We start from the raw sequence: 57216 nt of genomic DNA on the forward strand, positions 1-57216 counted from the left end.
GCTTCGTCAAGGCCGACGCCTTCGACCGCGACGACCTCGCGGCCCTGGAGCCCAAGCCGACGCTGGCGGTGGTGTCCGGCCTGTACGAACTGTTCGCCGACAACCAGATGGTCAGCGACTCCCTGGCGGGCCTGGCCGCCGCCGTGGAGCCTGGCGGCTATCTGGTCTATACCGGGCAACCCTGGCATCCGCAGTTGGAGCTGATCGCCCGCGCCCTGACCAGCCACCGCGCGGGGCAGGCCTGGGTCATGCGTCGCCGGACCCAGGCCGAGATGGACCAACTGGTGGAGGCCGCGGGATTCCGCCGGATCACCCTGCGCGTCGACCAGTGGGGCATTTTCAGCGTGTCGCTGGCGCAGCGGGTGCAATGATGACGGTCGCCGCGACATACACCCGTGAGCCCGGCCTGCTGAAACCCGCGGTGCTCTGGCTGTTGCTGCTGGCGCCGCTGTTTTTCGGCACCTACGGCTTCGCCACCTGGGTCACCTCGCAACGGGCCGAGGTCGGCAGCCTGGTGTTCGACTGGGAGCGGCAGATGCCGTTCTGGGCCTGGAGCATCGTGCCCTACTGGTCGATCGACCTGCTGTACGGCTTTTCCCTGCTGCTGCCCACCAGCCGCGAAGAACTCAAGCGCCACGCCTTGCGCCTGTTGACCGCGCAAGTCATCGCGGTCAGCTGCTTCCTGCTCTGGCCGTTGCGCTTCACCTTCCAGCGCCCGGGGCTGGATGGCCTGTTCGGCTGGCTGTTCGACGTGCTGGCCGGCTTTGACAAGCCGTTCAACCAGGCGCCGTCGCTGCACATCGCGCTGCTGGTGGTGCTGTGGGTCTGCTATGCGCGGCATGTCCAGGGCATCTGGCGCTGGCTGGTGCACGGCTGGTTCGCGCTGATCGGCGTATCGGTGCTGACCACTTATCAACACCACTTTATCGACCTGCCCACAGGCGCCCTGGCCGGTTGGCTGTGCGTCTGGCTGTGGCCGCTGGACCGTCCCGGCATGCTGCAGAACCTGCGCCTGGCTCGCGATCGCCAGCGCTGGCGCCTGGCGTTGCGTTATGCCCTGGGCGCACTGCTGTTTGCCGTGCCGGCCCTGGCCTTCGCCGGAACCTGGCTGTGGCTGCTGTGGCCCGCCGTGGCCCTGCTGCTGGTGGCGCTGAACTACGGATTGTTCGACGCCAAGGGTTTCCAGAAAGGCGCGGACGGCCGCCTGGGCAGCGCCACGCGCTGGCTGCTGGCGCCTTACCTGGCGGCGGCCTGGGTCAATTCCCGGCTGTGGACCCGCAAGCATCCACAGCCCGACGAGGTTGTGGATAACGTCTGGCTGGGGCGCATCCCGACCCCGGGCGAGCTGCAGGACAGCCCGTTCAGCGCGGTGGTCGACCTGTGCGCCGAGCTGTCCATGGACGGTCGCCACCTGGCCTATCGCTGCGTGCCGGTGCTCGACCTGACTGCGCCCACCCCCTTGCAATGCCGCGAGGCCGCGCAAGCCATCGAAAGCCTGCGTGAGCACGCGCCGCTGCTGGTCTGCTGCGCCTTGGGTTACTCGCGTAGCGCCACCGCCGTGGCCGCCTGGCTGTTGTACACAGGCCGCGCCGCCAACGTCGATGCGGCCATCGTGCAGATCCGTCGCGCGCGCCCGCAGATCGTCCTGCAACCCGCGCACCGCCGGGCCCTGGAGCCTTTATCCACAGCCCAGGGGAAGGTGCATGGCCACTGATATGGAACTGCATGCGGTGGCGAGCCTGTTGCGCCGCGGGCATTCGCTGGACCTGTTATCCACAGGCCTGACACTGCTCGGCGCCCTGCTTGGCCTCGGCCAGTGGTTGCTCGGCGCGTCCGCCCCCTGGGCCATTGCCCTGAGCGTCGCCCTGCTGCTCCTGGGAGTGCTGCAAAAGTACTGGGCGCTGCGGGTGGCCTTCGATGCCGAGTTGTTCCAGCGAGTGGCGGACAGCCCGCTGCCGCTGGCCGAACGCAGCGCCGCGCTGGACCAGGCGCTGAGCGCCCTCGGCCTGCAACCGGCGACCGCCGGCGGCCGCCCGTGGCAACAACGCAGCCGCGGCGCCCTCAACCTGTTGCGTCGCCAGGCCTGGCTGCTGGCGGCGCAAATACTGCTGACACTGGGCTTCATCCTGGCCAGCCCCTGGCTGGCCATCGCCGGATAAGGAATTCTCATGCTCGAACCCCTGGTCGCCACCCTCATCACCTCCGCCGCCCGCACCATCACCGGGGCGCGCAGCCTGTGGCTCGGTTGCGGGCCGCAGGCGGTGCAACGTATCTACTTCGCCAACCACAGCAGCCACGGCGACTTCGTGCTGCTCTGGGCCTCGCTGCCGCCCGCGCTGCGCAAGGTGACGCGGCCAGTGGCCGGCGCCGATTACTGGCAGACCCGCCCGCTGCGCCGCTACATCATCAACCGCGTGTTCAACGGCGTGCTGATCGACCGCGAGCGCAAGGAGCCTGTGGATAACCCCTTGCAGCCGATGCTCGACGCCCTGGCCAACGGCGATTCGCTGATCATCTTCCCCGAAGGCACGCGCAACCTGGAGGAGGAAGGCCTGCTGCCGTTCAAGAGCGGTATCTACCACCTGGCGAAAAGTTACCCACAGGCCCAGGTGATTCCGGTGTGGATCGCCAACCTCAACCGCGTGATGCCCAAGGGCCGCTTCCTGCCCCTGCCGCTGTTGTGCACCACCAGCTTCGGCGCGCCGCTGTCCCTGGAGGACGGCGAAAGCAAAGAGCAATTCCTCGAACGCAGCCGCGCAGCGCTGCTGGCCATGGCCCCGGAGCATTCTTGAGATGGATAGGCAAACCCTGATGTTGTTCGGCGGGATCGGCGCGGTACTGGTGCTGGCCTCGCTGATCGGTTTTCTGCTCAAGCTGCGCACCCGTGGCGCGCCGAGCTCGGTGATCGACAACCTCAACGCGCGCATCAACGCCTGGTGGGTGATGGTGCTGGTGATCGGCGTCGCCTTCTGGCTCGGCACCAGCGCGGTGATCCTGCTGTTCTACGCCGTGTCCTTCTACGCCCTGCGCGAGTTCCTGACCCTGATGCCGACCCGGCGCAGCGACTACCCGGCGCTGGTGGCGGCGTTCTACCTGGCCCTGCCCGTGCAATACCTGCTGATCTACTTCGACTGGTACGGGCTGTTCTCGATCTTCATCCCGGTCTATGTGTTCCTGCTGCTGCCGATCCTCGCGTCCCTGGGCGGCGACAGCACGCACTTCCTGGAGCGTGCCTCCAAGGTCCAGTGGGGGCTGATGATCGCGGTGTTCTGCGTGTCGTTCGTGCCGGCGCTGCTGACTCTGGATATCGCCGGCTACGAAGGGCGCAACCTGCTGCTGATCGCCTACCTGGTGATCGTGGTGCAGATGTCGGATGTGTTGCAGTACGTCTGTGGAAAACTCTTCGGCAAACGCAAGATCGCCCCACGGCTGTCGCCGTCCAAGACCGTGGAAGGTTTTGTCGGCGGCATCCTGCTGGCCTCGCTGATCGGCGGCGCGCTGTGGTGGATCACCCCGTTCACTATCTGGCAGTCGTTCCTGATCGCCCTGCTGATCAACCTGCTGGGCTTTGCCGGCGGCATCGTCATGTCGGCGATCAAGCGCGACCGCGGGGTAAAGGACTGGGGCCACATGATCGAAGGCCACGGCGGCATGCTCGATCGCCTGGACTCGGTGTGTTTCGCCGCGCCGATCTTCTTCCACCTCGTGCGCTACTGGTGGACCTGAACACCCCGCCCCTCTTCTTCTGTAGGAGCGAAGCTTGCTCGTGATGCGGCCAACGCGATTCAACGGCAGGACCGCGTCGATGCCATCGCGAGCAATCGAGCGTCGACCGGCTGCTCCTACAAGGAATGTGAATACCGCTTCTTGACCGCCTAGCCTTCGCACGCTCATATTACGGTCATAATTTTTTGCTCGACTACCTTTAAACCCTTCTTTGCGATTGCAGGAGAACAGCCATGAGCAGCTACGACGTCGTCATCCTCGGTGGGGGTCCCGGTGGCTACAACGCCGCCATTCGCGCTGGCCAGCTGGGGCTCAAGGCCGCCTGTGTCGAAGGCCGCGCCACCCTCGGCGGTACTTGCCTGAACGTCGGCTGCATGCCGTCCAAGGCCTTGCTGCATGCCTCGGAGCTGTATGACGCGGCCATGGGCAAGGAATTCGCCGAACTGGGCATCGAGGTCAAGCCCAGCCTCAACCTGGCCCAGATGATGAAGCAGAAGGATGACAGCGTGGCGGGCCTGACCAAGGGCATCGAGTTCCTGTTCCGCAAGAACAAGGTCGACTGGATCAAGGGCTGGGGCCATATCGACGGCCCGGGCCAGGTCACGGTGACCGACAGCGCTGGCGGCAAGACCCGGTTGCAGGCCAAGGACATCGTGATCGCCACCGGCTCCGAGCCGACGCCATTGCCCGGGGTGGAGATCGACAACCGGCGCATCCTCGACTCCACCGGCGCGCTGTCCCTCAGCGAAGTGCCCCGGCACCTGGTGGTGATTGGCGCCGGGGTGATCGGCCTGGAGCTGGGCTCGGTCTGGCGGCGCCTGGGGGCCCAGGTGACGGTGGTCGAGTACCTGGACCGCATCTGCCCCGGCGTCGATGGCGAAGCCGGCAAGACCCTGCAACGGGCCCTGGGCAAACAGGGGATCGCCTTCAAGCTCGGCACCAAGGTCACTAGCGCCAGCACCTCGGCCAACGGCGTGCAGTTGAGCATCGAGCCGGCGGCGGGCGGCACGGCGCAGCTGCTGGAAGCCGACTACGTGCTGGTGGCCATCGGACGCCGGCCTTATACCCAGGGCCTGGGACTGGAGAACGTCGGCCTGAGCACCGACTCGCGCGGCATGCTTGCCAACCGCCAGCACCGCACCGAGGCCCCTGGCGTGTGGGTGATTGGCGACGTCACCTCCGGGCCGATGCTTGCCCACAAGGCCGAGGACGAGGCCATGGCCTGTATCGAACAGATTGTCGGCAAGGCCGGTGAAGTGAACTACAACCTGATCCCCAGTGTGATCTACACCAAACCGGAGCTGGCCAGCGTCGGCAAGACCGAAGAGCAGCTCAAGGCCGAGGGCCGGGCCTACAAGGCCGGCAAGTTCCCTTTCACGGCCAACAGCCGGGCCAAGATCAACCATGAGACCGAAGGTTTCGCCAAGGTCCTGGCGGACGCGCAGACCGATGAAATCCTCGGCGTGCATTTAGTAGGACCGAGCGTCAGCGAAATGATCGGCGAATACTGCGTGGCCATGGAGTTTTCCGCCTCGGCCGAAGATATCGCCCTGACCTGCCACCCGCACCCGACCCGCTCCGAGGCGTTGCGCCAGGCGGCGATGGATGTCGAGGGGATGGCGACGCAGATGTAGAGCCTGTAGCCGCTGCCGCAGGCTGCGATAAGGCCGCAGGCCTTCAGCGATCTTCAGATCCTGCGCGCCCTTCGGTCGCGATCGCAGCCTTCGGCAGCGGCTACAGATGATCGCGTCAGGCCGGTAGATGCCCCAGCGGCAGCGCCCCCGGAGTCTTCACCGTGTGGATCGCGAAGTTGCTGCGGATATCGCTGACGCCCGGCAGTTTCAGCAGGCTGCCGGTGAGAAAGCGGTCGTAGGCGCGCAGGTCCGGCACCACCACCTGCAGCAGAAAGTCCGACTCGCCGGACACCAGGAACGCCGAAAGCACCTCCGGCAGCGCCGTCACCGCCTTGTGGAAGGCTTCGGAATGCTCGTCGGTGTGCCGCTCGACCTTGACCCCGACGAACACCGTCAGCCCCAGGCCCACTTCATCGCGATCGAGGTTGGCCTGGTAGCCGCGAATCACCCCGGCTTCTTCCAGCATCCGTACCCGGCGCAGGCAGGGTGAGGGCGACAGGCCGATCTCCTCCGCCAGTTGCACGTTGCTCAGGCGGCCGTCGCGCTGCAGGGCGGCGAGAATCTTGCGGTCGTAGGCGTCCAGTTTCATTTTTGGCATTTTCCGATAGTCACTCCATGTCCAGACGGAAGATTATGCCAATTTCCGCCCTCATGCTGGCTGACTACGCAAGCACCTGCCCTGCCCTTCGGCCCTAGACTTTGCCTACCGAATCGACAACGAAAGGGGTGGCAAGGTGGCACAACTCTGGATGTTTTTCCTGGCGCTGGCGGTGGTCTATCTGCTGCCCGGCCCCGACATGATCCTGCTGCTGCAAACCGGCGCCCGCCAGGGCAAGGGCCTGGCGCTGGCCACCGCGGCAGGCCTGGCAATCGCCCGGGGCTGCCATGTGGCGCTGGCGGCATTGGGCCTGGCCGCCCTGTTCAAGGCCGCGCCCTGGACCTTCGAAGTGGTACGCCTGGGCGGGGCCGCCTACCTGCTGTGGCTTGGCGTGCAGTGCCTGCGGGCCAACCTGCTGCCCAGCCTGCAAAACGGCGAAGCCGCGAGCGCATTGCGCTGGCGCGAAGCGATCCGCCGCGGCCTGCTGACCAACCTGCTCAACCCCAAGGCGCTGCTGTTCTGCTCGGTGTTGCTGCCACAGTTCATCGACCCGCAGGCCGGACCCGTGGCCGCGCAGTTCGCCAGTCTCGGCCTGCTGCTGGTGCTGGTGGGGTTGCTGTTCGACAGCGCCTACGCCCTGGCCGGCGCCTGGATCGGCCGCTGGCTGGCGCACAACCGCGCCGCCCAGCGGGTCCAGCAATGGCTGTTCGGCAGCCTGCTGATCGGCTTTGCCCTGCGCCTGACCTTCGTGCAACAGGCCTGAAGCAGACCCTGTAGCCGCTGCCGCAGGCTGCGATAAGGCCGCAGGCCTTCAGCGATCTTTTGGCCTTGCGCGCCCTTCGGTCGCGATCGCAGCCTCCGGCAGCGGCTACAAAAGCCTGCGTCCTGCCTCATTCAAGCGGGCAAAAGCCCGCGCCGGTTCAGGCCGGCTTGCGGGCAATGATGACCTGGCTCTTGGCGACCACAGCGTCCAGCGCGTGCTTGATCTGTACGCCACGCGGCGAGTTGAGGATGGTCTGCCAGGTGCTGGCCCACTGGTCGAGCAATGGGTGGTCGGGGTTGCTGAATTCGACCTTGGCTTCCCAGAACAGCAGCATCCACATCGACCAGTAGAAGCCGTACTGGCTATGGCTGAGCACCTCCAGCCCGGCGTCGCCGACCATCCGCTTGAACTGCTCTTCGCTGATGATGCGGATATGGTTGGGCTTCTGGAAATACTCGGGCGCGGCGATGTCCTTTTGCAGGTCCTCGGAGCTCGGGTGCGGCACGCTCAACAGGTACAGCGCGCCTGGCTGGCCGACCCGCACCAGCTCGGAGAGAAACTGCGCCGGGTCGTCCACATGCTCGATGACCTCGGTGGACACCACACGGCTGGCGGTACCGTCGGCGATCGGCAACGGATTGCAGTCGGTGACATGGCATTCGACGCCGCGGGCCGGCGTATCGCTCAGGCGCTGGCGCGTCGCCTCGACCTTGGCCGCATCGATGTCGGCAATGATGATCTTCGCCCCGCGCATCGCGCAGTAATGCACGTTACCGCCATCACCACAGCCGACATCCAGCAGGGTGTCCTCGGCCGTCACCGGAAAGCCGGTGAACAACTCGCCGTTTTCCTGGTTGAACCAGCCGCTGAGCATGGCGTCCTGCAGGCCCAGCATGTACGGATCGACCTTGGCCGGCGGCGGGGTCTCGGGCGTCACGGCCGCAGGAGCGCTCGCCGTGAGTTTTTTCAGAAGGCTCAGCATGAAGTGACTCCAGTGGAAGGAACGGGAGAGCGGGCTGCCCCCAGGCGCTGCACCAGCTCGGCGCCCCGATTGCGCAGGGGCAACTCGATGACACGGTAGTTGAGTTCGCTCAGCAACAGCAGCAGGCCCGCGGCGCAGGCCATTGCCAGCAGCGGCTGCTCGTTCAGCCCGGTCGTGCCCAGGGGCGCCAGGCGGAACCAGGCTTCGCGGACCAGCAGAAACACCGGGACATGGATCAGGTAGATCCCGTAGGAACGGCTGCCGACCCAGGCCAACAGACTTTTCAGCAGGCCGCGGGGCAACAGGTAGTCACGGTTGTAGGAAGCGATCCATACCAACAGCGCGCAGAGCACCGCCAGGGCGCCAACCCGGTAACGGGTGACATTAAAACCATCGGTGGCCAACCAGCCCAGGCCCAGGCACGACAGGATCAACAGCAGCGGGCCGAGCCCCGGATACCGTCCCAGCCACTTTGGCTCCCAGTGCCGGTAGCTGCCGCGGGCCGTCCACAGCGCCAGCAATACGCCGAGGGCCATGGCGTCGGTCCGGATGACCATCAGCAGCGCCGAGCGCAGGGTCAGAACTTGCACGAGCACCAGCGCCAGCAACACCCAGGCCAGGTACTTGCGGCACACCAGCACCAGCAGCGGCAGCAACAGGTAGAACTGCTCCTCCAGCGACAGGCTCCAGTAGACAAAACTGGCGCCGTACTCATAGTGGAAAAAGCTGTCGGCGAAGCGAAAATTGGCAAACTGCAACAGGCCGGCAACCGTGGCCCACAGGTTGGCGTGCAGGCTGCCGAAGGCCCCCGAACGATTGAGAAACAGGCTCGCCAGCAACATCAGCAGCAGCCACAACCAGGCCGAGGGCAACAAGCGGAAGGCGCGGCGAATCCAGAAATCGCGGGTCCGTTGCCAGAACTGCGCGGCGCTGGTGCAGGCACGCAGCTGCGGGACCAGGCTGCGGGCGATGACAAAGCCGGAGATGGCGAAGAACAGGTCCACGCCCCACCAGAACTGGCCGTAGGCCGCAACGCTGCCCAGCCAGGCGAGCCCATCGCGAAACAGACTGCCTTGCAGATGATGGAACACCACGCCCAGCACCGCGATGCCCCGCAGCAGCTCGATGTCCATGATCCGCTTGTCGTTCAAGACGGCTCAGCCGCTGCGCCGGACAGCGGCTTGCGGGCGATGATGACCTGGCTTTTCGGCATGAAGCCATCCAGCACCTGCTTGATCGCCAGCCCGTCGGGTTGCGCCAGCAGTTCTTCCCAGGTCCGTGCCCAGCCTTCCATCAGCGCCGGGTACGGCGCCTGGATGCGGTCGCGCACGGCGCCCGGCGGCTCGCGTCCGGCGGCCCGTTCGCTGGCCCAGAAGAAGATCATGCCCATGACCCAGAAAAAGCCCGTGGCCTGCCGGTGTTCGATGACCAGCCCGGCGTCCTCGATCATCTGGCCAAAGCCCTCGCGGGAAAAAATCTGCACATGGTTCGGCGCGCGGTAATAGCCGGGCGGCGCGATGCCCTTCTGCAAATGCTCGCCCACCGGGTCCGGAACGCTGATCAGGTACTGCGCGCCAGGGCGGCCCATGCGCACCAGCTCGGCGAGAAACGGCTCGGGCTGTTCGATGTGTTCCAGCACTTCCATGCACACCACTTTGCTGGCGCAGCCCTGGGCCAGCGGCAACGGCAGGCTGTTGCTGACCAGCCCCAGGGCGGGCACGTCCGATTGCTCGGCGACTTGCCGGGCCAGCTCGCGCACCTTGTCGAACTCGCTGTCGGTGAAAATCACCGAGGCGCCCTGGCGCATGGCGAACAGCGTCGCCACGCCTTCGCCACAGCCGACATCGAGCAGGGTGTCTTCAGCGCTGATGGCAAAGCCCTTGAGCAACTCGCCGGTTTCAGAGCGGAACCAGCCATCGAGCAGGGCGTCGCGCAAGCCGCAATCGCGGGGAGAAACTGCGGGCCTGGGCGGTTCGGCCAGCAGCGGCGCAGGCAACGGCGCGCCCCTGCGCAAACGCCGCAGAAACGCCCGCATCACCCAGGAAACCCAGGAGCAGCAGGCGCCTTGCGTCGCTCCAGCACCTGCCGGAAAAACTCACCCAGGCGCTGTTCGGCCGTGGCCTGGCTACAGAAACGCCGCAGGCTTTCGATCGCATGGGTCGACATCCGTGCATAACGATCCGGGTCCTGCAGGGCGACGTCGTAGCTGGCGCGATAGGCCGAGCACAGCGAATCCCAGTTGGTGATATAGCGCAGGGTCCGATAGGCGGCCCGCGGATCGTGGGGCCAGGCGGTCAGCTCGTCGGTGGAGTCGACGATGAAGGTGTTGTCGTGGTCGATGTAGTCGGCCATCGCGGTGTTGCACGGCGCCACCGCCGGCTTGCCGCAGGACATGAACTCCATCAGCGGCAGGCACTGCCCTTCGCCGAACGAGGAATTCACCACATAGCAGGTGGCCTCCACCAGCCGCTCGTAGTCCGGGTCGGACAGGAAGCCGTGGATCAGCACGATACGGCACTGGTAGGACTGGTTCTTGTAGAGGTGGTGCAGCATGTCGGCCAGCGCGTTGCCGATATCGTGGTGGGTCAGTTTCAGCACCAGGGTGGCGTCGGCACAGTCGCGAAAGGTGGTGCAGAACGCGCTGATCATGTCCTGCCAGTTCTTGCGCCCGTCATAGGGGTTGAACACCGAGGTGTAGACCACCCCGTCGAGCAGCAGTTGGCAATCGCGGGCCTGGGTATCGAGCACCAGCGGCGTGCCTTCGCGCAGCGTGCTCGGACCGTAGGCGTTCAGGTCCAAGGTGCGGCTGTCGAGCAACAGACCATGCAGATTGAGGGTCACCCGGGACGCCCGCGCCTGCTTGCCCAGTTGCTCGCCACGGCGGGCGAAGCGATCCCAGACCGGGGCCGGGATCGCACAGATCGGATAGTCCTCGCCCATCACATCGCGCACCGCTCGCACGGTAAAGCTGGAGTGGGTGATTGCCGCGCCCGCGGTGCCCAGGACCAGCCGCCAGTCATGCCGCGGCTCGCCCTGCCAGCTTTCAGTGGGAATGGTGCTGAACTCCCAGGCGAACACCGGGATGGTCGGGCAGGCGTAATGGTTGGGCGTGCGATGGGGCGGCGAGAACGACAGGAAAATGCACGCCTCGCCGCGGCTCTGGCAGTCGAAATACAGGCGGTCCACCAACTCGTCGGGGTTGCTGACCTCCAACACCTGGCCCAGCCGCTCCAGCACCGGCCGGAACTCCTTGAGCACGAAGTAGTAGCTGTATTCAGGGCGGCCGAGGTTCTGCTGGATATTGCTCTTGTTGGTTTCCGAATGGATGAGGATCAGCATCAGGCGTTACCCGCCACAGCCAGGGAGGACGCGCCGTCAGCCTCGGTCAGCGGGGTCAGGGCGAAGAAGTCCCGCAGGCGCCCCTGCACGCTGGCGAAGCTGCTGTACTCCTGCATGCGCCGGGCCGCGGCCTGGGACATCGACTGGTAGCCCACGGGGTTTTCCTTGGCCATGCGGTAGCTGTCCTGGTAGGCGGTTTTCAACGAGCCCCAGTCCGGGCGGTGGCGCAGGGTGCGAAACAGGATGCGCGAGTCCTGCGGCCAGATCGCCGGCTCCTGGCTGGACTTGACGACGAAGGCCACCTCTTCGTCGATGTAATCCAGCATGGCCGTATGCAGCGGCGCGATCACCGGTTTGCCACAGGCCATGAACTCCATCAGCGGCAGGCACAGGCCTTCGCAGCGCGAGGCGTTGACGTAGAAACTGGCCGCGCCGTACAGCCGGGCGAATTGCTCGTCGTCCAGATAACCGTGCATGGCCACCACCCGACAGCTGAACGGAGACAGCTGCGACAGCAGGGTCAGCATTTCGACGTAGTAGGTCGACAGGTCGTTCTGGGTCATCTTCAACACCAGGGTGGCGTCTTCGGTGTCGCGCATCGCCCAGCAGAACGCGGTGATCAACTGATGCCAGTTCTTGCGGCCGTCGTCAGGGTTGAACACGCTGACATAGACCACGCCATCGACCTGGAACTCCACCTGCTGGTCGGTGGCCGGGAGGATGGCCTGGGGATGTTCTGGCTCAGGCGCAGGTGACGCTGGCACAACGTGCTCCGGGCCTGGCTTGGCCATCAGCGCCCGCAGGCGTTCGGGGACCCGGTCACGCAACCCCTCGCGGTAGCATTCACGAATGTAGTGCTTGCTGATGAACAACGGCCGGCGCCATTCGCCGCCGGCCAGCGCCCGATACCATTCGCGCAGATAGTGCTTGGCGATGAACAGCCGGCGTCTGGCGGTCAGCGGTGGGGCTTCGACGATTTCGGCCTCGACTTCGACTGGAGCAGGAGACGGTGGCACTTCTTCCAGTACCGGCGCGATCAGGCCATCGGCGGAAAGCCCCAGCGCCCGGCTGTCGATGATGCAGCCCTTGATTTGCAAGGTAGTGCCGGCGTTGACCGGCACGTTGGGGTATTGCCCGCGGACGCCGTCGAAGCGCTCCCACAACGGGGTAGGCAGCACCAGCACCGGAAAATGCTCACCCAGCACCCGACGCACCGCCCGGGCCGTATGGCTGGACAAGGTGATCACCCGGCCATGGCGGCCAAGGGTGCGGCTCCAGTCCTGGTGCGGGTCGTTATCCCAGTATTCGTGGGGGATCGAGTCGAACTCCCAGGCCACCACGCACAGGGTCGGGCAGTCCAGGTCGGCCGGGGTTTTCTGGGGTGGGGTGAACGAAAGAAACAGGCTGTCTTCGCCCTTGAGCCGCAGCTCGTGATACAGCCGATCGACCTCGGCGGGCGTCTGCACCACATGAACGCGCCCAAGGCTTTCCAGCACCGGGCGATAGGCCTTGAGCACGAAGTAATAGCTGTATTCCGGACGCCCGAGGCTCTGGCTGATGGAGCCGTCGTTCACATCCGAATAAAGAATGAAATTCATGGCATCTCACGATGAAGCCGCCATCCTGGCACCTTCACACAATGACGGTAGAGCCATGGCACCACGCCGGTGTTGGTGGGTGTGCATCCATCGTTCTCATGCCCGTCTACGTTCTTGTTCTATTGGTCAGTTTTGCATGGCGCCGAGACAGCCATCCTGATCGTTTTGGGGTCGAGACAAGGGGCATTCTAAACACATCCGTTTAAGATTCGGGAACCTCCCAACAAGATTTTTCCTATGCTGGAAAACGAGAACTTACCGGTCACGGTAGGACTTATTGAAATTCCAACGCAATTGGCACAGATTGACCGCCAAACAACTACAACAAGCTTCGTCAATAGAAAGGCCCTGGGAAATAGCAGAGTTTTCGTATTTCTCACACGAATTATGTGTCCAAATATTGCCGAAGCCTCCGTCTAAAGAGGCTGCTGCTTGAAAAAGCGTCTGTTTGTAACGGGCCTGAATGGATTCGTGGGACGTCATCTACGCTCCCGCCTGGGCGCTGCCGATTCAGGCTGGGAACTGTTGCCCGCGCCGCCCTTCGACCTGACCCAACCGCAAAGCCTGCAAGACCTGTGGCCCGAGTTGCCGGATGCGGTGATTCACCTGGCTGGCCAGACCTTCGTCCCCGAAGCCTTCCGCGATCCTGCCCGGACCTTGCAGATCAACCTGCTGGGCACCCTCAACCTGTTGCAAGCCCTGAAAGCTCGCGGCTTCAGCGGCACCTTCCTGTACGTCAGCTCCGGCGACGTCTACGGCCAGGTCAGCGAAAACGACTTGCCCATCGACGAGCGCCAGCCGCCCTCCCCACGCAATCCTTATGCGGTGAGCAAGGCCTCGACCGAACTCCTGTGCCTGCAGTGGGGCATGAGCGAAGGCTGGCCCGTGATGGTGGCCAGGCCGTTCAACCATATCGGTACCGGTCAGCTGGACAGCTTCGCCGTCGCCAGCGCCGCGCGCCAGATCGCCCGGATCAAGCACGGCCTGCAGGCACCGCGGCTGGAGGTCGGCGATATCGACGTCACCCGCGATTTCCTCGATGTCGCTGACGTGGTGAACGCTTACCTGGCCCTGTTGCGCAGTGGCGTGCCGGGCCAGGTCTACAACATCTGCTCCGGCCAGGAGCACAGCATCCGCAGCCTGATCCAGCAGTTGGCGGACATCGCTCAGGTCGAAATGGAACTGGTTCAAGACCCCGCCCGTCTGCGACGGGCAGAACAGCGTCGTGTCTGTGGCAGTCACGCCAGGCTGCAAGCCGTCACCGGATGGACGCCCGAAACCACAATAAAACAATCCCTGCGGGCGATCCTGTCCGACTGGGAGTCACGGGTACGACAAGAATGACAAAAAGTGCACTGATCACAGGGATCACCGGGCAGGACGGCGCCTATCTGGCCAAGTTGCTGCTGGACAAGGGCTATCAGGTTCACGGACTGGTGGCGCGACGCAGCAGCGACTCGCGCTGGCGCTTGCGTGAGATGGGCATCGAGGGCGAGATCCGCTACCTGGATGGCGACATGGCCGACGCCTGCTCCGTGCAACGGGCGGTGATCAAGGCGGCGCCCGACGAACTCTACAACCTGGCGGCGCAAAGCTTTGTCGCCGCTTCCTGGGACCAGCCGGTGACCACCGGCATCGTCGACGGGCTGGGCGTGACCCACCTGCTCGAGGCGATCCGCCAGTTCAGCCCGCACACCCGCTTCTACCAGGCCTCCACCAGCGAAATGTTCGGCCTGATCCAGGCCGAGCAGCAGGACGAAAATACCCCGTTCTACCCGCGCAGCCCCTACGGCGTGGCCAAGCTCTACGGGCACTGGATCACCGTGAACTACCGCGAGAGCTTCGGCCTGCATGCCAGCAGCGGCATCCTGTTCAACCACGAATCGCCCCTGCGCGGCATCGAGTTCGTGACCCGCAAGGTCACCGACGCCGCCGCCCGGATCAAACAGGGCAAGCAGCAGGAGCTGCGCCTGGGCAACATCGACGCCAAGCGCGACTGGGGATTCGCCGGCGACTATGTCGAAGCCATGTGGCTGATGCTGCAACAAGGCAAGGCCGATGATTACGTGGTAGCCACCGGCGTCACCACCACCGTGCGCGAGATGTGCCAGATCGCCTTCGAACACGTCGGCCTGAACTACCGTGACTACGTGAAAATCGACCCGGCGTTCTTCCGCCCCGCGGAAGTCGACGTGCTGTTGGGCAACCCGGCCAAGGCCCAACGGGTACTCGGCTGGAAACCCAAGACCCATCTGGAAACCCTGATCCGCATGATGATGGATGCGGACATGAAACGCGTCGCCAAGGAGTAAGGCATGCTGATTCCAGTGATTCTTTCCGGCGGTGCCGGGACCCGCTTGTGGCCGGTTTCGCGCGAAGGTCATCCCAAGCCCTTCATGATCCTGCCCGACGGCCAGAGCCTGCTGGGCAAGACCTACCGCCGCGCCACCGGGTTGCTGGCGGGCAGCGGCGACATCGTCACCGTGACCAACCGCGACCACTTCTTTCAAAGCAAGGATCACTTCCAGGCCGCCCGGCTGGATCGGCACCTCGGGCATTTCATCCTCGAACCTTCGGGCCGCAACACCGCCCCGGCCATCGCCATCGCAGCCCTGGCCGTGCAGGCCCGGCATGGTGACCAGGCGACCCTGGTGGTGATGCCCGCCGACCATCTGATCCGCAACGAAGAAGCCTTCAAAAGCGCGGTCGCCCATGCCGCGCAACTGGCCGAGACCGGGCATCTGGTTACCTTCGGCGTGACTCCGAACGCGCCGGAAACCGGCTTTGGTTATATCGAGTCGGGCGACGCTCTCGACGACCAGGGCGCCGCCAGGGTGCTGCGCTTCGTGGAAAAGCCCGACCTGAAGACCGCCCTGGGCTACCTCGAAAGCGGCCGGTTCCTGTGGAATTCCGGCCTGTTCTGTTTCACCGTCGCCACGCTGCTGGAGCAGCTGCAACAGCACGCCCCCGAGCTGCTGGAACTGGGCCGCGCCTGCCTGGCCGCGAGCACACCGGTGGAAACCGGGCGCATCCTCCAGCATGAATTGTCGGCGGAACATTTCGCCGAGATGCCGGACATTTCCATCGACTATGCATTGATGGAGGTTTCGGACCAGGTCGCGGTGGTGCCCGCCCGGTTCGACTGGAGCGACATCGGCTCCTGGGGCGCGATCAGCGCCCTGGTCGACGCCGATGCCCAGGACAACCGCGCCACCGGCGAAGCCCTGTTCATCGACAGCCACGGCAACTTCGTGCAGAGCGAGGGCCGGATGATCGCCACGGTCGGCGTCGACAACCTGATCGTGGTCGAAACCGCCGACGCCATCCTGGTGGCTCACGCCGACCGCGCCCAGGACGTGCGCCAGGTGGCCCGGCAGCTCAAGGACCGCAACCACGAGTCCTATCGCCTGCATCGCACGGTCAGTCGGCCCTGGGGCAGCTACACCGTGCTGGAGGAAGGCCCGGGCTTCAAGATCAAGAAAATCGTGGTCAAGCCGGGCGCGGCGCTGTCGCTGCAGATGCACCACCATCGCAACGAACACTGGGTGGTGGTCAAGGGCACGGCCATGGTCACCAACAACGGCGACGGCTCGCACCTGGTCAACAGCAACGAATCCACCTTCATCGCCGCCGGGCACAAGCATCGACTGGCGAACCCGGGGGTGATCGACCTGGTCATCATCGAAGTGCAGAGCGGCGAGTACCTGGGCGAGGACGACATCGTCCGCTTCGAAGACCAATACGGCAGGACGGCCTGATGCTGCTCAATCTGTACCGCTCGCTGCGCAGCTACCGGGGCTTCATCCTCGGCAGCGTGCAGCGCGAGTTCCAGGCGCGTTATCGCAACTCGCTGTTCGGCGCCTTGTGGACCGTGCTCAACCCGCTGTCGATGATCGTCGTCTACACGGTGATCTTTTCCCAGGTGATGCGCGCCCGCCTGCCGGGGGTGGAGGACGGCCTGGCCTACAGCGTCTACCTCTGTGCCGGGCTGCTGACCTGGGGCCTGTTTTCCGAGCTGACCCTGCGCAGCCAGAGCATGTTCCTGGAAAACGCCAACCTGCTGAAGAAGATCAGCTTCCCGCGCATCTGCCTGCCGGTGATCGTGCTGCTCAACGCCGGCATCAACTTCGCGATCATCCTCGGCCTGTTCCTCGGCTTCCTGCTGATCACCGGGCGCCTGCCGGGCCTGGCGCTGCTGGCGTTGATCCCGCTGCTGCTGTTGCAGGTGCTGTTCTGCACCGGCCTGGGGATGATCCTCGGAGTGCTGAACGTGTTCTTTCGCGATGTAGCGCAGTTCTTCGGCATCTTCCTGCAGTTCTGGTTCTGGCTGACGCCCATCGTCTACCCCATCAGCATCCTGCCCGAGTCGATCCAGCGCCTGCTGGCGCTCAACCCGCTGACCGCGCTGATGCACAGCTACCAGAACCTGTTCCTGTACGACCAGTGGCCGCAATGGAGCTCGCTGACCCCGATGCTGGTGATCAGCCTGCTGTTCTGTGCCATGGGGCTGCGGCTTTTCCGCCAGCGCGTCGGTGAAATGGTGGATGAGCTCTGATGGGACATATACGCGTCACTGGCCTGGGCAAGGCCTATAAGCAGTACCCGAACCGCTGGAGCCGGCTGTTCGAGTGGATGATTCCGTTTTCCAGGCCGCGCCATCACCTGCACTGGGTGCTGCAGGGCGTCGACTTCGAGATCGAGCCGGGCCAGGCCGTGGGCATAGTCGGGGTCAACGGCGCCGGCAAAAGCACCTTGCTGAAAATGATCACCGGCACCACCCAGCCGACCTGCGGCGAGATCCACCTGCGAGGCCGGGTGGCGGCGTTGCTGGAGCTGGGCATGGGTTTTCACCCGGACTTCACCGGGCGCCAGAACGCGGTCATGGCCGGCCAGTTGCTGGGCATGCAGGTCGAGGAAATCGAAGCCCTGATGGCAGAAATCGAAGCCTTCGCCGAAATTGGCGAGGCCATCGATCACCCGGTACGCACCTATTCGAGCGGCATGCAGATGCGCCTGGCGTTCAGCGTGGCCACGGCCCGGCGCCCGGACATCCTGATCGTCGACGAGGCGCTGTCGGTGGGCGACGCCTACTTCCAGCACAAGAGTTTCGAGCGCATCCGCAGCTTCCGCCGCGCCGGCACTACCCTGCTGATCGTTTCCCACGACCGCTCGGCGATCCAGTCGATCTGCGACACCGCGATCCTGCTCGAGCAGGGCCGCGTGGCCATGCATGGCAAGCCGGAAGAAGTGATGGACTACTACAACGCCATGCTCGCCGAACGCGAAGGCCAGACGGTGCGCCAGGAAATGCTCGCCAACGGCCAGGTGCGGACCATTTCCGGCACCGGCGAAGCCGGGATCCTCAGCGTGCACCTGCGTGACGAGCGCGAGCGCTCGATCGAAATGGCCGAAGTCGGTCAGCCGGTGGTGCTGGAAGTACAGGTCGAGGTACGCCAGGACATCGAACGGCTGGTGCTGGGCTTCATGATCAAGGACCGTCTCGGCCAGCCCATGTATGGCATCAACACCCATCGCCTGGACCAGGCCCTGACCGACTTGAGCGCCGGCGAAAAGGTCACCTTCCGCTTTGCCTTCACCATGGGCCTGGGCAAGGGCAACTACTCCGTGGCCCTGAGCCTGTCGCGGCTGGATTCGCATCTGGATCGCAACTTCGAATGGCGCGACTACGGCCTGGTCTTCCACGTCATCAACAACCGCCAGGAAGACTTCGTCGGCTGTTCCTGGCTGCAGGCGCGGACCAGCATTGTCCGCTCACCGTCGAAGTCCACCCAGTCAATGCCTCAGCGAGCCGCTCCATGACCCGACTGTTGATTGAATGCACCTATGTGTTCGAACACCCCGAGACCAACTCGGGCATCCAGCGTGTGGTGCGCAACGTTATCCGTGAACTGCCCGCGGCCGATGCCTCGGTCGAATGCATTCCGGTGGTCATGCTCAAGGGCCAGCTCTTGCGGGTATTGAGCCTGAAGCCGTTGAAACCCGAGCGCTGGAACCTGATGGGGTTGCGGGTGCGCCTGGAACAGATGGCCAACGTCTTCTGGCTGCGTCACCGCACCCTGGAGCGACGCAAACCCTTCGATTCCTACCTTGCGCGCCGCTTGCTCTATGTGGCGTGCCGCTTGACCGCACTGGTCTGCTTCAGCATTCCGTTGCGGCTGTGCAACCGGTTCCTCAACACCCGGGAAATCCCCCAGCGCTGCGTACCGCTGCAACATCAACCGGGCGATCAACTGGTGTTGCTGGACTCATCCTGGCATGCCGACTTCTTTCCCCTGGCCGAACAACTCAAGCGCGATGGCGTGGGTATCGTCTCGGTGATCTATGACCTGATCCCCCTGACCCACCCACAGTTCTGCGACGCCGGGCTGGTCCGGGTGTTCAACCACTGGTTCGACTGGATAGCGCGCACCGCCGACGGCTACATCGCCATTTCCGCGACCATCCGCGACCAGGTCCGCGAAGAGATGCTCCGCCGGGTCGGGCGCCAACAGGTGGCACAGCGCTGGTTCGACTATTTCCACCTGGGTTCGGAACTGGACCAGTGCAGTGAAAACGCTCGGATCAACCCGGACCTGGCCCAGCTGTTCAAGGGCCAGGCAGCGGTCTTCCTGATGGTCAGCACCATCGAACCCCGCAAGAACCACGGGTTCCTGCTCGACGCCTTCGAGCGCGTCTGGGCCAGCGATTCCCAGGCTCGCCTGTGCATCGCCGGGCGCATCGGCTGGAAGTGCGAGGCGCTGATCGAGCGGATTCGCCGGCACCCGGAGTTGAACCGGCGCCTGTTCATGTTCAACTCCCTGGACGACAACAGCCTGGAGTACGCCTATTCCAAGGCGACGGCGCTGGTGTTCCCCTCCTATGTCGAAGGGTTCGGCCTGCCTCTGGTGGAGGCCATGCAGCGCGGCTTGCCCGCCATGGGCAGCGACATCCCGGTATTTCGCGAGATCGGCGGCGAGTTCATGGCCTATTTCGACCTGAACAATCCGCAGAGCCTGGCCGACCTGGTCATCCAGCAGGAAACCAGCGGCGTGTTTCCCGCGGCCCGCCATGTCGATGACTGGCGCTGGCTGGGTTGGCGAGAAGCCAGTACCCAACTGGTCGAACGCATTGTGTTCCACAGGAACCACGCCCCCTCGGTCATGGAGACGCACGATGCGGATAGCCCTTAACGCGCGCATTCTCCAGTCGCCCCGCACCGGTATCGGTCATTACGTAGCGGAACTGGCCTCGGCCCTGGTCACCGAACAGGGGCTGGAGTTGTCACTGTTCCACGGCTGGGGCTGGAGCCCCGAGCTGCCGGCGGCGGCCATGCCGGGTTACTCCCAAGTGGCCCCTTGGCTGCGACAGATCCCCGGGGCCTACCAGGCACGGCGCTGGCTGGAACAGCGACGCTTCGACCAGGGGCAGCCTGCAGCGATCGACCTCTACCACGAGCCCAGCCTGTGGCCGCTGGAGTTCGAAGGCCCGACCGTGATGACCCTGCATGACCTGACTCACCTGCATTACCCCTCGACCCAGCCGCCGGCCCGCTTGAAGGAAATCGAGCGGCGTCTTGGCGCAGGCGTGGAACAGGCGCGACTGATCCTGACGGACTCGCAGTTCATCGCCGATGAAGCCCAGGACTATTTCGGCCTGCCGCGCGATCGCTTTGTCGTGGCGCCTCTGGGCGTCGCCCCGCGCTTCCATCCACGTGAGCATGCCGAGCTGGAACACAGCCTCGCAGTCCATGGCCTGCAGCCTCAAGGCTACTTCCTGTGCGTCGGCACGCTGGAACCACGCAAGAACCTGTCCCAGGCCCTGCAGGCCCACGAACAGCTGCCGCCAGCGCTGCGCCAACGTTATCCGTTGCTGATCGTCGGCATGGCGGGTTGGGAGCAAGGACAATTCAGCGACACCCTGCAAAAGGCCCTGGCCAGCGGCCATGTACGACTGCTGGGCTACCTGCCGGACGAACAGGTGGCGCAGCTGGTGGCCGGAGCCAGGGCGCTGATCTTTCCATCGCTGTATGAAGGCTTCGGTCTTCCGGTCCTGGAAGCCATGGCCAGTGGCACACCGGTGGTAGTGACGCGGCGTTCGGCCATGCCGGAAGTCGCGGGTCTGGCCGGCAATTATGTCGAGCCTGGCGATGTGCATGGCTTGAACAGCACTATGCTTCGCTTGATCGACGATGAGCCCCATTGGCAGGCATGCCGCGAAGCGGGTTTGCAACAAGCCGGGCGGTTTTCCTGGAGGCACTGCGCGCAGATCACCGCGCGCACCTACCGTCAGGCTATAGGAGGCTGAATGCGGGTCTTACATTTCTTCAAAACCTATTTGCCTGACTCGGTCGGCGGTATCGAACAGGTCATCTTCCAACTCTGCGAAAGCGGCGCCCAACAGGGTATCGAAGGCCAGGTCCTGACCCTCAGCGCCGACCCGCACCCCGCGATACTCAAGCTCGGTCAGCATGAGGTGCACCGGGCCAAGCTCGACATACAGTTCGCCTCCACCGGTTTCTCCTACAGCGTGTTCAAGCAGTTCCGCGAAATGGCTGCCGAAGCCGACGTGGTCAACTACCACTTCCCCTGGCCGTTCATGGACCTGGTGCATTTCGTGAGTGGCATGAACAAGCCCTGCGTGGCCACCTACCACTCCGACATCATCCGCCAGCGCCATTTGCTCAAGCTGTACCGGCCGTTGATGAATCGCTTCCTGGGCAGTGTCGACCGGATCGTCGCCGCGTCGCCGAACTACCTGCACACCAGCGATGTGCTGCAGCAATTCCCGGACAAGACCCGGGTCATCCCCTACGGCCTGAACAAGGCCGGTTATCCACAGCCCGATAGCGAACGCATGGCCCGGTGGCGCCAGCGCCTGGGCGAGCGTTTTTTCCTGTTCGTCGGGGTGATGCGTTACTACAAGGGCCTGCACATCCTGCTCGATGCCCTCAAGGACGTGGACTACCCGGTGGTGATCGTCGGCGCCGGCCCGCTCGAGGCCGAGCTGCATGCCCAGGCCGCGGCCCTGGGCCTGCGCAACCTGCATTTCCTCGGCCGGCTGGGGGATGAAGACAAGGTGGCCTTGCTGCAACTGAGCTACGCCATCGTCTTCCCTTCGCACTTGCGCTCCGAGGCGTTTGGCATCTCGTTACTCGAAGGCGCGATGTACGGCAAACCAATGATCTCCAGCGAGATCGGTACCGGCACCAGCTATATCAATATCCATGGCGAAACCGGCCTGGTGGTGCCGCCCAGCGATCCCCTGGCCTTCCGCGCCGCCATGCGCCAGCTCTGGGACAACCCGGAACAGGCCGCGCAAATGGGCCTCAAGGCCGAAGCCCGTTACCGGCAGCTGTTCACCGCCGACGAGATGGGCCGCAGGTGGAGCGAGCTGTACCAGGAGCTGCTGGAGGAAAAAGCCCTGTCCTACGCCTGAGGTTGCGTTGTAGGAGCGAGCGGGCGGCGATCCGACTTGCCCGCGATGGACTTGAGAGCGCCGCGTTTACCCAGTCAACACGCGTCATCGTTAACGACCATCGCGGGCAAGCCTCGCTCCTACAGGTTTGTGCTCTGGTGCCAGCGCAGGGCCAGCGCCGCAGGCCGGCGCACCAGTTGTTCGACCTCGAAGCGCCACAGGCGCTCGGCGCCCGGGAAGGTTGCGATCTGCGGGTCGTCGAGCACGACTTCAGTGCGCCCGCTGAGCTGCAGCAGGTCGCCACGGCTGAAGTCGATGAACAGCAGGCCGGCGCGGGGGTTGAGCAGCAGGTTGCCCAGGGTGTTGAAGTGCAGGTTGCCGGCGAAATCCGGAATGCTCAGGCGGTTGCCCTCGACCCGCACGAAGCCGGCCGGGCCGCCGCGGTGGGAAACATCGACCCAGAGCCGTCCCTCGACCTCCACGTAACTGGCGACAAAAAACGTATCGGCGCCCCGGATCATCGCCCTCGCCTCTTCATCCAGCACGTTCAGGCGCTGCACCGGCCGGTGCGCGGCCAGCGGCACCGACTCGAACTGACGCAGCTGGATGTAGCGCGGGCAGTTGCCGAAGGACTGCTCGACCCCCAGGGCAAAACCGCTGTGGTCCAGCTCGACGATCCGCCCGTTGAGGCGGTTGCGCCGCCGGGTGTGCAGCTCGATGCCCAGCAGGCCAATGGCCGCGCCCGGCGTCAGCTGGGCGGGGTCTTCGGCGGCTGGCAGGCTGTCGAGCCTTAGCCGCCCAGGGGTTGGCGAGTGGGCGAAACCGACAGCCCCTTCGAGCACACTGGCCCAGGGGTTGCCCTGGTTATCCACAGCCCCGAGCAGCATGAACGGCAGCTGTTGATAAAACTGCCGGTGCTGGTCGGGCATCTCGCTGCGGATCACCTTGCGCCCGACGACTTCCATGCGCTCGGCCACGCCGGCCTGGGCTTGCAGGCGGGTTTCTCCTGCGTGCCAGGGGGATTCGGTATTCATCATGAGTCTCCCCTGCGTCGATGACGCAGCAGTCAGCGGGCCCGGGAGGTGCCGGGCCGCCAGGTTCAGGCGCTTTGCAGGCCCACCGCGGTGCGCGGCATACCGACGAAGCCGGGCAAGGCTTCGATGCGCGCCAGCCAGGCGCGGACCTGTGGATAATCCGCCAGCGACACATTGCCCTCGGGGGCGTGGGCGATGTAGCTGTAGCCGGCGATATCGGCGATGGTCGGTTCGCTGCCCGCCAGGTAAGGGCTGGCCGTCAGTTCCTGCTCGACCACCTTGAGCAACGCATGGGAACGGTCGATGGCCTCCTCGGCGTTGCGCTGCGCGCCGAATACGGTGATCAGCCGCGCCACCGCCGGGCCGAAGGCAATCGGTCCCGCCGCCACCGACAACCAGCGCTGGACCCGTGCCGCGCCAACCGGATCGCTGGGCAACCAACGGCCCTGGCCGTACTTCTGCGCCAGATACACCAGGATCGCGTTGGAGTCGGCCAGCACCACGCCCTGGTCGTCGATCACCGGCACCTGGCCAAAAGAGTTCAGCGCCAGGAAGGCCGCCTGCTTGTGCTCGCCTTTCGCCAGATCGACGAAGATGAGCTCAAAAGGCAACCCCAGCAGCGACAACATCAGTTCGACGCGATGGGCATGACCGGAACGGGGGAAGTTGTAGAGCTTGATGGCGTGCATGGCAGACTCCGCTGGGCAGGGGTGCGGCTCACAAGAGCGGCACTGACGGACGCCATCTTCTCTCTCAGGTCAAAACAACAGAATCACCAGAAAACACAATCCATCATTTCAGCCAGCGTAATGATCCACGCTACGACTGCAACGCCGGATGTTCGCGCAGCGCCTGCACCGTGAAGTCGACGAAACTGCGCACCCGCGCCGGGGCCTTGCGCCCGCCCTGATACACCACATGGATCGGCAGCGGCGCCAATTCGAACTCAGCCAAAACAATCTCCAGCTCACCAGCCGCCACCTTGCCCGCGACCTGGTACGACAGCACCCGGGTCAGGCCCAGCCCCAGGCACGCGGCACTGATCGCCGCCTGGTTGGCGGTAACCACCAGCCGCGGCTCCGGACGAACGCTCAAGGGGGTTCCGCCCTCGTTGAACAGCCAGCTCCTGGACTGGCCGATGGACGACGGCGCAATCAGCGGCGCCTGGCGCAACTCCTGCGGATGGCGCGGCCGCCCATGCCGGGCCAGGAAAGCCGGGGACGCGCAGATGACCCGCCGCACCTCGCCGACGCGCATGGCGTGCTGGCCGCTGTCGGGCAACTCGCCGATGCGCACCGCGACGTCCATGCCTTCCTCGACCATGCTCACCACCCGATCGACCAGCAGGGCATTGATGCTGACCTCGGGAAAGCGTTCCAGGTAATCCACCATCAGCGGGGTCACGAACAACTCGCCGAACAGCACCGGCGCGGTGATCGTCAGTTGGCCGCGCGGGAGGGCATGGATGCCGGCGGCCGAGGCCTCGGCGTCCTGCAACTCGGCGAGGATGCGCCGGCTGTCTTCCAGGTAACGCTGGCCGGCTTCCGTCAGCAGCACATTGCGCGTGGTGCGGGTCAGCAACTGGGTGCCGATACGCTGCTCCAGCGCCGCCACCGCCCGGGTCACGCTGGGCGCGGACAGCCCCAGGCGCCGGGCCGCGGCAGCGAAGCCCTGCTCCTGGGCGACGCTGATGAACACCTGCATTTCCTGGAATCGGTCCATGGCGGTCCTCGCAGTACGGCGCCCTGCCCCGGCACCGTCCCGCATGGACCGCCCGGGCTCAGGCAGGGACCTGGAGTCGCTGCCACAAGGCCTCATCGTTGAAGTCCCGGATGATACTCCGCGCACCCGCCTCGCGAAGCTGAGTTTCCTCGAGCCCCGACAGCATGCCGAAGGTGTGGATGCCCGCCGCCGCCGCGGAACGCACACCGGCCAGCGAGTCCTCGAAGGCCAGCGCCTGATCGGCGCTCACCTCCAGCAGTTGCAGGGCGGTCAGGTAAGGCAGCGGGTCGGGCTTGCCGCGCGCCAGCTCGCCGCCGATCACCAGCGCATCGAAGCGCTCGGCAATCCCCAGGCCCTGGAGCATGGCTTCGGCGTTTTCCCGGGGTGCGTTGGTCACCACCGCCATGGGAATGCCGGCCGCCTGGGCATAATCCAGGGTGCGCAATACGCCAGGCACCGGCGTGGTCTCGCGCAGTTGGGCGCGGAACATGGCCTCCTTCTGCGCCGCCAGCTCCGGGTACTGCGCCGCCGGGGCATTGGGAAACAGGCCGGAGAAAATCATGTCGTCGGGAAAGCCCATCACATGGGCCTTGTAGTAATCCAGGCTCATGGACTTGCCCCAGCGCGCCAGCAACTGGTTGTAGGCGTTGAGGTGCAGGTCATCGGTGTCGATGAGGGTGCCGTCGAGATCGAACAGCAGGGCAGAAAGCTTCAAGGGCGTGCTCCGGGAAAATGCAGACCGCGCGCGATCGGCAGCATGAGAAAGGGATAAACGATCAACAGGCTGAAAGCCGCTTCGACACCGATCCGCGCGGACAGCAAGCCGAGCAGGAACGGCGCCAGCAACAGCGCCACGCCCACCGCCTGGGAGGCCTGGGCGCTGATGGCCGAACTGGCCCGGGGCGCGACACGCATCGCCGAACCGAGGATCAACGGGAAGAAATTGCCCAGGCAGGCACCCAGGACAAAGATCAACAAGGCAGTGAGCAGTTGGGTCTGGCTGAAGTACAGCAGCACCAGGGTGGCGATGGCCCCGAGCATCACGCCGACCAGCAGCGGCAACGGGCTGATGCGGCTCAACGCATAACGGCTGGCCAGGCGCCCGCACACCGTGCCGGCAAAATACAGGCTCATCAGCGTGGCCGCGGCCGAGGCGCTGACCTGGACGTGCACGGCCAGGTATTCCGCGCCCCAGAAACCGACGCCCCATTCCGCGGAGATCCCCAGCAGCACCAAGGCCCACAGGCTCAGTTGAACCCGCCGGGTCATGAGGCTCTGCCCGCTCTCGCTGGCTTGATGGGCGGCGGCGAGTATCGCCGGGGCGTTCCAGGTACTCAGCGAGAGCACGGTCACCAGCAGCGCGATGGCGGCGATGCTGCCCGGCACCAGGCGCCAGGACAGCCCCAGGCCGGTCATGCTCCCCACCAGCAAGGCGCCGCCGAGCACGCACAGCCCGGCGACTATATGCGCCTCCACCAGCCTCGGCGCGGCCTGCTCGCGATAACGCTCGCCCAGGGCCGCCTGCCCCACCGCCAGCACAAACCCACCCGACAGGCCCATCGCCCCGGCGGCGAGCAAGGTCAGCGACCAGTGCCCGGCCAGCGCGAACAGGCTGCTGGCGATCACCACCGAGAGGCAGGCGATGGTGCTCATGCTCGTCGACCGCGCCCGTCGCTCCAGCCAGCGATAGGGCCAGCCGACCAGCGCCAGGCCGGCGGCATAGGCGGCGAAATGCAGGCCGGCCCAACCGAGGTCGAGCGCCAGGGTTTCGCGCAGGAACGGCATGATCGGCCCGAGCAACCCTTGCTGGGCGCCGAACAGCCCGAACAGCAGGTAAACGAACCACGGGCGCGCTTCACGGACCTGCTCCTGGCGGCCGAGCGCCTGACTGGAATCCCGCGCGGCTTCAGCCATGAGCCGTCTCCCGGCTGAACAGCGCCTGCCATTGCCGGCAGCGCGCGGCCTTGTCCCGACTGGCCTGCACGGCCGGCAGCGGTTGCAGCGCTCCGGTCGGATGGGCCTGGCCCGGCACCACCTTGCCATAACGCTGGCTGATCGCCGCCGCGGCAGGCGTGAGCATCCACTGCAACGCCTGCTGCGCATGGGCGGCGTTGGGCGAGCCGGCCCGACAGGCAAACACCTCGTCCTCATAACAGCGCGCATCTTCCGGCACGCACCAGCGCAGGTGCGGGTGCTGTTCGGCGGCGCGGGTGGCCGCGGTCGACACTGTCACCCCCAGCCAGGCCTGCCCCTGCACGACGGCCTCGATCGGCGCCGTGGAGGAGCCGCTGATCGAAGGGGCTTGCCTGGCCACCTGGGCCAGCAGCGGCCAGGCCTGTTCAGCGTAGTGTTCGAGCAATGCGCCAAGGTGCAGGTAGCCGGCACCGGAACGCCCAGGGTCGGGCAAAGCCAGCCGCCCGGACCACTCGGGAGCGGTCAGGTTCTGCCAACGGGTCGGCACCGCCAGGCCCTCGCGGGCGAGGACCTTGGGGTCATAACAGAAGGCCGGGACGAAACCCGATGCCGCGAACCAGCGGCGATCCGTGGCCACCGCCGCCTCCGGCAGGCCGGCGAATTCGATGTCCGTCAGTGGCATCAATTGCCAGGCCAGGGCGGGGTCGAGCAAGGCGGTGGCCGCCGTGCCCAGCAACAGGTCCCAGGCCCCGGCGCTGCCGCTGTGCAGGCGTTCGATCAGCTCCGAGGTGGAGCAACGGGTCAGGCGCACCGGCATGCCGATGTGCTGGCTGATGCCGGCGATGAATTCGGCCAGCTCGGCATGCTCCATCGAGCTGATAGCATTGAGCTCAGTCATCGGCGGCCTCCAGCAAGCGGTGCAGCTTGGCGTACTGCAGCAGCATGATGGTCTTGCCGTCGCAGATCTCGCCGCTGTCGATCATGGCCAGGGCGCGGTCGATCGGCAGCTCCAGCACTTCGATCTCTTCGCCCTCGTGTTCCAGGCCGCCGCCCTCGCTCTGCTTGTCTTCGTCGAAATATTCGCCGACGAAAAAGTGCAGGCGCTCGGTGACCGACCCCGGGCTCATGAAGGCCTCGAACACCTTGCGCACCTCACGGATGCGGTAGCCGGTTTCCTCCTCCGTCTCCTTGTGGATGCAGGTACGGGCATCGTCCTTGTCCAGCAGCCCGGCGCAGGTTTCGATCAGCATGCCGTCGTGTTCGTTGACGAAGGCCGGGAAGCGAAACTGCCGGGTCAGCACCACCGTCTGCTTGGCCCGGCTGTACAGCAGGATGGTGGCGCCATTGCCACGGTCGTAGGTTTCCCGGTCCAGGGTGCGCCAGACGCCGTCGCGGCCCTGGAAGTCGTAGGTGGTCTTGCGCAACACGTACCAGTTGTCCGAAAGCACTTCGACCTGATGGATCCGCACACGGTCCTTGGTGGGGATGGCCTGGTTCATCGATTCATTCCTTGTTCGCGGACAAATGAGTGGCATTGGGCGCGACGCTCAACAGACGCTCGACCATGCGCGGGTCGCGGTGCTCGGGAGCGGTCATCACCGCGGTGTCCAGGGCGCGGTCGCAACCGCAGGGGCAGGCCCCGGCATGCCGGCCCAAACGGGTCACGGCTTCGGTCACCAGGCGCCGGGTCAGGTTGAAGGTCTCCGCCATGCGTTGCGCCACCAGCGTAGCGTTCACCGGCTCGTGGGATTCGTGCCAACAGTCGAAATCGGTCGGAATGGCGATCATCGCGTAGCAAAGCTCGGCCTCGCGGGCCAGCTTGGCTTCGGGCATCGCGGTCATGCCGATCACCGTGCCGCCCCACTGGCGGTACAGGTGAGACTCGGCGCGGGTCGAGAACTGCGGGCCTTCCATGACCACGTAGGTGCCGCCGTTGCGTGCCTGGATATCGCTGGCCTCGGCACTCTCGGCGAGCACGCCGCGCATGCGCGCGCAGACCGGCTCGCCGAAGGGCACATGGCCGACCAGCCCGGGGCCGAAAAAGGTTTTGTCACGCTGGATGGTGCGGTCGATGTACTGGTCGATCAGCACAAAGCTGCCTGGAGGCGCATCGTGGGTCAGGCTGCCTACCGCGCTGACCGACAGCAGTTGCGTACAACCGACGCTGCGCAGCGCGGCGATGTTGGCGCGGGCATTGATCGAGGCCGGCGGAATCACATGGCCCACGCCATGCCGTTGGACAAAGGCCACGGGCACGCCATTGAGCGTGCCCAGGGTGAGCGGCGACGACGGCGTGCCGAAGGCGGTCGTGCACTCCACCTGCTGAATGTCCTGCAGGCCCGGCAGCTGTTGCAGGCCGCTGCCGCCGATGATGCCGATACGTTGAACGTGCGGGGTTGGAGTGGAATGGGTCACAGGCTACCTCTCGACTTCAGGGGGGACGGTTCGTGTTCGCTGCATACCAGGCGTTCATAGAGTTCGGACAAGGCCGTGGGCGCATTGCCGCGCTGCAGCAGCAGCCCTTCGCTGGCGTTGGTGCTGTAGCGCGGTTCGTGGATTTTCAGGTGCCGGTCGATCGCCGGCAGGTAGTTCCAGCGCACGCCGGGGTACAGGGAATGCGCCAGGTGATAGGCGTCGGACGTCGGGGCGATGAACACCCGCACCAGCCAGCCGGATACCCCGAAGTAATCGGTGGGTCGGCCCGCCAGGTATTCCAGCTCGCGGCGGTTGCGCGCGCTGCCTTCGATGAACCAGCGGTGCTCGGTCAGCAGCGAGATCCAGGCAAACACCGGATAGGACGTCAGCAACGGCAGCAACCAGCCGAACAACACGCCTTTCCAGCCGCCGAAGGCGTACAGCAACGCCGCCACCGCCGCCACACTCAGGCAGCGCGCCAGGGTGGTCAGGCGGGAGTGGTTGAGCAGGCTGCTGCGCACCAGGGTGGTGAGATTCACCCAGGCCCCGCGAGGGGTCAGCGGGTACAGCAACAGGCCATAGAAACCGCTGGGCGACAGGCCGGCAACGTAGCCGCCGGCCTGCACCCGGGCGCGGTTGGGATCAAGTTCGGGATGGTTGGGGTGGCGATGGTGCTCCAGGGTATGGGTCTGGTGCCGGCTGCGCATGTCGCGCTTGAACATCGGGAACTGGTAGAACAGGTTGCTCAGCCACCACTGCCAGCCATGGTGGCGACACAGGGCGAAGTGCACCGCGTTGTGCCCGAACTCCTGCAACGCGCGCATGCGCCCGCCGCTCCACAACAGCACGGCCAGCCAGGCCAGCGGCGACGAGTAGATCGACGCCGCCTGCACCGCGGCGACTATGTCCAGCCACGTCCAGACAAAGGGCAGCGGCGCGAACCAGGTATCCAGCGGACGGTAGTACTGCTCCCGCCGCCCTTCCAGGCGCGGTATCAGCTTGAGCAGGCGCAGCACCCGCTGCGCATCCCGGTAATAGAACGCCACCAGCCCGCGCAACAGCAGCGAAACAGCGATCAGGCCAAGCAGGACAATGTGCGCAGTGTCCATGATCAGGCCCCCTCGCGAACGACGGCGCGCCGCTCGGCGCTGGCGTAATGGCCCAGCAATTCGCCCAGCCCGCCGAAGACCGGGGCGTCGGCCTGCCGCAGGCGGTCGATGTCCTGATGGCCGGTGCTGACCAGCAGCGGCTTCCAGCCGACGGCCCGCGCCACGTCGTAGTCGTGCAGGGTGTCGCCGATGAACAGGGTGCGCCCGGCCGGTGTGCCGAGCCTCTCCTGGAGCATCAGGGCCTCGGCGGTCTTGCTGGTGGCCTGGTTGTGGCTCAGCCCCACGACATGCTCGAAATTCCCGCGCAGGCCCTTGGCCTCCAGGGTCTGGAGCAGCACGTCGCAATGCGAGGCGGACACGATGGAGACGCCGATGCCGGCATTGCGCGCCGCCTCCAATACCTCGAACACCCCATCGTGCAGCGGACACTGCGCGACATTCGTATCGAAGTGCTCCAGGTAGTGTTCGACGATTTGCGCGAAGGGCGTGCGCTGCAGATCGAACCCCAGGGAGGCGTAGAAATCGGCAATCGGAAAGTCGAACAGCGCCCGGTAACGAACGGCATCGATGGGCGGCACCGCATAGCGCTCGCCACAGCGATTGACCGCGCTGACCGCCAGGGCGATGTCGTCGATCAGGGTGCCGTTCCAGTCGAATACCAGGTGTTCGATCCCCGAGAAGTGCAGTCGATCATCGATCATGGTCGGGTTTTCTCCGCAAGAAGGGCGTTGAGGGCGATGCGCGAGGCGATCGCCGGTGTGTATAGCTTGCTGGGCTCCATCACCAGGTTGGTCACGCCAATCTGGGTTTCCAGGGCCCGCCGATTGTTCGCCGAGACCTGGCCCAGGCCGGCGCCGTACCAATGATGGAAACGGGTGCGCCAACTGCGCTGGCCGACGGTTTCGGGAAAGCGGAAGTCTTCGGTGGTGGCCATGCTCCAGGCGCCATCGACCACCCCGCACAGGCGGCCCTGCAACTGGCGAAAGCCCTGGCCTCCCTGCAGCAATACCTCGTCGATGTGGCGGTCGATGCAATCGGCCTCCAGCGCGCCGATGGTCATGCCCTGGCTGTACAGCGGGTTCATGCTGCTCAGGGCGTCGCCGACCACCAGCAGCCCGGCGGGCCAGTGCTCGACCCGGTCGAAGTGGGTGCGGCGGCTGCCGGGCATCTTGAAGGTGTGGACCGGCGACAGCGGCTCGGCGTCGCGGATCACCTCATGGATGTCCGGCACCGGAAGCGCCGCCAGCGCCTGCAGGAACTCCTGCGGATCGTTGCCGGGAAAGTGGCCGAACCAGCCGCCGGTGGTGACCATCCAACGGTCGCCTTCGATCGGGCTGATCACCCCCATGGAACGCTGCAACGGCGCCTTGGGCAGCACCAGCAGCACTTGCCACTGCTCGGCATAGGCCGGCAGGCGCCGGTAGATGCGCGACGCATAACCCAGCTCGGTCTTGACCACGCTGGTCTCGACCTCGCCGAAGCCGGCCTCTTTCAGCCACGTCGGCAAGCGCGTGCCACGCCCGCTGGCGTCCACCAGCAGGTCGCAGCGCAGCGTCCGCTCGCCATGCCCATCGTCGACGGTCACCGCCTCGACCCGCCGGGACGGATCGGCCCCGGTGAACTCGATTCGTGTGACCCGGGTGCTGGACAGCACCTCGACGTTCAGCACGCCGAGCAAGGCCCGGCGCAGCTGGTTGTCGATCAGCCGCCGGCTGCAGTAATGGGCATAGATGCCACTGCGGTAGCGGTTCTTCCAACGCCCGCCCTGGTACCACTTCACGTCATGGCCCAGGTCGGCCACTTGCGCGCCCCCCTGCTCCAGGGCGCTCAGGGTGCCGGGGAAGATGCCTTCGATGATCTGCTTGCCGCGCAGCAACAACAGGTGGACGTGATGCTCCTGGGGCAGGCTCTGGCGCGGCCCGGTCTCGTCGAAGAAATCGCTCTTCTCGATCACCGTGACCCGCTGGAAACGCCGGGCCAGGACCGCGGCCGTCAGGCAGCCCGTCACGCTGCCGCCGATGACCACGGCATGGCGACCGCCCGCGGCGGTATCAGGCTGGGGAGTAGTCATTGAGCACCTTTGCAATGTAGGCCAGGTCGTCGTCCGCCAGGCCCGGGTGCAGCGGCACCGTAGTCAGCGAACGCAGCAACCGGGCGGCGTTGGGGCAATCGCGGCGGTACTGCGCCAGCAGCGGCAACTGGTACAGCGGCTGGTTGTCGTACTTGCCGATGTCCGAAGGGATGCCATGACGCTGCTGGTAATGCACCAGTTCACGCCCATCGTGCCCCACTGCCTGCAACAGCAAGGCATAGGAGTTGGCCTCTCCACCGGGGGTCAGCGGCAGCTCGCGCAGCGCCGGGTTGTCCAGTTGCTCCAGCAGCCGCCGGCGGTTGTCCTGGCGCTGGTGCAACCGGCTTTCCAGTTGCCGCGAACGCGCCAGCCCGAGGGCGGCCTGCAGGCCACCGAGCTTGAGGTTGATGCCCAGGGTTTCACCGGTGAGGTTGCCGAAGCGGGTGTAGGCCCGGATACGGCTGGCGCGCTCGTCGTCATCGGTCATGACAAAGCCGCCCTCACCGGTGGACATGAACTTGCAGTCATGGGTGCTGAAGCAGCTGATGTCGCCATGCTGCGCCAACCAGCTGCCGTTCAGGCGTGTCAGGTGCGCATGGGCCAGGTCCTGGATCAGCGGGATGCCGGCCTGGCGCGCGGTGGCCCAGGTGGTGTGCGAGGCAATCGGATAGCCCCACATCGGCACCTCGATCACCGCGCAGGTCCGCGGGCCGATGCAGCGTTGCAGGTCATCCGGGTCGAGCCCGAAGTTGTCCGGCGCCACATCGCAGAACACCGGGACCAGGCCCAGGGACAGGATCGGCAGGACGGTGCAGATCGGGCACGTGGGCGCGACTATCACCTCGTCCCCCGGCTGGAAGCGCACGCCGGCCAGTGCCGCGGTGACCGAAGCGGCCCCCGACGACACAGCGATCACGTGGCGCACGCCGTACAGCACGGCGAGCGCAGTCTCGTAGTCCTCGACGATCTGCGAGGTGCCGGTCAGCCCTGTCGCCAGGGCGCGTTGCAGCTCGGGCACATCGTCGGCGGTATCGTGGCCGCACTTGTCCGCGATGACCCGGGTGGGTCGGGAGATGGCCTGGTTCATGGCGCCACCTTCCTGCCGACCATGTCCCACACCTCGGCATCGGCGAATATCCGGTCCACCATGCGCCGGAAGTTGGGGAACATCTTCAGCTCGGCAGTTTCCTGCCGGCTGAAGAAGCGCGCGTTTTCCACCTCGCGCTCCGGCGGGCAAGCCCGCAGGTCGGTGGCGGTGAGGTAGATCAGGTCCAGGTGGTAATGCGGCCCGCGCTTGTCATCGATGAACTCGCAGAGGATCCGGTAAGGCTGGTGCAACACCGTGACATCGGTCTCGGCATCGGCCAGTTCCAGGTCACGCTCGCCCAGCAGGGCGGCGTGAATCCCGGTTTCCTCGTAGATCTCGCGCAGCACTGCCACATCAGGGGTTTCCCCCTGCTCTATATGGCCGCCCGGGTACAGCCAGACCCCCAGCTTGCGATGGTGCAGCAGGAGCATCTTGCGGTCCGGGTTCAACACGAACGCCGAGGCCGTGAAATGCCGGTCCAGGGTCGAACGATCGAGGACATCCGTCATCATGGCGCACCGTACTGGTTGATCCGTTCGGCCATGTAGTCCAGTTCGGCGCGGGTGATGTCCGGATGGACCGGGATGGTGGTCATGCTGGCCAGCAGCGCCTCGGCGTTCGGGCAGTCGTTGCGGTACTGGGCCAGCGCCGGGAACTCGTAGAGTGCCTTGCAGCCGTAGCGCTTGATGTCCGACGGGATGCCCGCCTCGTCCAGGTAATCGATGAAGGCCCGGTTGTCGGCGAAATGCAGTTCCAGGTTGAGGAAGTAGTAGTTGGTCCGCCCGCCCTCGATGATGACCTTTTCCCGCACCTTGCTGTGGTCGAGCTGCTGCAGGAAGTAGCTGGCATTGGCGCGTCGTTGCTCGATCTGCGCGGCCAGCGAATCCAGGCGGTTGGCGCCCAGGGCGGCAGGCAGCGCGGCCAGCTTGTAGTTGAGGCCGAAGTCCTTGCCGTTGAGGTTGCCGAAGCGGCTGTAGTCGCGGCAGCGCTGGGCCAATTGGTCGTCGTCGGTGAGGATGAAACCGCCCTCGCCGGTGGCCAGCGGCTTGCGCTCGTGGGTGCTGAAGCACGACAGGTCGCCATAGGCCGACAGCGGCCGGCCGTTGAGGGTGCTGCCATGGGAATGCGCCAGGTCGAGGATCAGCTTGATCCCCAGCTCGCGGGTCAGGCCTTGCAGCTCATCGACTTCGGTGGGGTAGCCCCACATCGGAATATCGATGATCGCCCGGGTGCGCGGGGTGATGCGGGCCTTGATCGACTCCGGATCGGCGCCGAAACCGTGACGGCGGGTGTCGACGAAGATCGGGTTGGCACCCGCGGCCATGATCGGATAGATGGTGCACAGCGGGCAGCTCGGCGTCAGCAGGACGTCGTCGCCGGGACCGACGCCGGCGGCATAGATCGCCACGCTCAGGGCCGCGCCACCTGAGGAGACTGCGATCGCATGCCGCGCCTCGAACCAGGCCGCCAGCTTGGCCTCGTACTCGCCCACCACATCGCTGGTGCCGGACAGCGGCCGTTCCAGGGTGTTCTGCAGGGTCAGCAGATCGTCGGCGTACACCGGACGGTACTTGTCGGAAACGGAAATGCGGGCAGCGCTGGAGAGATTAGAGGACATTGGTCTGGGCTCCGAGAAAGGCTGGGGATTTGGCGGCATGGGTGGAGTGGAGGGCAAGCACGGGGGCGACATCGGCGCGGGCGCTGTCGGCATGACAGATCTGCTCGATCACCCGGAAGGTCGGCAGCAGGCTTTCGAAGCTGGCCTCGTAAGGCGAACGGTTGCGCACCGCGTCGAAGAACTTCTCCAGTTCGCCGAAATAACCGCTGCGCTCATAACCCGAATCCAGCGGCCCTGGCTGCCACGCGCCGCGCCAGCGCTTGGCGGTGCCGGTTGCCCCGGTGCCATGCACCGGCTCGTGCAGGGTGATGTTCCACAGGTTGTTGAGCTCGACCATCATCGAATTGGAGCTGACAATCTTCATGTCGAATTCGAAATACGGGAACATGGTCCCGCTCAGCAGGCTGACCGTCGCACCGGAGCTGAAGCCCAGCTCCAGGCTCACCAGCAACGAGTCCTCGTGGCGCTGCACCCGGGATTCGATATCGCGCAATTCGCCACCGCCGAAGGTCACGCCAAGGTCGATGGTGTGAATCGCCTGGGCCAGCAGGAACGAACGCAGGGTGGAATCCAGCCCCCACAGCGGCGCGGTGGGTTTGCTCGCATAGTGGTTGAGCTGGATGTGCACGACCTTGCCGAACTGCTCGGTGCGCGTCATATCGCGCAGCTGGCGCATCGGCTTGGCATATTTGAAGTTCATCCCCACACCGGTGACCACCTGGGCCTGGCGAGCCGCGCCGATCAGGTATTCGAGCTCGGCGAGGGTGAAGCACGGCGGCTTCTCGACAAAGACATGCACGCCCTTGGCCATTGCCTTGATCGCCAGGTCGCGGTGCGCCTGGGGCGGACAAGCCATGACCACCGCATCCAGCGCAGCGGTATCGAGCATCTCGTCGAAGTCGTCGGTGATTGCGACCTCGGAGATGAAACGGTGAATCTGTCCGGCGCGGTTCAAGTCGCTGTCGCACACGGCGACGATGCGAATATCCGGCATTTGCAGAAGCGTAGGCAGCAGGTTTTCTTGCATCTGCGCGCCGAGGCCGACGATGCCAACTCTGAGTACAGTCATAACCATCTCCATCCTGGAAAAGTGGGTACTGCGTCATGAAAAGGTTGGACGAACGACTACACGGGATCCGCCTCGGGTCACCTGCGGGGTGAGCCGATCCGGTCCGACATTCGCTTCAATCGAGGCAGGATTGCCTCAGAACAACGGATCACCTTTACAGAGTCCGTTCGGGCTGTTGCCCAGGGTCACCCGGGTGGAACACTCGGATGTTTCACGCCACACGCCGACACCCGGTTGAGACCGAGGAGCCATAGAGGCGCGATGGGCAAAAGGGATAGCGCCGCGAAGGCGATAGGTAGGAGGGGAATCAGGTCGAATCGAGCGCCGGTGGCAATGAGCTACCTGGCCGAAAACCTGAATCGAAGAATTGTGGCTTCGTTGAAAAACGGAACAACGACCGAAATGCCGATACACATGCATGGCTGAATCATCCTTGAAGCGCTGTTTTTATCCTTGTTATGCAGGAGCTCCGGTTCCGTGAGCCCTTGCTTGCCACACACCTCATCAATGTGTGGCTTGGAGGTATAGATCAGCCTTTTTAGGAGCGCAAATCAGTTGCTATATCGTTTCATCATATTGTTTTGAACAATCCGGACATAAGGCAACGGGCCATATAGGCCCGTTGTCAAAGCGCCGACCGGGCCGAAAAAATCAGCCCGGTTGTGGATAACTCACTCCACCGTCACCGACTTGGCCAGGTTGCGCGGCTGGTCGACGTCAGTGCCCTTGAGCACCGCGACGTAATACGACAGCAGTTGCAGCGGGATGGTGTAGAGGATCGGCGACAGGATGTCGTGGATATGCGGCATGTGGATAACATGCGTGCCCTCGCCGTTGGTCATGCCGGCCTGCTCGTCGGCGAAGACGATCAGCTCGCCGCCACGGGCGCGGACTTCCTGCAGGTTGGACTTGAGCTTTTCCAACAGCTCGTTGTTCGGCGCTACGGTGACCACCGGCATGTCGTTATCCACAAGGGCCAACGGACCGTGCTTGAGCTCACCGGCCGGGTAGGCTTCGGCGTGGATGTAGGAGATTTCCTTGAGCTTGAGCGCCCCTTCCATCGCCACCGGGAATTGCGCGCCACGACCGAGGAACAGGGTGTGGTGCTTCTCGGCGAACAGTTCGGCGATTTTTTCCACCGTGCTGTCCATCGCCAGGGCTTCGCCCAGGCGGGTCGGCAAGCGCCGCAGTTCTTCCACCAGGGTGGCTTCGACGCCTTCGCCCAGGGTGCCGCGGACCTGGCCCAGGGACAGGGTCAGCAACAGCAGGCCCACCAGCTGGGTGGTGAAGGCTTTGGTGGAGGCCACGCCGATCTCGCGACCGGCCTGGGTCAGCAGGGTCAGGTCGGATTCACGCACCAGCGAGCTGATGCCGACGTTGCAGATCGCCAGGCTGGCGAGGAAACCCAGCTCCTTGGCATTACGCAGGGCGGCCAGGGTGTCGGCAGTTTCGCCGGACTGGGAGATGGTCACGAACAGGGTGTCCGGCTGCACCACCACCTTGCGGTAGCGGAATTCGCTGGCCACTTCGACCTGGCACGGAATCCCGGCCAGCTCTTCCAGCCAGTAACGGGCAACCATGCCGGCGTGGTAGCTGGTACCGCAGGCGACGATCTGCACATTGCGCACTTTGGCGAACAGCTCGGCGGCCTGTGGACCGAAGGCCTGGACCAGCACCTGGTTCGGGCTCAGGCGGCCTTCGAGGGTGCGTTGCACCACGGCTGGCTGCTCGTGGATTTCCTTGAGCATGAAGTGGCGGAATTCGCCTTTCTCGGCGGCTTCGGCACCATCGCGGTATTGCACGGCTTCGCGCTCGACCGCTTTGCCGTCGACATCCCAGATCTGCACGCTGTCGCGGCGAATCTCGGCGATATCGCCCTCTTCCAGGTACATGAAGCGGTCGGTTACCTGGCGCAGGGCCAGTTGGTCGGAAGCCAGGAAGTTCTCACCCAGGCCCAGGCCGATCACCAGCGGGCTGCCACTGCGGGCGGCGACCAGGCGGTCCGGCTGGTTGGCGCTGATCACAGCCAGGCCATAGGCGCCGTGCAGCTCCTTGACGGTGGCTTTCAGGGCCACGGTCAGGTCGCCCAGGTCCTTGATCTTGTGGTCCAGCAGGTGAGCGATGACTTCGGTGTCGGTGTCCGAAGTGAACACGTAACCCAGACCTTTGAGCTGCTCGCGCAGGGCTTCATGGTTCTCGATGATGCCGTTATGGACGACTGCCAGGTCACCGGAGAAATGCGGGTGGGCGTTGCGTTCGCACGGCGCGCCGTGAGTGGCCCAGCGGGTGTGGGCGATGCCCAGGCGACCGACCAGCGGCTCGCCGGCCAGGGCCTGTTCCAGCTCGCTGACCTTGCCCGGGCGGCGCATGCGCTCGAGCTTGCCATCGTTGGTCAGGACCGCCACCCCGGCGCTGTCGTAGCCGCGGTATTCGAGACGCTTGAGGCCTTCGAGCAGGATGGCCGTGATATTCCGTTCAGCAACGGCGCCAACAATTCCACACATGGTTTCTCTCCTAGATGACTGCCGCGCAAATCAGCGTGATGCCGCGGGCTTGAATCTGGTCGCGGGCCTCTGCAGGCAGGCGATCATCGGTAATAAGGGTATGGACGCTGCTCCAGGGCAGCTCCAGGTTGGGAATCTTGCGGCCGATCTTGTCGGCCTCGACCATCACCACCACTTCCCGCGCCACCTCGGCCATCACCCGGCTCAGGCCGAGCAACTCGTTGAAGGTGGTGGTCCCGCGCACCAGATCGATGCCATCGGCACCGATAAACAGCTGGTCGAAGTCGTAGGAACGCAATACCTGCTCGGCGACCTGCCCCTGGAACGACTCGGAATGCGGGTCCCAGGTGCCGCCGGTCATCAACAGCACCGGCTCGTGCTCCAGTTCGCTCAGGGCATTGGCCACATGCAGCGAGTTGGTCATCACCACCAGGCCCGGCTGCTGGCCGAGTTCGGGGATCATGGCCGCGGTGGTACTGCCGCTGTCGATGATGATGCGTGCGTGTTCGCGAATCCGCGCCACCGCCGCGCGGGCGATGGCTTGTTTATAGCGGGAGACCGGCTGGCCGATATCACCAACCAGTTCCTGCGGCATGGTAATTGCGCCGCCGTAGCGCCGCAGCAACAGGCCGTTGCTCTCCAGGGCTGCCAGGTCTTTACGGATCGTAACTTCCGAAGTTTCGAAGCGTTTAGCCAGCTCGTCCACGCTCACCTCGCCCTGTTCATTGAGCAAGGCAAGAATGTTGTGACGGCGTTGGGGCGTATTGCGTTTCGACATGAGCACTTAAGTTTCGATTCGAAAGATAACGGAAGCAATCAAAACCTATCGCCGGAAATTCGTCAAGCGAGGGAAATGAAAAAAATGCTGTGGATAACAGCCTGAAGAAATTATCCACAGGGGTGGCGCTTCGCGGGCTACAGAAAGATGGGTATCAATCCTGTAGCCGCGAGTTTGCTCACGATAGGTAGAGTGAACAGCACCGACCTTGCATCGGACTGTGGATAACTCAGCTCTTCTTGATTTTCACCGGGCGTTTCCAGCCGTCGATGTTCTTCTGCCGGGCACGGGCCACGGCCAGCTGGGCTTTTTCCACAGTCTGGTTGATGGTGGAACCGGCCGCCGTAGTGGCGCCATCCTGGATATCCACAGGCGCCACCAACGAGTTGTTGGAACCGATGAATACGTCTTCGCCCAGCACCGTCCGATGCTTGTTGGCGCCATCGTAGTTGCAGGTAATGGTGCCAGCGCCGATATTGCTGCGCGCACCGATCTCGGCATCGCCCAGGTAGGCCAGGTGACCGGCCTTGGCGCCCTCGCCCATGTGCGCGTTCTTCAACTCGACAAAGTTACCCACATGGGCACGGGCATCCAGGACGGTACCCGGACGCAGGCGGGCGAACGGACCGGCATCGCTGCCCTCGCCCAGCACAGCGCCTTCAATATGGCTGTTGGCCTTGATCACCACGCCCTTGCGCAGGGTGCTGTCCTTGATCACGCAGTTCGGGCCGATCACCACGTCGTCCTCGATGACCACGCGACCTTCGAGAATCACGTTGATGTCGATCAGCACGTCGCGGCCGACGCTGATTTCTCCACGCACATCGAAACGCGCAGGATCGCGCAGGGTCACGCCCTGGGCCATCAGGCGACGGGCCGCCCGCAGCTGGTAATGACGCTCCAGCTCGGCCAACTGCTTGCGATCGTTGGCGCCCTGCACTTCCATGGCGTCGTGGGGTTGCTCGGTGGCCACCGCCAGGCCGTCGCTGACTGCCATGGCGATCACGTCGGTCAGGTAATACTCGCCCTGGGCGTTGTTGTTCGACAGTCGGCTCATCCAGTCACCGAGGCGATTGGCCGGTACCGCGAGAATGCCGGTGTTGCCTTCGGTGATCGCGCGCTGGGCTTCGTTGGTGTCCTTCTGCTCGACGATGGCGGCCACCTTGCCGGCAGCGTCACGCACGATGCGGCCGTAACCGGTCGGATCGGCCAGCTCGACAGTGAGCAGGCCCAGTTGCTCAGGGCCCGCCTGCTTGAGCAGGCGTTGCAGGGTTTCCACCTCGATCAGCGGCACATCGCCGTACAGGATCAGCACGGTGTCGGCGGTAATGAAGGGTACGGCCTGGGCTACGGCGTGACCGGTGCCGAGCTGCTTGTCCTGCAGCACGAAATTCAGGTCATCCGCCGCCAGGCGCTCGCGCACCGCATCGGCACCGTGACCGATGACGACATGGATGCGTTGTGGATCGAGTTGCCGGGCGCTGTGGATAACATGACCAAGCATGGAGTTGCCTGCCACCGGATGCAGAACCTTAGGCAACGACGAACGCATGCGAGTGCCTTGACCGGCAGCGAGAATAACGATTTCAAGAGACATGACTGGCTACCAATCCTGGGTGGTCGGCGGCTGCGACCAAGAGGTGAATTACAAAAAAGAAAAAAGGGTAGCCGAGGCTACCCTTTTTAATCAATCACGCGGAAATCCCGCGGCTTAGCCGCCGAACTTCTTGCGGATCTGCTGGACGGTGCGCAGCTGGGCTGCGGCCTCGGCCAGACGTGCAGCAGCGGCACCGTAGTCGAACTCCGAGCCTTTTTCATGCAAGGCCTTCTCGGCAGCCTTGACGGCTTCCTGAGCGGAGGCTTCGTCCAGGTCGGCAGCACGCTGCACGGTGTCGGCAAGAACCTTGACCATGTTCGGCTGAACCTCGAGGAAACCACCGGAGATGTAGAACACCTCGGTTTCCCCGCCCTGTTTGATCAAGCGGATCGGACCTGGTTTCAGGTTAGTGATCAGCGGAGCGTGACCCAGGGCGATACCAAGATCCCCCAGCTCACCGTGTGCGATCACCATCTCGACCAGACCGGAGAAGATTTCTCCTTCCGCGCTGACGATATCGCAATGGACTGTCATAGCCATCTGCTTGCCTCAACCTAAATTAGCGCCCGTTGCCGGGCGCCGGGATTACAGTTTCTTGGCTTTCTCGATCGCTTCTTCGATGCCACCAACCATGTAGAACGCTTGTTCTGGCAGATGGTCGTAGTCACCGTTGAGGATGCCTTTGAAGCCAGCGATGGTGTCTTTCAGGGAAACATATTTGCCTGGAGAACCAGTGAAGACTTCAGCCACGAAGAACGGCTGCGACAGGAAGCGCTGGATCTTACGAGCGCGGGATACCAGTTGCTTGTCGGCTTCGGACAGTTCGTCCATACCCAGGATCGCAATGATGTCCTTCAGCTCTTTGTAGCGCTGCAGCACGTACTGAACGCCACGAGCGGTTTCGTAGTGCTCGGTGCCGATCACGTTCGGGTCCAGCTGGCGGGAAGTCGAGTCCAGTGGGTCTACCGCTGGGTAGATACCCAGGGAAGCGATGTCACGGGACAGAACGACGGTGGCGTCCAAGTGGGCGAAGGTGGTCGCTGGCGACGGGTCGGTCAAGTCGTCCGCAGGTACGTATACCGCTTGGATCGAGGTGATCGAGCCTTGCTTGGTCGAAGTGATACGTTCTTGCAGAACGCCCATCTCTTCAGCCAGGGTCGGCTGGTAACCTACTGCCGAAGGCATACGGCCCAGCAGTGCGGATACTTCGGTACCGGCCAGGGTGTAACGATAGATGTTGTCGACGAACAGCAGAACGTCGTTACCTTCGTCACGGAACTTCTCGGCCATGGTCAGGCCGGTCAGAGCTACGCGCAGACGGTTTCCCGGCGGCTCGTTCATCTGGCCGTATACCAGTGCCACTTTGTCCAGAACGTTGGAATCCTTCATCTCGTGGTAGAAGTCGTTACCCTCACGAGTACGCTCACCCACACCGGCGAACACGGAATAACCGCTGTGCTCGATGGCGATGTTACGGATCAGTTCCATCATGTTTACGGTTTTGCCCACACCGGCACCACCGAACAGACCGACTTTACCGCCCTTGGCGAACGGGCAAACCAGGTCGATAACCTTGATGCCGGTTTCCAGCAGGTCGTTGCCGCCAGCTTGTTCAGCGAAGGTCGGCGCAGGACGGTGAATGCCCCAACGCTCTTCTTCGCCGATCGGGCCAGCTTCGTCGATCGGGTTGCCCAGTACGTCCATGATCCGGCCCAGGGTCGCTTTACCGACCGGTACGGAGATGGCTGCGCCAGTGTTGTTGACGTCCAGACCGCGCTTCAAGCCCTCGGTGGAGCCCATCGCAATGGTACGTACCACGCCGTCGCCCAGCTGCTGCTGAACTTCCAGAGTGGTTTCGGCGCCTTGAACCTTCAAGGCGTCGTAGATGCTCGGTACGCTGTCGCGTGGAAATTCCACGTCGATAACGGCGCCGATGATTTGAACGATACGTCCGCTACTCATAGCTGGATCCTCTGAATATTTGAACCGTTAAACCGCGGCAGCGCCGCCGACGATTTCCGAGATCTCTTGGGTGATCGCAGCCTGACGCGCCTTGTTGTAGATCAGCTGCAAATCGCTGATCAAATCACCGGCGTTGTCGGTAGCGTTCTTCATCGCGATCATCCGCGCAGCTTGTTCAGCCGCGTTGTTCTCGACCACCGCCTGGTAGACCTGCGACTCCACGTAGCGAACCATCAAGCCGTCAAGCAGCTCTTTGGCGTCCGGTTCGTAGAGATAGTCCCAGTGGTGCTTGAGTTCTTGATCCGGGGTTGCCACCAGCGGAATCAACTGCTCCACCGTAGGCTGTTGCGTCATGGTGTTGATGAACTTGTTGGACACCACGGACAGGCGGTCAATCCGGCCGTCCAGGTAGGCATCCAGCATCACCTTGACGCTGCCGATCAGGTCATTGATCGACGGCTCTTCACCCAGGTGGCTGATTGCAGCGACGACGTTACCGCCGAAGTTACGGAAGAAAGCCGCACCTTTGCTGCCAACCACGCACAGATCGATCTCGACGCCATTTTCGCGGTTTACCGCCATGTCCTTGACCAAAGCCTTGAACAGGTTGGTATTCAAACCACCGCACAGACCACGGTCACTGCTCACCACGATATAACCGACGCGCTTGATGGCACGGTCGATCATGAACGGGTGGCGATATTCCGGGTTGGCGTTGGCCAGATGACCAATAACCTGGCGGATGCGCTCCGCGTAAGGACGGCTAGCAGCCATGCGCATTTGTGCCTTGCGCATTTTGCTGACCGCCACTTTTTCCATGGCGCTGGTAATCTTTTGCGTGCTTTTGATGCTCGCAATCTTACTGCGAATCTCTTTTGCGCCTGCCATGTAACACCTATCAGGTTAGCAAGCGGGAGCCTCGCGGCCCCCGCTGCGGCTTACCAGGTTTGGGTGGCCTTGAACTTCTCGATACCGGCTTTCAGGCCAGCGTCGATTTCGTCATTGAAGTCACCCTTCACGTTGATCTTCGCCATCAAATCGGCGTGATCGCGGTTGAAGTAAGCAATCAGCGCTTGTTCGAAGCTGCCGATCTTGGCGATTTCGACGTCAGTCAGGAACCCACGTTCAGCGGCATACAGCGACAGCGACATGTCAGCGATGGACATAGGCGCGTATTGCTTCTGCTTCATCAGCTCGGTAACGCGCTGACCGTGTTCAAGTTGCTTACGGGTCGCTTCGTCCAGGTCAGAAGCGAACTGGGCGAATGCCGCCAGTTCACGGTACTGAGCCAGAGCGGTACGGATACCACCGGACAGCTTCTTGATGATCTTGGTCTGAGCGGCACCACCTACACGGGATACCGAAACACCGGCGTTCACTGCCGGACGGATGCCGGAGTTGAACATGGCCGATTCCAGGAAGATCTGACCGTCGGTGATGGAAATCACGTTGGTCGGAACGAACGCGGAAACGTCGCCAGCCTGGGTTTCGATGATCGGCAGTGCGGTCAGGGAACCGGTCTTGCCAGTTACCGCGCCGTTGGTGAACTTCTCTACGTACTCTTCCGAAACGCGGGATGCGCGCTCCAGCAGACGGGAGTGGAGATAGAACACGTCGCCTGGGTAAGCTTCACGGCCTGGTGGACGGCGCAGCAGCAGGGAAATCTGGCGGTAAGCCACTGCTTGCTTGGACAGATCGTCATAAACGATCAGCGCGTCTTCACCGCGGTCGCGGAAGTATTCGCCCATGGTGCAACCGGAGTACGGTGCCAGGAATTGCAGGGCAGCGGATTCGGAAGCACTGGCAGCCACGATGATGGTGTTGGCCAGAGCGCCGTTTTCTTCCAGCTTGCGAACAACGTTGGCGATGGTCGATTGCTTCTGACCCACTGCTACGTATACGCAGAAGATGCCGCTGTCTTTCTGGTTGATGATCGCGTCGATCGCCAGAGCGGTCTTACCGATCTGACGGTCACCGATGATCAGCTCACGCTGGCCACGGCCGACTGGGATCATGGCATCGACAGCCTTGTAGCCAGTCTGTACAGGCTGGTCTACCGACTTACGCCAGATCACGCCTGGAGCAACTTTCTCGACCGCGTCGGTCTCGGTGTTGTTCAGCGGACCTTTGCCGTCAACTGGGTTACCCAGTGCGTCGACTACGCGACCCAGCAGTTCCTTACCAACCGGAACTTCGAGGATGCGGCCGGTGCACTTGGCGCTCATGCCTTCAGCCAGAGTCGTGTATGCGCCCAGTACAACGGCACCTACGGAGTCTTGCTCGAGGTTGAGTGCCATACCGTAGACACCGCCCGGAAACTCGATCATCTCGCCGTACATGACGTCGGCCAGACCGTGAATCCGCACGATACCGTCAGAAACGCTGACGACAGTGCCTTCGTTACGGGCTTGAGAGGTCACATCGAGCTTTTCGATGCGGCCCTTGATAATTTCACTTATTTCGGAAGGATTGAGTTGCTGCATTGCTCTGCTGCCCCTTCAAACTCAAGATTTCAATGCTTCGGCAAGTTTCGCGATTTTGCCGCGAATCGAGCCATCGATAACCAGGTCGCCGGCGCGGATGACGACACCACCAATCAGGGCAGCGTCCTCCGCAACTTGCAGGCGCACTTCCCGGTCGAGTCGTGCACTGAGAACCTTGGCGAGTTTGTCTTGCTGTTCTTGGTTCAACGCAAAAGCACTGGTGACTTCCACATCTACCGACTTCTCTTGCTCGGCCTTGTACAGGTCGAACAGAGCGGCGATCTCCGGCAGAAGCAGGAGACGGTCGTTTTCGGCAACGACGTGGATGAAATTCTGTGCCTTGGCATCGAACTTGTCGCCGCACACGTCGATAAACGTGGCGGCCTTGTCTGCGCTCGTCAGTCGCGGGGCCTTGAGCACGCGCCGCATGGTGTCGTCTTGCGACACCGCTGCAGCCAGGCCGAGCATGGCTGACCAAGAGGCCAGCTGCTGGTGGGCCTGAGCGTGCTCGAAGGCCGCCTTAGCGTAAGGTCGGGCCAACGTGGTCAGTTCTGCCATGATCGCCCTCGCTTAAATTTCAGCAGCCAGTTTGTTAACCAGCTCCGCGTGCGCGTTTTGATCGATTGTGGCGCCCAGGATCTTCTCGGCGCCGCCAACGGCCAGCACACCCAGTTGGGCACGCAGCGCGTCTTTGACACTGTTCAGTTCCTGCTCGATCTCGGCCTGAGCCTGAACCTTCACACGGTCAGCGTCGACACGGGCTTTTTCAACAGCCTCTTCGACGATCTGGTTACCGCGTTTCTTGGCTTGCTCAATGATTTCGGCTGCCTGAGCTTTTGCTTCGCGCAGTTGCTGACCCGCTTTCTCTTGGGCCAGTTCCAGGTCGCGAGCTGCTCGGCTGGCAGCGTCCAGTCCATCCGCGATCTTCTTCTGACGTTCGTGCAAAGCCGCGATGACCGGAGGCCACACGAACTTCATGCAAAACAGTACAAAAATGAAGAACGCAACGGACTGGCCAATCAGGGTTGCATTAATGTTCACGCCAACACCTCGCTCGTTCGTTGTCCATCACACCAATCAACTCGAAAAGTCGAGTGATTAGCCAGCGAGTTGACCAACGAAGGGGTTCGCGAAGGTGAAGAACAGAGCGATACCAACGCCGATCATGGTTACGGCGTCGAGCAGGCCGGCAACGATGAACATTTTAACTTGCAGCATTGGAACCATCTCTGGCTGACGCGCAGCGCCTTCCAGGAACTTGCCACCCAACAGGCCGAAACCAATTGCGGTACCCAGTGCGCCCAGGCCGATCAACAGTGCAACAGCGATAGCGGTTAGACCAACTACAGTTTCCATCTTTCCTCCCGACTTTTACGTCGTATGGTTTAGGTTTTTTAGATTAAAGCGGTAAAACAAATCGTTTCATCGTGCCCTAGACGGGCCCCCTCCCGTTTGACCGGGAGGGACATCAGACTGATCGAGACCGGTCTTAATGGTTCTCTTCGTGCGCCATCGACAGGTAGACGATGGTCAGCATCATGAAGATAAACGCTTGCAGGGTGATGATCAGGATGTGGAACACAGCCCACGCCCATTGCAGCACCACGCCCAGGCCGCTGAGCCAGAGCAGGCCGCTGCCGAACATCACGGCGATCAGGATGAACACCAGTTCGCCAGCGTACATGTTGCCGAACAGACGCAGTGCCAGGGAGATTGGCTTGGCGATCAGCGTCACGAATTCAAGCAGGAAGTTCACCGGAATCAGCAGCGCCTGAACGAAGATGTTCTTGCTGCCGAACGGGTGCAGGGTCAGTTCGCCGATGAAGCCGCCGATGCCCTTGATCTTGATGCTGTAGAAAATGATCAGTGCGAACACCGAGAAAGCCATGGCCAGCGTGGCGTTCGGGTCGGTAGTCGACACGGCGCGGAACGGAATGTGCGCATCGCCGGAGATCAGGATGGCCAGCTGAGGAATCCAGTCGACCGGGATCAGGTCGATGGCGTTCATCAGGAACACCCAGACGAAGATGGTCAGTGCCAGCGGTGCAATCACTGGGCTACGGCCATGGAAGCTGTCTTTCACGCTGCCATCGACGAACTGGACCAATACTTCAACGAAGTTCTGCAAAGCACCTGGCTGACCGGAAGTTGCCTTCTTGGCCGCCATGCGGAAAAGAAGAACGAAGATCAGACCCAACGCCACAGACCAGCCGAGGGTATCGACGTGGAATGCCCAGAAGCCCATTTCTTTGGCTTCTGCTGCGGTGTGGGCAAAGCCCCAGCCGCCATTAGGTAGCTGACCGAAGGTCAGGTTCTGCAAGTGGTGCTGGATATAGCCCGAAGCGGTTGTTTCTGCCATGGTTGCCTCAAACGCCCTAAGGTCTCGAAAGTCTTGTTCTCATAAGCAGGGGAGCGAACCAGCTGACCAGTTGGGTCAGCACGAAGACGCCGAATACAGCTAGCGGCGCCAATGGCTTCACACCTGCGAACGTCAATGCAAAGAGCACTGCCGTCAAAATCAGTTTGCCCGCCTCGCCAGCATAAAAAGACCGGACGATGGCTTGAGCTGCTCGGGCGCCGGAAAACCGAAATGCCCTATGAGCGAAATACACATTGGGTAGCAAGGCTATCAGTCCCCCGCAAAGGCCTGAGTATCCGGCTACGACTCCATGCCATTGCCAGAGCGCCAAGGCGGCCAGCAGTAAAACGACCAATTGAGCCAATAAAACCGGGAAAACCGCCAAGCGATGGAACGGCAAGCGGTTTGGCGTGCGGGTTTCCATCACTCTTGCTCCTCATGGGTCGGCTGCCAGAATTCAATAACTTGGCATAATTTGTGCCGACAAAATGCGCGCAGAGTATAGGGGCGGTTCAGCCCCTATTCAACTGCCGGGTAGTGATTTCCGACTGCACGCTACATGAGGAAATGTTTCAGCGGATGTGTGCAAGGACGCCTTGAAGCTCATCGAGGGAGTTATACCCGATGACCAACTGACCTTTCCCTTTCTTTCCGTGACGAATCTGCACCGCAGAGCCTAGGCGCTCGGCCAGGCGCTGCTCCAGGCGCGCGATATCCGGGTCGGGTTTGACGGGTTCGGCAGGCTGCTGTTTGCCACTGAGCCACTGGCGAACCAGGGCTTCGGTCTGGCGTACGGTGAGGCCGCGTGCGACAACGTGTCGCGCCCCTTCAACCTGTTGATTTTCCGGCAAACCCAGCAAGGCGCGGGCATGACCCATTTCCAGGTCGCCGTGGGACAGCATGGTCTTGATCACTTCAGGCAAAGCGATCAGCCGCAACAAGTTGGCTACGGTGACGCGGGACTTACCCACAGCCTCGGCAACCTGCTGCTGAGTCAGCTGGAATTCCTGCTGCAGGCGCTGCAGGGCAACCGCTTCCTCGATGGGATTGAGATCTTCGCGCTGGATATTCTCGATCAGCGCCATGGCGATGGCGGTTTCGTCCGGCACATCGCGAACCATCGCCGGGATGGTTTCCTGGCCCGCCTGCTGGCTGGCGCGCCAGCGGCGTTCGCCGGCGATGATTTCAAAACGGCCGGAACCGATCGGACGCACCACGATCGGCTGCATCACGCCCTGGCTCTTGATCGAGCTCGCCAGTTCTTCCAGGGCCTGTGGGTCCATGTCCCGGCGCGGCTGATACTTGCCGCGCTGGATCAGGTCCAGTGGCAAGTGTTGCAACTCGCGTACGTCGGCTTGAACCGCTTGTTCTTCCAGTGCGCTGACAGTAGGACCACTCAACAGTGCATCCAGTCCACGTCCGAGACCTCGTTTCTTGACGGCCATGGGGATTCCTTAAGTTGGCTGGGCAGCGGCTGCGCGTGAATTTTTCCGTTGCCGACGAACCATCTCGCCAGCGAGGGCCAGATAGGCGATGGCACCGCGGGACTGTTTGTCGTAGGCCAACGCCGGCATGCCATAACTGGGGGCTTCCGCCAGACGGATGTTGCGCGGGATCACCGTGTCGTACAGCTGATCGCCGAAGTGTTCCTTGAGCTGCGCGGACACATCGTTCATCAAGCTTAGCCGCGGGTCGTACATGGTCCGCAGCAGGCCTTCGACCTTGAGGTTCGGATTGAGCAATTCGGAGATGCGCTTGATGTTATCCACAAGGTCGCTCAGCCCTTCGAGTGCAAAGTACTCGCACTGCATGGGGATAATGACCCCATCGGCGGCGACCAAGGCGTTGAGCGTGAGCATCGACAGTGACGGTGGGCAGTCGATCAGAATGTAATCGTAGTTTTCCCGGATCGGCGCCAGGGCGCTGCGCAGGCGGCTTTCTTTCATCTGCATTTCCAGCAGAACGACTTCCGCGGCGGTCAGGTCGCGGTTCGCCGGCAGCAGTTGATAACCGCCGTGCTCGGAGTAGTGCATGGCCTGGGCCAGGTCGCATTCGCCGATCAGCAGGTCGTAGACCGAATTTTCCAGGCCGTGTTTATCCACACCGCTACCCATGGTGGCGTTGCCCTGTGGATCAAGATCGATCAACAGCACCCGGCGCTTGGTAGCAACCAGCGATGCTGCGAGGTTGATGCAGGTGGTGGTCTTGCCCACACCACCTTTCTGGTTCGCTATCGCGAATACCTTAGCCATTCTTGCTTGTGTTCCCAATCATGCCGTGCGGCGCAGTATCAGCAGATGGCGTTGGCCTTGGCAACCGGGTACGGCCAGGGCGTGTTCGCTATCGAGGTGGAAGTCCGCCGGCAATGCTACCAGCTCATCGGCGGGATGAACGCCCTTCATTGCCAGCCAACGTGTATCGCGGTCGCCGAGGTGGCGAGTCCAGTTGGTGAAGTTCTCCATGCTGCTGAACGCCCGGGAAATGATCCCGTTGAATGGCTGCTGCGGTTGGAAAGCTTCGACACGACTGTGGATAACATTCAGGTTATCCAGCTTCAGTTCCAGTTTGACCTGGGTCAGGAAGCGGGTTTTCTTGCCATTGCTGTCCAGACAGGTCACTTGCGAGTCCGGAAACAGGATAGCCAATGGAATGCCCGGCATCCCGCCGCCGCTGCCCACATCCAGCCAGCGACCGTTTTCGATGAACGACATCACACTCAGGCTATCGAGCAGATGACGCGAAACCATTTCATCCGGATCGCGCACGGCGGTCAGGTTGTAAGCCTTGTTCCATTTGATCAACAGGGCCAGATAACCCAGCAGCAATTCGTGCTGGGCTTCTGTCAGGTTGACACAGAGTTGGCGAGCACCTGTGGATAACTCTTCTGCATGTTGCGAGGTGACCTGCGAACTCAAGCGCTTTGCTCCAACTGACGGCCCGCGCCGCGTTTTTTCAAGTGAATCATCAACAGGGAAATCGCCGCCGGTGTAACGCCCGGGATCCGCGAAGCCTGGCCCAGGGTTTCAGGGCGCGTAGCGCCGAGCTTGCTCTGGATCTCTTTCGAGAGGCCGGAAATGGTGCTGTAGTCGATATCCACAGGCAGCTTGGTGTCCTCGCTGGCCCGCAGACGAGCGATTTCGTCCTGCTGGCGATCGATGTAGCCAGCGTACTTGGTCTTGATCTCGACCTGTTCGGCAACCTGTGGATCTTCTGCGCCCTGCCCGGTCACTGCGACCAGACCAGCGTAGTCGATTTCCGGACGGCTCAGCAGATTCAGCAAGTTGTACTCATGGGTCAGCGGCGTGCCGAACTTTTCAGCGATCGCATCGCCCTGTTCGGTGCCCGGGCGAACCCAGGTGCTTTTCAAACGCTGTTCTTCCTGGGCAATGCCTTCGCGCTTCTTGCAGAACGCAGCCCAACGGACATCGTCGACCAGACCCAGTTCCCGACCTTTTTCGGTCAGGCGCAGATCGGCGTTGTCTTCGCGCAGGATCAGGCGGTATTCGGCACGGGATGTGAACATTCGATACGGTTCCTGGGTTCCCAGGGTAATCAGGTCGTCGACCAGCACACCGATGTAGGCCTCGTCGCGACGCGGACACCAGCTGTCTTTGCCCTGCGCGCGCAATGCGGCGTTGGCGCCGGCGAGCAAACCCTGGGCGCCGGCTTCTTCGTAGCCGGTGGTGCCGTTGATCTGGCCGGCAAAGAACAGGCCGCCGATCACTTTGGTTTCCAGGCTGTACTTCAGGTCGCGCGGGTCGAAGTAGTCGTACTCGATGGCGTAGCCAGGACGCACGATGTGGGCGTTTTCCATGCCGCGGATCGATTGCACAATCTGCAACTGCACATCGAACGGCAAGGATGTGGATATCCCGTTCGGGTACAGCTCGTGAGTGGTCAGGCCTTCCGGTTCGATGAAGACCTGATGGCTTTCCTTGTCGGCAAAGCGATGGATCTTGTCTTCGATCGACGGGCAGTAGCGCGGGCCGATTCCCTCGATCACCCCGGAATACATCGGCGAACGATCAAGGTTGGAAGCAATGATCTCGTGGGTACGGGCATTGGTATGGGTGATCCAGCAGCTGACCTGCCGCGGATGCTGCTCTTTCGAGCCCAGGAACGACATCACCGGAATCGGCGTATCGCCCGGTTGTTCGGTCATCACCGAGAAATCCACGGAACGACCATCGATACGCGGCGGCGTGCCGGTTTTCAGGCGGCCGACACGTAGCGGCAATTCACGCAGCCGATGGGCCAGGGCGATCGAAGGTGGATCGCCGGCGCGACCGCCGGAATAGTTCTGCATCCCGATGTGGATAAGTCCACCGAGGAAGGTACCGGTGGTCAACACCACGGATTCGGCGAAGAAACGCAGACCCATTTGGGTCACTACGCCGCGAACCTGGTCCTGTTCGACGATCAGGTCATCCGCCGCCTGTTGAAATATCCACAGGTTCGGCTGGTTTTCCAGGATTTCGCGGACAGCGGCCTTGTACAGGATGCGGTCGGCCTGGGCACGGGTAGCCCGCACGGCTGGGCCTTTGCGGCTGTTCAACACCCGAAACTGAATACCACCTTTATCGGTAGCCATGGCCATCGCGCCGCCGAGGGCATCGATTTCTTTGACCAGATGACTTTTACCGATCCCGCCAATCGCGGGATTGCAGCTCATCGCTCCGAGGGTTTCCACGTTGTGCGTCAGCAACAGGGTTTTTGCCCCCATGCGTGCTGATGCAAGTGCTGCCTCGGTACCGGCATGACCGCCGCCGATGACGATCACTTCAAAACGGGAAGGGAAATCCACCACGCACCTCGTGCCTGCTTATATGGGTAAAAAAGGATGGGTTCTTGGGATAACGGACAAGTATAGGGTCTTCGCCCTTCCTAAAGAACCCTTTGCACAAAATTTAACCAGCTGTGGATGACTCACGGACAATAGAAATTAAAAAGAAAGAAATTTATTAAATCTTTGTTTTTATGTTTATTCTTAGGCACCGACCTATCTGTGGATAGATTCATACAGACCTTTGTTTTCAATGTGTACAGCGATTCAAAAGTCTGTGGTTAGGTGGCAACGAGGCCCTTGGATAACCGGTGTAAGCCTGTGGATTAAAGTGATGCTTATCCACAGAGCGGATTTTCCTCAGTTTTGACGCTCTGTTATCAACTGAGCCTAAGGGCAGTTATTCACAGGGCTTAATCCACAGAAAAAAGGCTCAGCCGACCAAAGGCCGCCCACGAGAAATCCACCGAAGCGCTCGATGGCGCCCGGCAAACTCGGAAATGGTGGGAAGTACAAAGGATTGCAGGAGCGGGTTCGCCCGTGATGTCGGGCAGAACATCGCCACTGAGCATCACGAGCAACCAAGCCGCTGAACGGCTGCTCCTACAGGAAGATGGGGTTATTTACCGATACAGAAGCTGGAAAAAATCCGGCCCAGCAGGTCGTCCGAGCTGAAAGCGCCGGTAATTTCTCCCAGGGATTGCTGGGCTTGACGCAAGTCTTCAGCCAGCAGCTCGCCGGCGCCGGCCAGGGTCAATTGCGAACGCCCGTGTTCAAGTGCCTTACTGGCGTGGTGCAGGGCTTCCAGGTGACGCCTGCGTGCACTGAAGCTGCTTTCGGACGTCTGCTCGTAACCCATGCAAGCCTTGAGGTGCTCACGCAGCAACTCCAGGCCCTCGCCTCCTGCCTTGGCACTGAGGCTGATAGTCACGTGGCCATCGTCGCTGACTTCCAGGGCAATCGCTTCGCTGGTCAGGTCGGCCTTGTTACGGATCAGCGTAACTTTCGCCGGATCCGGCCGCTGTTCCAGGAACTCCGGCCACAGGGCAAAGGGGTCCAGCGCTTCCGGCGCCGTGGCATCGACTACCAGCAGTACGCGGTCGGCCTCGCCAATGGCCTTGAGGGCACGTTCCACACCGATCTTTTCCACCTGGTCTTCGGTATCGCGCAGTCCCGCGGTATCCACAACGTGCAGCGGCATGCCGTCGATGTGGATATGTTCGCGCAGCACGTCCCGGGTAGTGCCGGCGATCTCGGTGACGATGGCCGCTTCGCGTCCGGCCAGGGCATTGAGCAGGCTGGACTTGCCGGCATTCGGCCGACCAGCGATAACCACGGTCATACCGTCACGCAGCAAGGCGCCCTGCCCGGCTTCGCGGACCACGGTGGATAACTCGTCGCGCACGGTGTCGAGCATCTGCAGCACATGGCCATCGGCCAGGAAGTCGATTTCTTCCTCGGGAAAATCGATGGCCGCCTCGACGTAGATGCGCAGCGCGATCAATTGCTCGGTCAGGTTATGCACACGCTTGGAGAACGCTCCCTGCAAAGAGCGCAAGGCATTACGCGCGGCCTGTGCGGAACTGGCCTCGATCAGGTCGGCGATGGCTTCGGCCTGGGCCAGGTCGAGCTTGTCGTTGAGGAAGGCGCGCTCGCTGAATTCCCCCGGCCGGGCCAGGCGACATCCCAACTGCAGGCAGCGCTGCAGCAACATATCCAGGACGATCGGACCGCCGTGGCCCTGAAGTTCCAGTACGTCTTCGCCGGTAAAGGAGTTCGGCCCCGGGAAATATAGGGCGATCCCCTCGTCCAGGACCTCGTCCCGATCGCTGAAAAACGGCCCGTAATGAGCGTAACGCGGTTTCAGCTCGCGGCCGCTGATGGCCTTGGCGGCGACGCTGGCCAGTGGTCCGGAAATACGCACGATGCCCACACCACCACGCCCCTGGGCGGTGGCGACGGCTGCGATGGTTTCACGAGGGACATTCATAACCCGCTCCAGACATAAAGAGGCAGACAAAAGTGACAGATAGCAAAACGCCCCACTAGGGGGCGTTTTGAGTGGTTATCCACAGAGTAGGTCAGGCCGCTGCTTTCTTGGTAGCGGCTTCGATCTTACGTGTGATGTACCACTGTTGTGCGATCGACAGGCAGTTGTTCACAACCCAGTACAGCACCAGACCGGCCGGGAACCACAGGAAGAAGAAGGTGAAGATGATTGGCATCATTTTCATCACCTTGGCCTGCATCGGATCCGGAGGAGTCGGGTTCAGCTGCTGCTGGATGAACATGGTGGCGCCCATGATGATCGGCAGGATGAAGAACGGATCCTTGATCGACAGGTCGGTAATCCACAGCATGAATGGCGCCTGGCGCATTTCCACGCTTTCCAGGAGTACCCAGTACAAGGACAGGAACACCGGCATCTGCACGAGGATTGGCAAGCAACCACCCAGCGGATTGATCTTCTCTTTCTTGTACAGCTCCATCATGGCTTGCGACATTTTCTGCCGGTCGTCGCCATGTTGCTCTTTCAGAGCCGCCAGTTTCGGGGCCACCGCACGCATGCGCGCCATGGATTTGTAGCTGGCCGCCGACAGCGGGAAGAAGATCCCCTTGATCAGCATGGTCAGGAAGATGATCGACCAGCCCCAGTTACCCACAATGCTGTGGATATGTTGCAGCAGCCAGAAGATCGGCTGGGCAATGAACCACAGAATGCCGTAGTCAACGGTCAGTTCCAGGCCTGGGGACAACTCTTTCAGAACGGCCTGGCTCTTCGGACCGGCGTACAGAGTGGCGGTGGTTTCAGCCTTGGCACCAGGTGCAACGGTCAGCGCCGGGCCAGTGAAACCGATGATGTAGTTGCCTTGGTTGTCCTTGCGGGTCTGCACCACGTTGCTTTCGTTCTTCGCCGGGATCCAGGCGGTCACGAAGTAGTGTTGCAGCCAGGCAACCCAGCCACCTTGCACGGTTTCTTTCAGCGAGCCCTTGTCGATATCTTTCATCGACACTTTTTTGTACGGCTCGGAACTTGTCCACAGGGCAGCGCCCAGGTAAGTCGCGGTGCCGGTAGCGGTGCTGGAAGAAGGATCGGAGCTGGCATCGCGTTTGAGCTGGGCAAACAGGTTGCCAGTCCAGGCCTTGTCGCTGGTGTTGTCGATCAGATAGGTGACTTTCAGATCGTACAGACCGCGGGTAAAGGTGAAACGCTTGATGTAGTTGACGCCGGCGTCGCTGAATTTCAGGTCGACATTCAGCTGGTTCTGGCCGTCAGCCAGTTGATAAGTCTTTTTCTCGGCCGAATAAACCGGGCGTCCTGCAGGACGAGCATCCGGACCGTTGACACCGGTCAGGCCGCTTTGCGCCAGATAAGTACGTTCGCCACCGTTATCGAACAGTTGGAACGGAATTTCCGGATGGTCCTGGCGACGTGGATACAGCGGCAGCTTCAGCTGGGCGATATCACCACCTTGAGGATCGATAGCCAGATCGAGCACATCCGTTTTTACCTGGATGAGGTCTTTGCTTGCCGCTACCGGAGTTTCGGTAGGGGTGCTGGTATCGGTATTCGCGCTGGGTACATCGGCACTGGCGGAAACATTGTTACCAACAGGCGTATCCGGTAGAGCCGGGGTGGCGGTGTTGGCAGCAACATTCTGAGTCGGCAGGGCAGCCTGGCCATAATCCTGGTTCCACTTAAGAACCATGACGTAGGACACGATTGCCAGGGCGACGATCAGGATCGTGCGTTTAATATCCATGATTACTCGGCCATCGAAGAAGAACGGGAGGTAGGGATAGGTGGAACCGGGTCATAACCACCGGGATTCCACGGATGACAGCGACCTAAACGACGAAAGGTCAGCCAGCCACCGCGCAGAAGGCCATGATTTTCGATGGCTTCATACGCGTAGCAGGAACAGCTGGGGTAGAAACGACAGTGACTGGCCATCAAAGGACTAATGGCATAGCGGTAAAACTGGATCGGAACGAGTGCCAGTTTACGCATTGGTACTGTCTACCCCTACAGTTTCGGTTTTGACTGCTGGTGCCGGCTTGTTACGGGCCAGACGCTTCCAGAGCTTGTCGAAATGCTGAATCAATTCGGGGTTTTCTACATCGCCCAAACCTTTGCGCGCGACGATAACGATGTCCCAGCCGACCAGAGCATCCTGGTTCAGGCGAAACGATTCGCGCATCAGACGTTTGAGGCGATTGCGCTCAACGGAGAGCTTGACGCTCTTTTTTCCGATAACCAGCCCCAGACGGGGATGATCCAGATCGTTGTTGCGCGCAAGGAGCAGGAGATTTTTCCCCGGAACCTTGCCGGTAGGGGAGTCAAAGACTGCCTTGAAATGCCGGGGGGTAAGCAGACGCTTTTCCCGACTGAAGTCCTGACTCACCTCCAGTGCCGGAGTATCAAACTGCCAGACGCGCACGACCTTTGGCGCGACGACGCGACAGGACGGCACGACCGTTCTTGGTAGCCATGCGAGCACGGAAACCGTGGGTACGAGCGCGTTTGATAGTGCTTGGTTGGAAAGTACGTTTCATTGTCGTGTTACCTGGTTCGTCCACAACGGGCCGGAATGGCCCCCGTTTTAAGAGATCGGCGATTCTAGAGAAAGCAAGCCTCTAGGTCAATTTCCAACCA

57 protein-coding genes (1 of these 57 cut by a window edge) are annotated in these 57216 nt (G+C 62.8%); 15 read left to right on the forward strand and 42 right to left on the reverse strand.

Annotated elements, in window-relative coordinates; all coding sequences use genetic code 11:
- The 6 genes from J4D28_RS07715 to lpdA all read left to right on the forward strand — a co-directional run.
- Window positions 1-371 carry the 3' end of a bifunctional alpha/beta hydrolase/class I SAM-dependent methyltransferase gene (locus J4D28_RS07715; RefSeq protein WP_009051659.1) on the forward strand. It extends 1387 nt beyond the left edge of the window, so the window shows 371 of its 1758 coding nt (coding positions 1388-1758); the start codon falls outside the window, past its left edge; its stop codon occupies window positions 369-371.
- A complete protein-coding gene (locus tag J4D28_RS07720; RefSeq protein ID WP_103330806.1) occupies window positions 371-1714 on the forward strand; it encodes a phosphatase PAP2/dual specificity phosphatase family protein in 1344 nt (447 codons plus the stop codon). The genes J4D28_RS07715 and J4D28_RS07720 overlap by 1 nt, the downstream gene beginning before the upstream one ends.
- Entirely contained in the window at window positions 1704-2159 is a 456-nt protein-coding gene (locus J4D28_RS07725; protein ID WP_038635742.1) for a hypothetical protein, read from the forward strand. Before J4D28_RS07720 ends, J4D28_RS07725 begins: the two co-directional genes overlap by 11 nt.
- Before the next feature lie 9 nt (window positions 2160-2168).
- Window positions 2169-2792, forward strand: coding sequence for a 1-acyl-sn-glycerol-3-phosphate acyltransferase (locus tag J4D28_RS07730; protein ID WP_009051662.1), 624 nt, complete (start codon window positions 2169-2171; stop codon window positions 2790-2792).
- Window position 2793: 1 nt separating this feature from the next.
- Window positions 2794-3726, forward strand: coding sequence for a phosphatidate cytidylyltransferase (locus J4D28_RS07735; RefSeq protein ID WP_009051663.1), 933 nt, complete (start codon window positions 2794-2796; stop codon window positions 3724-3726).
- A gap of 233 nt (window positions 3727-3959) precedes the next feature.
- Window positions 3960-5360 (forward strand): dihydrolipoyl dehydrogenase, encoded by a 1401-nt coding sequence (gene lpdA, locus J4D28_RS07740; protein WP_016703974.1) that lies wholly within the window; start codon window positions 3960-3962, stop codon window positions 5358-5360.
- Window positions 5361-5475: 115 nt separating this feature from the next.
- Here lpdA and J4D28_RS07745 read toward each other — a convergent pair whose 3' ends face one another.
- Window positions 5476-5949, reverse strand: coding sequence for an Lrp/AsnC family transcriptional regulator (locus tag J4D28_RS07745; protein WP_009051665.1), 474 nt, complete (start codon window positions 5947-5949; stop codon window positions 5476-5478).
- Between the two features lie 145 nt (window positions 5950-6094).
- On the opposite strand from J4D28_RS07745, the gene J4D28_RS07750 reads away from it, so the two are divergent.
- A complete protein-coding gene (locus J4D28_RS07750) occupies window positions 6095-6721 on the forward strand; it encodes a LysE family translocator (RefSeq protein ID WP_028683611.1) in 627 nt (208 codons plus the stop codon).
- Window positions 6722-6878: 157 nt separating this feature from the next.
- Here the strand turns inward: J4D28_RS07750 and J4D28_RS07755 are convergent, their stop codons facing one another.
- The 5 genes from J4D28_RS07755 to J4D28_RS07775 are packed head-to-tail and all read right to left on the reverse strand — an operon-like array spanning window position 6879 to window position 12640.
- Window positions 6879-7703, reverse strand: a complete 825-nt coding sequence (locus J4D28_RS07755; RefSeq protein WP_009051667.1) for a bifunctional 2-polyprenyl-6-hydroxyphenol methylase/3-demethylubiquinol 3-O-methyltransferase UbiG — start codon at window positions 7701-7703, stop codon at window positions 6879-6881.
- On the reverse strand, window positions 7697-8854 hold the full coding sequence (locus tag J4D28_RS07760; protein ID WP_103330798.1) for an acyltransferase: 1158 nt from the start codon (window positions 8852-8854) through the stop codon (window positions 7697-7699). Before J4D28_RS07760 ends, J4D28_RS07755 begins: the two co-directional genes overlap by 7 nt.
- Window positions 8851-9741, reverse strand: a complete 891-nt coding sequence (locus J4D28_RS07765) for a methyltransferase domain-containing protein (protein WP_371920914.1) — start codon at window positions 9739-9741, stop codon at window positions 8851-8853. The genes J4D28_RS07760 and J4D28_RS07765 overlap by 4 nt, the downstream gene beginning before the upstream one ends.
- Window positions 9738-11042 carry a glycosyltransferase gene (locus J4D28_RS07770; RefSeq protein WP_103330797.1) on the reverse strand — a complete coding sequence of 435 codons (1305 nt, stop codon included), beginning with the start codon at window positions 11040-11042 and terminating at the stop codon, window positions 9738-9740. Before J4D28_RS07770 ends, J4D28_RS07765 begins: the two co-directional genes overlap by 4 nt.
- A complete protein-coding gene (locus J4D28_RS07775) occupies window positions 11042-12640 on the reverse strand; it encodes a glycosyltransferase (RefSeq protein ID WP_103330796.1) in 1599 nt (532 codons plus the stop codon). Before J4D28_RS07775 ends, J4D28_RS07770 begins: the two co-directional genes overlap by 1 nt.
- Before the next feature lie 432 nt (window positions 12641-13072).
- Here J4D28_RS07775 and J4D28_RS07780 point away from each other — a divergent pair, with 432 nt between their 5' ends.
- The 8 genes from J4D28_RS07780 to J4D28_RS07815 are packed head-to-tail and all read left to right on the forward strand — an operon-like array spanning window position 13073 to window position 22075.
- Window positions 13073-13984 (forward strand): GDP-mannose 4,6-dehydratase, encoded by a 912-nt coding sequence (locus J4D28_RS07780; protein WP_009051672.1) that lies wholly within the window; start codon window positions 13073-13075, stop codon window positions 13982-13984.
- Entirely contained in the window at window positions 13981-14952 is a 972-nt protein-coding gene (gene gmd, locus J4D28_RS07785; protein WP_007924592.1) for a GDP-mannose 4,6-dehydratase, read from the forward strand. Before J4D28_RS07780 ends, gmd begins: the two co-directional genes overlap by 4 nt.
- A gap of 3 nt (window positions 14953-14955) precedes the next feature.
- Entirely contained in the window at window positions 14956-16398 is a 1443-nt protein-coding gene (locus J4D28_RS07790) for a mannose-1-phosphate guanylyltransferase/mannose-6-phosphate isomerase (protein WP_103330795.1), read from the forward strand.
- Window positions 16398-17195, forward strand: a complete 798-nt coding sequence (locus J4D28_RS07795; protein WP_009051674.1) for an ABC transporter permease — start codon at window positions 16398-16400, stop codon at window positions 17193-17195. Before J4D28_RS07790 ends, J4D28_RS07795 begins: the two co-directional genes overlap by 1 nt.
- The gene (locus J4D28_RS07800; RefSeq protein ID WP_103330794.1) at window positions 17195-18460 is read left to right on the forward strand and encodes an ABC transporter ATP-binding protein; all 1266 of its coding nucleotides are present in this window, start codon (window positions 17195-17197) and stop codon (window positions 18458-18460) included. Before J4D28_RS07795 ends, J4D28_RS07800 begins: the two co-directional genes overlap by 1 nt.
- A complete protein-coding gene (locus tag J4D28_RS07805) occupies window positions 18457-19830 on the forward strand; it encodes a glycosyltransferase family 1 protein (RefSeq protein WP_103330793.1) in 1374 nt (457 codons plus the stop codon). The genes J4D28_RS07800 and J4D28_RS07805 overlap by 4 nt, the downstream gene beginning before the upstream one ends.
- Window positions 19814-20944 carry a glycosyltransferase family 1 protein gene (locus J4D28_RS07810; protein WP_009051677.1) on the forward strand — a complete coding sequence of 377 codons (1131 nt, stop codon included), beginning with the start codon at window positions 19814-19816 and terminating at the stop codon, window positions 20942-20944. The genes J4D28_RS07805 and J4D28_RS07810 overlap by 17 nt, the downstream gene beginning before the upstream one ends.
- Window positions 20945-22075 carry a glycosyltransferase family 4 protein gene (locus J4D28_RS07815; protein ID WP_016703964.1) on the forward strand — a complete coding sequence of 377 codons (1131 nt, stop codon included), beginning with the start codon at window positions 20945-20947 and terminating at the stop codon, window positions 22073-22075.
- Window positions 22076-22194: 119 nt separating this feature from the next.
- Here J4D28_RS07815 and J4D28_RS07820 read toward each other — a convergent pair whose 3' ends face one another.
- The 36 genes from J4D28_RS07820 to rpmH all read right to left on the reverse strand — a co-directional run bounded on the left by J4D28_RS07820 (window position 22195) and on the right by rpmH (window position 57116).
- Window positions 22195-23088 carry a pyridoxamine 5'-phosphate oxidase family protein gene (locus tag J4D28_RS07820; RefSeq protein ID WP_041988044.1) on the reverse strand — a complete coding sequence of 298 codons (894 nt, stop codon included), beginning with the start codon at window positions 23086-23088 and terminating at the stop codon, window positions 22195-22197.
- 65 nt (window positions 23089-23153) lie between these two features.
- Complete coding sequence (locus J4D28_RS07825) at window positions 23154-23777, reverse strand: glutathione S-transferase family protein (protein WP_016703962.1); 624 nt, start codon at window positions 23775-23777, stop codon at window positions 23154-23156.
- Between the two features lie 130 nt (window positions 23778-23907).
- Window positions 23908-24810 (reverse strand): LysR family transcriptional regulator, encoded by a 903-nt coding sequence (locus tag J4D28_RS07830; protein ID WP_038635714.1) that lies wholly within the window; start codon window positions 24808-24810, stop codon window positions 23908-23910.
- A gap of 58 nt (window positions 24811-24868) precedes the next feature.
- Window positions 24869-25525, reverse strand: a complete 657-nt coding sequence (locus J4D28_RS07835) for an HAD family phosphatase (protein WP_009051682.1) — start codon at window positions 25523-25525, stop codon at window positions 24869-24871.
- Entirely contained in the window at window positions 25522-26724 is a 1203-nt protein-coding gene (locus J4D28_RS07840; protein ID WP_053267931.1) for a sugar MFS transporter, read from the reverse strand. Before J4D28_RS07840 ends, J4D28_RS07835 begins: the two co-directional genes overlap by 4 nt.
- Entirely contained in the window at window positions 26717-27622 is a 906-nt protein-coding gene (locus tag J4D28_RS07845) for an ABC transporter substrate-binding protein (RefSeq protein WP_103330792.1), read from the reverse strand. The genes J4D28_RS07840 and J4D28_RS07845 overlap by 8 nt, the downstream gene beginning before the upstream one ends.
- Window positions 27615-28223, reverse strand: coding sequence for a GDP-mannose pyrophosphatase NudK (gene nudK / locus J4D28_RS07850; protein ID WP_009051685.1), 609 nt, complete (start codon window positions 28221-28223; stop codon window positions 27615-27617). The genes J4D28_RS07845 and nudK overlap by 8 nt, the downstream gene beginning before the upstream one ends.
- A 4-nt stretch (window positions 28224-28227) precedes the next feature.
- Complete coding sequence (mtnP, locus tag J4D28_RS07855) at window positions 28228-29139, reverse strand: S-methyl-5'-thioadenosine phosphorylase (protein ID WP_028683596.1); 912 nt, start codon at window positions 29137-29139, stop codon at window positions 28228-28230.
- Window positions 29136-30248, reverse strand: a complete 1113-nt coding sequence (locus J4D28_RS07860) for a fatty acid desaturase (RefSeq protein ID WP_103330791.1) — start codon at window positions 30246-30248, stop codon at window positions 29136-29138. The genes mtnP and J4D28_RS07860 overlap by 4 nt, the downstream gene beginning before the upstream one ends.
- Window positions 30249-30250: 2 nt before the next feature.
- On the reverse strand, window positions 30251-30949 hold the full coding sequence (locus tag J4D28_RS07865) for an HAD family hydrolase (protein ID WP_103330790.1): 699 nt from the start codon (window positions 30947-30949) through the stop codon (window positions 30251-30253).
- Window positions 30946-32319: an NAD(P)/FAD-dependent oxidoreductase gene (locus J4D28_RS07870; protein WP_009051689.1), complete on the reverse strand. Its 1374-nt coding sequence runs from the start codon at window positions 32317-32319 to the stop codon at window positions 30946-30948. Before J4D28_RS07870 ends, J4D28_RS07865 begins: the two co-directional genes overlap by 4 nt.
- Window positions 32300-33406: a DegT/DnrJ/EryC1/StrS aminotransferase family protein gene (locus J4D28_RS07875; protein WP_103330789.1), complete on the reverse strand. Its 1107-nt coding sequence runs from the start codon at window positions 33404-33406 to the stop codon at window positions 32300-32302. Before J4D28_RS07875 ends, J4D28_RS07870 begins: the two co-directional genes overlap by 20 nt.
- Entirely contained in the window at window positions 33403-33915 is a 513-nt protein-coding gene (locus J4D28_RS07880; protein WP_016703956.1) for an NUDIX hydrolase, read from the reverse strand. The genes J4D28_RS07875 and J4D28_RS07880 overlap by 4 nt, the downstream gene beginning before the upstream one ends.
- Entirely contained in the window at window positions 33915-35024 is a 1110-nt protein-coding gene (locus tag J4D28_RS07885; RefSeq protein ID WP_009051692.1) for a DegT/DnrJ/EryC1/StrS aminotransferase family protein, read from the reverse strand. Before J4D28_RS07885 ends, J4D28_RS07880 begins: the two co-directional genes overlap by 1 nt.
- The gene (locus tag J4D28_RS07890) at window positions 35014-36093 is read right to left on the reverse strand and encodes a Gfo/Idh/MocA family protein (RefSeq protein ID WP_009051693.1); all 1080 of its coding nucleotides are present in this window, start codon (window positions 36091-36093) and stop codon (window positions 35014-35016) included. The genes J4D28_RS07885 and J4D28_RS07890 overlap by 11 nt, the downstream gene beginning before the upstream one ends.
- 671 nt (window positions 36094-36764) lie before the next feature.
- Window positions 36765-38597 (reverse strand): glutamine--fructose-6-phosphate transaminase (isomerizing), encoded by a 1833-nt coding sequence (gene glmS / locus J4D28_RS07895; protein WP_016703954.1) that lies wholly within the window; start codon window positions 38595-38597, stop codon window positions 36765-36767.
- Window positions 38598-38607: 10 nt separating this feature from the next.
- Window positions 38608-39375 (reverse strand): DeoR/GlpR family DNA-binding transcription regulator, encoded by a 768-nt coding sequence (locus J4D28_RS07900; protein ID WP_007924514.1) that lies wholly within the window; start codon window positions 39373-39375, stop codon window positions 38608-38610.
- A 229-nt stretch (window positions 39376-39604) separates the two neighbouring features.
- Window positions 39605-40972 (reverse strand): bifunctional UDP-N-acetylglucosamine diphosphorylase/glucosamine-1-phosphate N-acetyltransferase GlmU, encoded by a 1368-nt coding sequence (gene glmU / locus J4D28_RS07905; RefSeq protein ID WP_023967699.1) that lies wholly within the window; start codon window positions 40970-40972, stop codon window positions 39605-39607.
- Window positions 40973-41086: 114 nt separating this feature from the next.
- Window positions 41087-41512, reverse strand: a complete 426-nt coding sequence (locus J4D28_RS07910) for a F0F1 ATP synthase subunit epsilon (protein ID WP_009051696.1) — start codon at window positions 41510-41512, stop codon at window positions 41087-41089.
- Window positions 41513-41557: 45 nt separating this feature from the next.
- Entirely contained in the window at window positions 41558-42934 is a 1377-nt protein-coding gene (gene atpD, locus J4D28_RS07915) for a F0F1 ATP synthase subunit beta (RefSeq protein ID WP_009051697.1), read from the reverse strand.
- Window positions 42935-42961: 27 nt separating this feature from the next.
- Window positions 42962-43822 carry a F0F1 ATP synthase subunit gamma gene (gene atpG / locus J4D28_RS07920; protein WP_007924507.1) on the reverse strand — a complete coding sequence of 287 codons (861 nt, stop codon included), beginning with the start codon at window positions 43820-43822 and terminating at the stop codon, window positions 42962-42964.
- 50 nt (window positions 43823-43872) lie between these two features.
- A complete protein-coding gene (atpA, locus tag J4D28_RS07925) occupies window positions 43873-45417 on the reverse strand; it encodes a F0F1 ATP synthase subunit alpha (protein WP_009051698.1) in 1545 nt (514 codons plus the stop codon).
- 21 nt (window positions 45418-45438) lie between these two features.
- Window positions 45439-45975, reverse strand: coding sequence for a F0F1 ATP synthase subunit delta (locus tag J4D28_RS07930; RefSeq protein ID WP_007924505.1), 537 nt, complete (start codon window positions 45973-45975; stop codon window positions 45439-45441).
- 12 nt (window positions 45976-45987) lie between these two features.
- Complete coding sequence (locus J4D28_RS07935; protein ID WP_007924504.1) at window positions 45988-46458, reverse strand: F0F1 ATP synthase subunit B; 471 nt, start codon at window positions 46456-46458, stop codon at window positions 45988-45990.
- Between the two features lie 57 nt (window positions 46459-46515).
- Window positions 46516-46773, reverse strand: coding sequence for a F0F1 ATP synthase subunit C (gene atpE, locus J4D28_RS07940; RefSeq protein ID WP_002555987.1), 258 nt, complete (start codon window positions 46771-46773; stop codon window positions 46516-46518).
- Between the two features lie 133 nt (window positions 46774-46906).
- Window positions 46907-47776, reverse strand: coding sequence for a F0F1 ATP synthase subunit A (gene atpB / locus J4D28_RS07945; protein WP_007924498.1), 870 nt, complete (start codon window positions 47774-47776; stop codon window positions 46907-46909).
- Window positions 47777-47792: 16 nt separating this feature from the next.
- Window positions 47793-48200: a F0F1 ATP synthase subunit I gene (locus J4D28_RS07950; protein WP_016703952.1), complete on the reverse strand. Its 408-nt coding sequence runs from the start codon at window positions 48198-48200 to the stop codon at window positions 47793-47795.
- A 148-nt stretch (window positions 48201-48348) separates the two neighbouring features.
- Window positions 48349-49221 (reverse strand): ParB/RepB/Spo0J family partition protein, encoded by an 873-nt coding sequence (locus J4D28_RS07955; protein ID WP_009051699.1) that lies wholly within the window; start codon window positions 49219-49221, stop codon window positions 48349-48351.
- Between the two features lie 9 nt (window positions 49222-49230).
- Entirely contained in the window at window positions 49231-50028 is a 798-nt protein-coding gene (locus J4D28_RS07960; protein WP_009051700.1) for a ParA family protein, read from the reverse strand.
- An 18-nt stretch (window positions 50029-50046) separates the two neighbouring features.
- Window positions 50047-50691 carry a 16S rRNA (guanine(527)-N(7))-methyltransferase RsmG gene (rsmG, locus tag J4D28_RS07965; protein ID WP_103330788.1) on the reverse strand — a complete coding sequence of 215 codons (645 nt, stop codon included), beginning with the start codon at window positions 50689-50691 and terminating at the stop codon, window positions 50047-50049.
- A complete protein-coding gene (gene mnmG / locus J4D28_RS07970; protein WP_009051702.1) occupies window positions 50688-52580 on the reverse strand; it encodes a tRNA uridine-5-carboxymethylaminomethyl(34) synthesis enzyme MnmG in 1893 nt (630 codons plus the stop codon). The genes rsmG and mnmG overlap by 4 nt, the downstream gene beginning before the upstream one ends.
- Before the next feature lie 598 nt (window positions 52581-53178).
- Window positions 53179-54549 carry a tRNA uridine-5-carboxymethylaminomethyl(34) synthesis GTPase MnmE gene (gene mnmE, locus J4D28_RS07975; protein WP_009051703.1) on the reverse strand — a complete coding sequence of 457 codons (1371 nt, stop codon included), beginning with the start codon at window positions 54547-54549 and terminating at the stop codon, window positions 53179-53181.
- A 91-nt stretch (window positions 54550-54640) separates the two neighbouring features.
- The gene (gene yidC, locus J4D28_RS07980; RefSeq protein ID WP_103330787.1) at window positions 54641-56323 is read right to left on the reverse strand and encodes a membrane protein insertase YidC; all 1683 of its coding nucleotides are present in this window, start codon (window positions 56321-56323) and stop codon (window positions 54641-54643) included.
- Between the two features lie 2 nt (window positions 56324-56325).
- Window positions 56326-56571 (reverse strand): membrane protein insertion efficiency factor YidD, encoded by a 246-nt coding sequence (gene yidD / locus J4D28_RS07985; protein ID WP_010465488.1) that lies wholly within the window; start codon window positions 56569-56571, stop codon window positions 56326-56328.
- The gene (gene rnpA, locus J4D28_RS07990) at window positions 56564-56965 is read right to left on the reverse strand and encodes a ribonuclease P protein component (RefSeq protein WP_016703950.1); all 402 of its coding nucleotides are present in this window, start codon (window positions 56963-56965) and stop codon (window positions 56564-56566) included. The genes yidD and rnpA overlap by 8 nt, the downstream gene beginning before the upstream one ends.
- Before the next feature lie 16 nt (window positions 56966-56981).
- Window positions 56982-57116, reverse strand: a complete 135-nt coding sequence (gene rpmH, locus J4D28_RS07995; protein WP_003213577.1) for a 50S ribosomal protein L34 — start codon at window positions 57114-57116, stop codon at window positions 56982-56984.
- Window positions 57117-57216 lie beyond the last annotated feature (100 nt).

The organism is Pseudomonas sp. GW531-T4, from assembly GCF_017349615.1.
Classification (GTDB): domain Bacteria; phylum Pseudomonadota; class Gammaproteobacteria; order Pseudomonadales; family Pseudomonadaceae; genus Aquipseudomonas; species Aquipseudomonas chlororaphis_I.

Coding starts and splice junctions, on each gene's coding strand:
- J4D28_RS07720 (WP_103330806.1), top strand. CDS start 371: ATGACGGTCGCCGCGACATACACCCGTGAGCCCGGCCTGCTGAAACCC.
- J4D28_RS07725 (WP_038635742.1), top strand. CDS start 1,704: ATGGCCACTGATATGGAACTGCATGCGGTGGCGAGCCTGTTGCGCCGC.
- J4D28_RS07730 (WP_009051662.1), top strand. CDS start 2,169: ATGCTCGAACCCCTGGTCGCCACCCTCATCACCTCCGCCGCCCGCACC.
- J4D28_RS07735 (WP_009051663.1), top strand. CDS start 2,794: ATGGATAGGCAAACCCTGATGTTGTTCGGCGGGATCGGCGCGGTACTG.
- lpdA (WP_016703974.1), top strand. CDS start 3,960: ATGAGCAGCTACGACGTCGTCATCCTCGGTGGGGGTCCCGGTGGCTAC.
- J4D28_RS07745 (WP_009051665.1), bottom strand. CDS start 5,949: ATGAAACTGGACGCCTACGACCGCAAGATTCTCGCCGCCCTGCAGCGC.
- J4D28_RS07755 (WP_009051667.1), bottom strand. CDS start 7,703: ATGCTGAGCCTTCTGAAAAAACTCACGGCGAGCGCTCCTGCGGCCGTG.
- J4D28_RS07770 (WP_103330797.1), bottom strand. CDS start 11,042: ATGCTGATCCTCATCCATTCGGAAACCAACAAGAGCAATATCCAGCAG.
- J4D28_RS07775 (WP_103330796.1), bottom strand. CDS start 12,640: ATGAATTTCATTCTTTATTCGGATGTGAACGACGGCTCCATCAGCCAG.
- gmd (WP_007924592.1), top strand. CDS start 13,981: ATGACAAAAAGTGCACTGATCACAGGGATCACCGGGCAGGACGGCGCC.
- J4D28_RS07790 (WP_103330795.1), top strand. CDS start 14,956: ATGCTGATTCCAGTGATTCTTTCCGGCGGTGCCGGGACCCGCTTGTGG.
- J4D28_RS07795 (WP_009051674.1), top strand. CDS start 16,398: ATGCTGCTCAATCTGTACCGCTCGCTGCGCAGCTACCGGGGCTTCATC.
- J4D28_RS07800 (WP_103330794.1), top strand. CDS start 17,195: ATGGGACATATACGCGTCACTGGCCTGGGCAAGGCCTATAAGCAGTAC.
- J4D28_RS07805 (WP_103330793.1), top strand. CDS start 18,457: ATGACCCGACTGTTGATTGAATGCACCTATGTGTTCGAACACCCCGAG.
- J4D28_RS07810 (WP_009051677.1), top strand. CDS start 19,814: ATGCGGATAGCCCTTAACGCGCGCATTCTCCAGTCGCCCCGCACCGGT.
- J4D28_RS07815 (WP_016703964.1), top strand. CDS start 20,945: ATGCGGGTCTTACATTTCTTCAAAACCTATTTGCCTGACTCGGTCGGC.
- J4D28_RS07820 (WP_041988044.1), bottom strand. CDS start 23,088: ATGAATACCGAATCCCCCTGGCACGCAGGAGAAACCCGCCTGCAAGCC.
- J4D28_RS07825 (WP_016703962.1), bottom strand. CDS start 23,777: ATGCACGCCATCAAGCTCTACAACTTCCCCCGTTCCGGTCATGCCCAT.
- J4D28_RS07830 (WP_038635714.1), bottom strand. CDS start 24,810: ATGGACCGATTCCAGGAAATGCAGGTGTTCATCAGCGTCGCCCAGGAG.
- J4D28_RS07840 (WP_053267931.1), bottom strand. CDS start 26,724: ATGGCTGAAGCCGCGCGGGATTCCAGTCAGGCGCTCGGCCGCCAGGAG.
- J4D28_RS07845 (WP_103330792.1), bottom strand. CDS start 27,622: ATGACTGAGCTCAATGCTATCAGCTCGATGGAGCATGCCGAGCTGGCC.
- nudK (WP_009051685.1), bottom strand. CDS start 28,223: ATGAACCAGGCCATCCCCACCAAGGACCGTGTGCGGATCCATCAGGTC.
- J4D28_RS07860 (WP_103330791.1), bottom strand. CDS start 30,248: ATGGACACTGCGCACATTGTCCTGCTTGGCCTGATCGCTGTTTCGCTG.
- J4D28_RS07865 (WP_103330790.1), bottom strand. CDS start 30,949: ATGATCGATGATCGACTGCACTTCTCGGGGATCGAACACCTGGTATTC.
- J4D28_RS07870 (WP_009051689.1), bottom strand. CDS start 32,319: ATGACTACTCCCCAGCCTGATACCGCCGCGGGCGGTCGCCATGCCGTG.
- J4D28_RS07875 (WP_103330789.1), bottom strand. CDS start 33,406: ATGAACCAGGCCATCTCCCGACCCACCCGGGTCATCGCGGACAAGTGC.
- J4D28_RS07880 (WP_016703956.1), bottom strand. CDS start 33,915: ATGACGGATGTCCTCGATCGTTCGACCCTGGACCGGCATTTCACGGCC.
- J4D28_RS07885 (WP_009051692.1), bottom strand. CDS start 35,024: ATGTCCTCTAATCTCTCCAGCGCTGCCCGCATTTCCGTTTCCGACAAG.
- J4D28_RS07890 (WP_009051693.1), bottom strand. CDS start 36,093: ATGACTGTACTCAGAGTTGGCATCGTCGGCCTCGGCGCGCAGATGCAA.
- glmS (WP_016703954.1), bottom strand. CDS start 38,597: ATGTGTGGAATTGTTGGCGCCGTTGCTGAACGGAATATCACGGCCATC.
- J4D28_RS07900 (WP_007924514.1), bottom strand. CDS start 39,375: ATGTCGAAACGCAATACGCCCCAACGCCGTCACAACATTCTTGCCTTG.
- glmU (WP_023967699.1), bottom strand. CDS start 40,972: ATGTCTCTTGAAATCGTTATTCTCGCTGCCGGTCAAGGCACTCGCATG.
- J4D28_RS07910 (WP_009051696.1), bottom strand. CDS start 41,512: ATGGCTATGACAGTCCATTGCGATATCGTCAGCGCGGAAGGAGAAATC.
- atpD (WP_009051697.1), bottom strand. CDS start 42,934: ATGAGTAGCGGACGTATCGTTCAAATCATCGGCGCCGTTATCGACGTG.
- atpG (WP_007924507.1), bottom strand. CDS start 43,822: ATGGCAGGCGCAAAAGAGATTCGCAGTAAGATTGCGAGCATCAAAAGC.
- atpA (WP_009051698.1), bottom strand. CDS start 45,417: ATGCAGCAACTCAATCCTTCCGAAATAAGTGAAATTATCAAGGGCCGC.
- J4D28_RS07930 (WP_007924505.1), bottom strand. CDS start 45,975: ATGGCAGAACTGACCACGTTGGCCCGACCTTACGCTAAGGCGGCCTTC.
- atpE (WP_002555987.1), bottom strand. CDS start 46,773: ATGGAAACTGTAGTTGGTCTAACCGCTATCGCTGTTGCACTGTTGATC.
- atpB (WP_007924498.1), bottom strand. CDS start 47,776: ATGGCAGAAACAACCGCTTCGGGCTATATCCAGCACCACTTGCAGAAC.
- J4D28_RS07950 (WP_016703952.1), bottom strand. CDS start 48,200: ATGGAAACCCGCACGCCAAACCGCTTGCCGTTCCATCGCTTGGCGGTT.
- J4D28_RS07955 (WP_009051699.1), bottom strand. CDS start 49,221: ATGGCCGTCAAGAAACGAGGTCTCGGACGTGGACTGGATGCACTGTTG.
- J4D28_RS07960 (WP_009051700.1), bottom strand. CDS start 50,028: ATGGCTAAGGTATTCGCGATAGCGAACCAGAAAGGTGGTGTGGGCAAG.
- mnmE (WP_009051703.1), bottom strand. CDS start 54,549: ATGAATGTCCCTCGTGAAACCATCGCAGCCGTCGCCACCGCCCAGGGG.
- yidC (WP_103330787.1), bottom strand. CDS start 56,323: ATGGATATTAAACGCACGATCCTGATCGTCGCCCTGGCAATCGTGTCC.
- yidD (WP_010465488.1), bottom strand. CDS start 56,571: ATGCGTAAACTGGCACTCGTTCCGATCCAGTTTTACCGCTATGCCATT.
- rpmH (WP_003213577.1), bottom strand. CDS start 57,116: ATGAAACGTACTTTCCAACCAAGCACTATCAAACGCGCTCGTACCCAC.